Origin of the sequence: Streptomyces sp. NBC_00820 (genome assembly GCF_036347055.1) — a bacterium.
Lineage (GTDB): Bacteria > Actinomycetota > Actinomycetes > Streptomycetales > Streptomycetaceae > Streptomyces.
The window spans coordinates 7,318,813-7,376,483 of sequence record NZ_CP108882.1; the positions used below are offsets into that span (position 1 = coordinate 7,318,813).

Sequence of the window (57,671 nt, forward strand, 5' to 3'; positions counted from 1 at the left end):
GGCCGCGTGACTGGTCCGCCGAGGCGATCCCCGTGCGTGAGTCAGGGGCCGAGCGCACGGGGGACGATCAGCGGCCCGCGTCGAACGGAGTGCTCAGGAGGCCGGCCAGCAGCGCCTGCGTGGCGGGGCGGAGGAGACGTTCGCCGTCGGTGACGGATTCGAGACCGGTCACCAGGGCGAGGCAGATGTCCGCGGCCTCGGCGGGCTCCACACCGACGGTGGTACCCGCTTCCCGGAAGAGGCCGATGAGCAGCCGGCGCAGGTCGCCGGTGAAGGCGGTGCAGATCCCGCCGAACAACCGAGCCTTGTGGTCGATGAGTTCGGTGGTGTGCGGGGACGCGCCGTTCAGTTCGAGGACGAGTCCCAGCTTGGCGGCGAGGACGCCCTGGACGCGCTCGGCGTGGGGGAGTTCCTCGGCCGCCGCCCGCCGGGCCCGCTCCAGGGCCTGGTCGTGCAGGCGGGCGGCGAGCCGGCGGCAGGCGTCGTCCTTGCCGCGGACGTACTGGTAGACCGCGGACCGGGACACGCCCATGGTGGTGGCGATGTCGTCCATCGTGGTGCGCCGTACGCCGTACCGGGTGAGGCAGTCGTAGGTGGCGTCGAGGACCTCTTCGAGCCGGTCCGCACTCATGGTCAGGCCAGCTTCTTGAGGACCTCGGCCGCGAGCGGGGCGGAGGAGGCCGGGTTCTGGCCGGTGACGAGGTTGCGGTCGACGACCACGTTCGGGGCCCACGGCTCGCCCACCTGGACGTCGACGCCCGCCTCGACGAGCCGGTTCTCCAGCAGCCACTTGGCCTTGTCGGCGAAGCCGGCCTGGGTCTCCTCGGCGTTGGTGAAGGCGGCGACCTTGTAGCCGGCGAAGGCGTTCGAGCCGTCGGCGTGCGTGGCGGCGAGGAGCGCGGCCGGCGCGTGGCAGACGATCGCGAGCGGCTTGCCGGAGCCGAGGACGTCGACGAGGAGCTTGCCGGAGGTCTCGTTCACGGCGAGGTCCTCCATCGGGCCGTGGCCGCCGGGGTAGAAGACGGCGTCGTGGTCGGCCGGGTTCACGTCCTCCAGCCGGACCGGGTTCTCGAGCTCGGAGAAGGTGGCGAGAGCGGCGGCGATCCTGTCGGCGCCCTCCTGACCGCCGTTGACCTCGGGGGCCAGGCTGCCCTTGTCCACGGTGGGTACGACGCCGCCGGGGGTGGCGACGACGATCTCGTGGCCGGCGGCCTTGAACGCCTCGTAGGGCGCGACGGCCTCTTCGGCCCAGAAGCCGGTGGGGTGCTCGGTGCCGTCCGCGAGCGTCCAGTGGTCGGCGCCGGTCATCACGAAGAGGATCTTCGACATGGTCTCACTCCAAAGGGGCGGGCCTGCGGCCCGGGGATGGGGAACACGCACTCCGACGTTCTGCGAACGCTGACGCTTCGGATCCAGATCGTCAGTGCGGCGATGTCCTCGAACGTAGACCCGCCGCCGAGGCATGACCAATGGAGAAACCGATGCCCGGCATCGGCAATCCGATGGATCGGCGGGGAATAGTCACCGACCACCCGTTGACCGGGCCCGACCTGCGGTGATGCCCACTTCCCCGGGCGGGCGGCGCCGCGGAGGCGGGAGGTGTGCCGGCCGGGTCACACGACGCCGGTCACCGTGACGGTGACGTGTGCCGTCTCGGCGGCCTGGGCGTCGGCCAGGTACAGGGTGACGGCGGTCCGGTCGGTGATGTGTACGTCGACGCGCACGATCCTCGGTCCGAGGTTCCTGTCGGCCGTTCCTGAGCACCCGGCGTGCCCGAATCACCCCCGAGCAGGCCGCCCGCTGGACATCCGCGCGGACGCGGTCGGCCGGGGCGGGCAGGTCCGGTGTGGTGCCGGCGTTCGCGGGATTGCTTCGGCGGCTTCGGCGCCTTCGGGTCGTTCGTGCCCGTCCACGACCGCCCGCCGCCCGCCGCCCGCCGCCCGCCGCCCGTCACCGGCACGCGCGTCCGCCCACGCCGGTCACCGGCACGCGCGCCCGCCCACGCCGGTCACCGGCACGTGCGCCCGGCCCCGCGCGTGTGGTTGGCTCCGGACGTGCCCCCCGATGCTGTGACCGAATCCCTGAAGAACATCCTGACCGAAGCCGATCACCTGCTCGCCCCGTACGCTCTGGACGTCCGCGTCCGCTTCAGCAGCCGTCCCCACGGGATGTCGCGTGTCCGCTGACTCCCGCACGCCCGAGTGCGACAGCACCCGCCACGCCCTGACCGGCCCCGCACGTACCTGGTGGTCCGCCCTGCGCAGGACGCCCGTGACGATGTGGAACGATGACATCACCGACTACGCGGCCGCACTCACCTACTACGCCATCCTGACGGTCCTGCCGGCCCTGCTCGTCACCGTGCTCGCCTTCGGGCTGATCAGCCCGGGCACCGCCCAGGAGTTCGTCGCCCGCGTCACCCACTACGCCCCCGCCCAGTCCGGTCCCGAACTGCACGACGCGCTCGCCCGCATGGTCCCGCGACGCTCCACGGCCTGGACCCTGCTCACCGGCGGCTTCGCCAGCGCACTGTGGTCGGCGTGCAGTTACCTCGCCGTCTTCCGCCGCGCGCTGCACCACATGTACCGCATCCCCGACCGCCGCTCCCCGTGGCGCACGGCCCACCGCATCGTCGGAACAGCGCTCGTCCTGCTCGCGCTGCTGCTTGTCAGCGCCCTGGTGCTGATGCTGAGCGGACCCGTCGTCGAGGCGATCGGACGGCTGCTGCACGCGGACGGCAGCGTGCCGCTGGTCTGGGGCCTCATCCGCTGGCCGCTGCTGACATCGCTGGTGGCCGTACTCGTGGTCGTCGTCTTCCACACGGGTCCGCCACCGGCCCGCCGGCGCGGCCACAGCCTGCCCGGCGGCGCCCTGGCCGCCGCCCTGTGGCTGATCGTCTCCGCGGGCTTCGCCGTGTACGCGTCCCTGCTCGGCACCTACAGCCGCCTGTACGGCTCACTCGCCGGCGTCGTCGTCTTCCTCATCTGGCTCTGGCTGTCCAACCTCGCGCTGCTGGCCGGAGCGCAGTTCACCGCCGAGCTCCACAAGGCGGAAAGTTCACGGACATGAGCCGACCGGGACCAGACCACCCGCAGGTGGCGCGGTGTCACCACACGGCATGAATGGCACAGGGGCCCGGACCGGGAGGATTCAGGCGTCTGCGATGCATCCAAGGCTGCCGGCCAAGGGGAAGGCAAAGATGTATGACCTTGGACTCCGGTCAGCGGGACGGCCGGCGCGTGGACCGGCGGAGCCGGAGAAGGAGAAGGTGCTTGCCGTGAACGAGATCCACCTCTCCGTCCGAGAACGCCGCATACTCGCGGAGATGGAGGAGACGCTGGGCAGCGACGCGGCACTTGCCCGGCGAATTCGCGCCCAGCAGCTCATGTGGATCACCCCACCGATCGTCCGACGGGTACGACGACCCTCGCTCGTGTTCACGGTGATGGGACTCGCCGTGGTCACGTTCACTCTGATCGCCTGCGGCTTCGCCTTCGCGTGCCCGGCTCTGTTCTGGGGGTCCTCCGTCACGTGGGTCATCGCTCTCGCTGCTCTGGCCGTGCTGACTTTCCGCAGGATCCGACCCTGGACGGTCCCGCAGGGCGGCGCATGGGTCCGACTGTCGGACCGCGGTGCCGATTGATTCCATGTGAAGTTCGCGCGCGTGCCGCTGAGGAGCGCCTGGCAACTCCTCCCGCTGGAGCTGTGGTCACGACCGCCGCCGACGTCGACGACGCCACCCAGAGCCTCGATTCCGCCGACGCCACCCAGACCATCGACCCCGTCGACGGCATCCCGCCCGACATCGGCTCGGGGAAATGGTTTGAGCGAGGCGGCGCCCCGCTGCTACTTTCGCGGTGGACCGTGAAATCGTCGTATGGAGGTGAGCCCCGTGAACACAGTTACCCGTGGGTGCTCCCTCGATCCGTCACGGTCCGGCGGCTGACGTTCGGTGTCGCCAGGAGCGCCTGAGATCGAGGCACTCCGAAGGAGACTCCGATGAACACGAAGCCTTTCAGATCTGGCCTGAGCGAGAACGCGGTAGTGATCACGCGCGTCGCGGACAGGCAATGGCACGCACTGGATGACGACTTGGTGGTCGGCCGCGGGCATGCGGAGCACCGGCCCGACGGACGCCTGTTCGTCAGCATCGACGCCTGGCACGATGCCGCCTTCGACCGGCTCGCCGAGGCGATGCTGGCCGAGCTGCCGGCACCGCTGTACACGGTGGTCGACGAAGCCGACGCCGAGCTGACGGCCTGTTGGCAGCGGGCCGGGTTCACCGTCCGGCGCCGCGAGTGGGAGTACGTCGTACCGACCGATCCGCGGGTCACCGGGCTCGAAGCGGTGCAGCCGCCTTCCGGCGTGACGATCGTGCCGGCCGGTCAGGCGGACGAGAGTCTGCTGCGGGCGGTGGACCGCACGATCCGTGACGAGGTCGAGGCGACCGTCGGGTGGCAGTCGATGCCCGCGGAGGTGATTGCCCGCCCCGAAGGCGACACCATCGTCGACCCGTCGAAGTACGCGGTGGCCGCGGCGCCGGACCGCTACCTGGGGCTGATCCGGGTGGTGACGGTGAGGCGGCCGCGGATCGGGCTGGTCGCGGTCCGGGCCGACGAGCAGCGCCGCGGCATCGCGCGGGCGCTGCTGGCCCACGCGCTGGGGACGCTGCACCGCTCCGGGTTCGCCGTGGCCTCGGTCGAAGTCCACGAGTCCAACCAGGCGGCCTCGGCGCTGTTCGCGGGCATCGGCGCCCGGCCGATGAGCAGCAACCTGGAGCTGGTGCGATGACGAAGAACAAGAACGTCATCGAGGTCGAGGGCAAGGTCGTCGAGTGCCTGCGCAGCGCCATGTTCACCGTGGAGCTCGAGAACGGCCACCAGGTGCTCGCGCACATCAGCGGGAAGATCCGCAAGCACTACATCAAGATCATGCTGGAGGACCGGGTGCTGGTGGAGCTCCCGCCGTACGACCTGACGCGCGGCCGGATCGTGTTCCGGTACCGGAACTAGCGGCGGTCGGTGCCATCCGCGGCAGCTGATCCTGGGGCCCCGGTCACGGCGTTTTCGCGACCGGGGCTCTCGGGCACTGCCGGGACCGGATCGAACCGGTTGAGTACGACGACCCGCGCACGCCCGCACACGCCCGCGCATGCCCGCCCCGACTGCCCGGCCGCCCGACCCGCCCGACCCGCCCGACCCGCCCGATCCGACCCGCTCCGACCGCTCGGCGGCCGACGGTCGTGGCCGGGAAGGGCGGTGACCGCTGATGTCACCGAGGCCGAGCGCCACCGGCATCGGGCGGCTGTTCGCGACAAGGCCTGACGTCGATGGAGGCAGACGTCGATGGAGACAGGCGTCATGGAGGCAGACGTCATGGAGACGTCCCCGGGCCCGAGCGACGCCGCATCACCCCCGCGAGTGCGTCGACCGTACGTGGAAGAGGCGGGGCTGCACGTCCGTGGCGATCTTGGCTGCCTCGTCCATGTGGACACGGGCCTCGGGATTGAGGAGCATCGCCCGGTACTGCTCTTCGGTCTCCCACTGCGCGTAGTTGAGCACGCGTTCGCCGTCCAGGGAGGCGTGGAAGTTGGCGCAGACGAAGCCCGGCTGATGCTTCATCGTCTCCTCGGTGGCGCGGGTGAGGAGGTCGATGAGTTCCTCCTGGCGTTCCGGGGCGACGGTGAAGACGTTGATGAGCGTGGCCACCGGGCGCGTGCTGTCGATGTGTGCCGTAACAGTCATGGAGTCATGGCTCCCCTTACGGACTGAGCGCGTTGCCTGTGCCGGGCCGCATTCCCTCTATCGGATGCCCCAGCGCGCAGGGGGCCGTACATCCCCTGTCTCTGCGTCTTCATCGCGCGTGATTCGACGCAGCAGTCCGGGCGCCCGTACTGCTGTGCCGATCGCACCTCGCCGCCAACTTCATCTGGTCCGCGAGATGTTCCGAGACAAACGGCCTAGGTCGCGACCTACGTCTCCGGACCGTTACGCCGTCACGGCGCCCCGCCTAGTGTCCTCGCCATGGATACGACAGGGACTCTCGACGAAGCGCTCCAGCGACTGCATGCCTCGGGACCCGAACGGCTCGGGCGGCTCACCAACCACGCGCCGATGGCCGTCGAGGCCCTCGCCGTACACGGGCAGGCCCGCTCCGTGCACCGCTGGCTCGACCTGTACGCACGCAAGCTCGAGGAGTTCCCGCCCGGCGTCGAGCCGATCACCTCCGCCGACTGGCGCTCCGCGCTCGGGGACCCGCGCCGCGCCGCCGACTGGATCGGCTGGTTCGGGCGCGAGCTCGCCGAACGGCCCTGGCGCGAGGTGCTCGCCCTGTGGTGGCCCCGGCTCCTGCCCGGCCTCTACGGCGGCTCGACGCACCCCGTGATCCGGGTGGGCCACGCCGTGCGTACCCTGCTGGCCGGCGACAGCACCGAACCCCGGCTGGCCGAACTCGCCCACGGCCTCGGCTACTGGGCCGCCCGCCACCACCCCGTCGCCGGCCTCGCCGGACTGCCCGGCGCCGACAGTGCGGCCGCCGCCCTGGACGCGGTGACGCCCATCGCCGTACGGGACGGCGGGTTCCCCGACCGGCTCGGGCGTGTCACGGGCCTGCCCGTCTGGGCGGACACGGTCACGGACCCGGACGACGCGCACCGCCGCCTCTCCGAACTCGTGCGGGCGGCCACCCACCGGTACGCCACTCACGGCCACGGCGAGGAGACGATGCTGGTCCACGCGGCCACGGCCCCCAACGCCGTCCTGCGCACGCTGCCCGCGCTCCCGCGGAGCCTGTGGGTACCGAGCCTGAGGGCCGCCTGGACGGCCTCCGCCGCGGTGACCGCGATGTACGCACCCGACGCCCCGGTCGCGTACACCCCGTCGGGCACCTTCACCCCCGAAGAGGTCTTCGAAAGGGCCCTGGCGCACGGCGACGAACACGTCATCAAGCTGACCGACACGGCCCTCGACATCGGCGACGACGCGGCCCTGGCCGCGGCTCTGCGCTCCATCGAACTGAGCGAGCCGCTGAGGTAGCCGAGACGGGCGGGGCCGCCAGCAACTCCTGTTGGAAGCCCACACCCGCGTTCAACAACATGCTGAGGACCCGCCAGGCTGCGGCGTCTTGCCGCCGGGGCGCCGCGAACGCCGACCCCACGCGGCGTCGGCCAGACTCGAGCAGCACAGGACCAGCAGCAGCGCGCCCGCCACGAAGGGCGTGCTGCGGTGCGCGGGAGGTGGGGTCAGCAGGGCCCGTACCGGCTGGGAGACTGCCCCTCCTGTCACCGAGAGTGCTGCGAGGCGCGGCTTTCCGGCGGATGCCAGGGCTGCCCGCCGACCGCGCGAGCGGCGATCGTCCGGTCGCCGGCCTGTGATGGCGCCTCCTCGTCTGCCCAGCGCTCCAGGATGAAGCTGCTGAGCGACCACGGGTGGCGGGACGACATCTACGGGTCCCCCTTCGATCGGAACCGCATCTCGCCCGCCGATCGTCTACAGTGAAGTAGACGGTCTACTGTTCTGCAGTCGGATGATGCCGTCCACACACTGGCCTCCACACTCACTGACCTCCATTCACTGGCCTCCACGCACTGGCCTCCACGCACTGACCCAGCCCGACAGCATGGAAGGTTCCGCCCGACTGATGGAGTTGGTCCACCGGGTCCGGCCGCCGCAGGCGGACTGGGCGACGCACGCCTGCGGCTGGGCGTTCCCCTCGGGGCGCGGCGGTCACGGGTGTCCTCACCGTCGGACCGCTCGTTGTCGCGTTGTCCCTGTGGGCTCGGAGCGGTGCGACCCCGCTGGGGCCGGCAACCGGCTGTCGGGGTGTGCCGGTCGGGCTGGGCAGCTCCTGTCTCGGGGTGGACCGGATCACCGGTCGCGTCGCCAGTGGGTCGTCCGCCGCCGGGTGGCCGGAGTGTGTCCGCGGGTGGCGGCCCGGTGGCTGCCCAGTTCGTTCGTCGCGGGCACGGAACCCGGCCCGAGGACCGAGGGAGGACCGTGCGCCCCGAGATCCTGATCGTCGAGGACGACCACGCGCTGCGGGACGTGCTGCGTCGTGGTCTGTCCGACGAGGGCTTCGCCCCCGTTCCCGCCGTCGACGGGGCGACCGCCCTGCGGCTGGCCACCGCCGACATCGCGGCAGCCGTGCTGGACATCGGGCTGCCCGACGCCGACGGTCGCGACGTCTGCCAGGCCATGCGGGCGAACGGCTTCCGCGCCCCGGTCATCTTCCTCACCGCCCGGCATCAGCTCACCGACCGGCTGTCGGGGTTCTCCGCCGGAGGCGACGACTACCTCCCCAAGCCGTTCCACCTGGCCGAGCTCGTCGCCCGGCTACGGGCGGCACTCAAGCGAAGCCCCTCGCGATCCGCCCCCACCACCGGTGATCTGACCCTGGACGGCGTGGGTCACAGCGTGACCGTCCAGGGTGCTCCGGTCGCCCTGACCCCCACGGAATTCCGGCTGCTGGCCACACTCGTCGCCGCCGACCGCACCCTCGTGCCCCGCCGGGACCTGGTCCGTGCGGGGTGGCCCGAAGGTGCGCAGGTCAGTGACAACACCCTGGACCAGTACCTGAGCCGGCTGCGGCGCAAGCTGCGCGAGGCCGGCAGCGGCCTGGCCATCAGCACGGCGCGCGGCCTCGGACACCGCCTGTCATGAAGGCACTCCTGCATCGCGTCGCCCCGCGCACGCTGAGCGGACGGCTCTCCCTGGTGGCGCTCACCACGGCCGCGCTGCTGATGACGGTCCTGACCGTGGTGTTCAACGCCGTGATGAACCGGCACCTGCAGCACCAGGCGGACGACGAACTCCACAGCAGGGCGGCCGCCGTCGCCACGACCGTCGACACCAGCGGCCCCCGGGCGCACGTCCTGGAGACCGTCAACGACCGGCTCCTCGACACGAACGTGTGGATCTACGCGGGTGGCCGGCTCCTGGAGAGACCCCCGGCCGCCGCACCCGGCAGTCCGCCGGCCCGGGCCGCCGACCGGCTGGCCGCGCAGCGGAAGCCCGGCTGCGCGACCACGCGCGGTCAGCACGCCTTCCGGCTGTGCTCGCTGGCCGTGCCGGGTGCGCACGCCGCCACCGTCGTCACCGCCCTGGACCTCGGCCCGTACCGGAACACTGCCGACACCCTCCTGCTGGGGTCGCTGGTCCTGGACGGCGTGATGCTCGCGTGCACCTACGTCCTCACCCGGCTGTCCGTGGGCCGGGCGTTGCGCCCGGTGCGAAGCATGACCGACCAGGCCACTCAGCGAAGTGCCGTGGGCTCCGACGACCGTTTCGGCGCGGAGGACCATCCGGCCGAACTCGCCCGTCTGGGCAGCTCGCTGGACGCGCTCCTGGACCGCATACGCAGTGCCCTGCGGCACGAACAGCAGTTGACCGGGGAGCTGTCCCACGAACTGCGCACCCCGCTCACCCGGATCATCATCGAACTCGACTGGTGGCGGGCCCGCCCCCGCTCCGCCGAGGAGACGCGCGCCACTCACGAGGTGATCGCCGAGGCGGCCCGGTCCATGCGTACGATCTGCGACACCCTCCTCGACGACGCCCGCGACAACGCGCTCAACCCGGCGACCGTCCCGGGAACGACCGACGTACCACCCGCCCTGGACCGCATCGCCCAGAGCCTCGACGGGCAGTCCCCGGTCAGGACCACGGTGGAGTGCGGAGCCCCGGAGCTGGAGGCGGGAGTCGCCCCCGCTCTCTTCGAACGCATCGTCAGCCCTCTGCTCACCAACGCCGTCCGCCACGCCCGGTCCACCGTGACGCTGTCCGCACGCCGTGCGCCCGGTGCCGTGCTGATCGACATCGTCGACGACGGCTCCGGCGTACCGCGGGCGTTCATCGGCGAACTGTTCCAGCCCGGCCGGCGCGCCGAGCCGGATGACGGACACGACGGCGCGGGCCTGGGCCTGCCGCTCGCACGGCGGCTGGCCCGCGCCGTCGGCGGCGAGGTGTCCTACGACGCCGGACACACGCCCGGTGCCAGATTCACGATCAGTCTGCCCACCGGCTGAGCTGTTCCCGCTCCGCCCGGACGGTCGCGCCGCGGTGTTCCCGTACCTGGGCGCAGGCCATCAGGACGAACAGGATGACGAGGAGGACCGCGGAGGAACCCATGGTGCCCAGGTCGAGTCCACCCTTGGCGACGGGCTTGGTGAGGAAGTCGCCGGCGGTCGCGCCGAGCGGACGGGTGAGCACGAACGCGATCCAGAACAGCAGCACGTTCGGCACCGCGGGAACCCTCATCAGCGCGGCGAGCACGGCGAGAACCCCGGTCACCAGCAGTGCGCCCCCCGCGTAGCCGAGACCGGAGCTGTCGGACAGGAAGTCTCCCATCGACGTTCCGAGGGTGTTGGACACCAGGATCGCGGCCCAGAACAGGGCCTCGCCGCGGAAGCTGACGATGTCACGGATCTGGAACGTCATCCCGCTCAGCTTCCAGACCGCGAAGATCGCCAGCAGGAACGAGACCAGGATCGCGGCTCCGACGGGGTAGCCCAGGCCGAGGCCCTGCGGACCCCAGCCGAGGGACGTGGCGCCGCCCGAGAGGTACTTGGCGCCGGCGTCGCGGTTCATGAAGTCGGACATCGTGGTGCCGGCCATGCTGGTCGACAGAATCACCGTCCAGTAGATGAACGGGTTGTAGCGGCCGGAGCGAAGCTGGACCACCAAGGTCACCACGAAGACCGCGAACAGAACGATCGTGGTGAGGAAGTAGCCGAGCTTCAGGGTCTGTGCGAACAGGTCGCCCGCCGTCTCGCCCAGAGTCGTCGCGGCGATCTTCATGATCCAGAAGATCAGGGTGACTTCGGGCAGCTTCTTCATCACCGACCTGGTCGTCTTCGACGTGCTCGCCACGTCGAGGTCGGTGAGAACCTCGGGTTTGTCCATCGTGACCGCTCCTGTGTGGTGGAACGACAAAGCGCCCGCCCCGAAACACGGACGAGCGCCTTGTCCAGGTGCGCCGGCCGCCGACAGCGGACTGGATCATCGACGATGTCACGACGGACCTGAACGCGTCCTGAACGCCTGCCGGACGCCGGATCAGGCCGCCTGTGGGGCATCCGCCTTCCGCTCGGTGACGTCCTTGCGGGTCACCACCAGGTACACCACCAGGCCGAGGATCACCGCGAGGAACAGCACACTGGTCACGACGGTGCCCAGGCCGAGGCCGCCGTCCCCGGTCGGCTGGGAGAGGTAGTCGCCGATCGACGCACCGAGCGGGCGGGTCAGGATGTAGGCGATCCAGAAACTCCACACCGCGTTCAGGCCCAGCCGGAAGTGGGCGACCGCGACCGCCCCGATAGCCAGGGCGAACAGGACCGCGGACAGCCAGTAGCCCAGAGCCATGCGCTCCGACACCAGATCGCCGGCCGCGGTGCCCAGAGCGAAGGTGGACAGGACGGCGAGCCAGTAGAAGGACTCGCGCCCGGTGGTGTCGATGTGGTGGATGGACAGAGTGCGCTCGCGCCGGTACCAGACCGCGAACACGATCGTGAGCAGCACGGCGAACACCGCGGTGCTCGTCTCCAGCGGAACGCCCAGGTTGTCGGTGAGGTTGTCGCTGATCAGCGTGCCCACCACGCTGATCAGCGCCACCGCGAGCCAGTAGACGCCCGCGCGGTAGGAACGCGTGCGGAACTGTGCCACCAGCACGACGGCCAGGAGGGCGCTCATGAGCACCGACACGCCGGTCAGGCCCAGGCCGGCCTTCTCGTTCAGCAGGTCGGCGGCGGTCTCCCCGACGGTCGTGCACAGCACCTTGATGACCCAGAAGTAGACGGTGACCTCGGGCACCTTGTTCCAGCGGGAGCGCCGACCGGAGGACGGCACCGTGGGTCCTTCCGCGGGCACGGCTGAGATATCGGATCGCTCATATGTCATGAGACCCAACGGTGCCCTCGCACACCTGAACGTATCCTGACCGCCTTGGGGAACCGCGATCCCGGCCCGTCCGCCCTCGTCGGCAGGCAACAGAAGAACGATCTCCTGTGTCAGTCGGTGCTCAGGGCCGTCTCGGTGTCGCGGCGCGACACCGCCAGGTAGCCCACGAATCCGAGGATCGCCACCGTCCAGGCCAGGGTGACCGGGCCGAGGCCCCAACCGAGGCCGCCGCGCTGCTGTGCCACGGCCATCCAGTCGGCGGTGGAGGCGCCGAGGGGGCGGGTGATGACGTACGCCGTCCAGAAGCCGGTCACCGGGCCGAGCACGCCCGCGCGGTGGGCGAGGGCCGGGACGCAGATCGCGACGGCGAACAGGACGACCGAGCCGAGGTAGCCCAGGCCGACGGTGGCGGTGAGGTCGCCGGCGGCGGTGCCGAGGGCGAAGGTGGCGAGGACGGCCGCCCAGTAGAAACACTCACGGCGCCGGGTGCGGATGCTGTGCATCGACAGGGTCCGCTCGCTCATGTACCAGAGCGCGAAGACGGCGGCCAGGGCGATCAGGAACAGCGGGGTCGACACGGCGTAGGGGACACCGAGGCCCACGTGAAGGATGTCCGCGGCCATCGTGCCGAACACGCTGACCATCACGATCGCCGTCCAGTAGATCCAGGCCACGTACCGGCGTACGGCGAACTGCAGGACCAGGGAGGCCGCGAAGGCGACGGCGCCCACGGCGACCGCCGGGATCGGGCCCAGCAGGTGGGCCAGGAAGTCGGACGCGGTCTCGCCCATCCCGGTGGTCAGGACCTTGACGATCCAGAAGTAGACGGTGACCTCGGGCACCTTGTTCGCGCTCCCGCGTATCCGCGCGGGGACCTGACGCAGGGGCCGGTGGCCGAGAACGTGCTCTGTGCTCATGATCCGCACTCTCGCACGCCTGAACAGGCCTCCCCCCGCTTCTTTTGCCGTTGCTTTTGAGGCTTCTGGCGCAGATGTTGCCATGGACTCCGCGAACCTGAACGCGACCTGAAAGCCATGAGGAAAGTCCTGGTCAGCGACGGGGAATGGCTGGTACGAACACCTTTTTGACGCAGGACGCAGGACGCAGGAACGCGTCCATGGGCGTACCGCCTGGTGCGGCTCCGAACGCGTCGGCGACCGCCGCATGGCTTCTCACCTACGCCCTGCGCCTCGAAGCCGTGGGCATCTGGCTCGGCCTCCTGACCGGCGTGGCCACGACCGCCGTCCTGCTGCTGCGACGCCACGCCGTCTCCCTCGACGCGCGAGCCGAAGGCCGTACAGCGGTGGCCGCGGCCTGAACAGGCTGAAGGGTTTCCGCGTCGCGATGAACGGCCTGAACGGCCTGAACGGTGGCACGGCGCCCCCTGGCATCGCCGCCCGCCCCTCGCATGATCGACTACGGCATTGAGAAGATCGTCCGTGACTGCGTGTCCACCAACTGCTGGAAGGAACCGACGAGATCATGCGTGTCATCGTGGCCCGTGGCCTGACAGAGGCGTTCGGATGACCGGCAGCGAGGCACCCGTCCTGCTGCGCATCGACGGACGGGCCGCCCACATCGTCCTCAACCGCCCCAAGGCCCTGAACGCGCTGAACCACGCGATGGTGCTGCGTATCGACGAGGCCCTCACCGCGTGGGAGCACGACCCGGCCGTGGAGACCGTCGTCCTCACCGGCGCGGGGGAGAGGGGCCTGTGTGCCGGCGGCGACATCCGTGCCGTCCACGACGACGCCCGCGACGGCGACGGCACCGCCTCGGCCGCGTTCTGGCGCGACGAGTACCGGCTCAACGCCCGTATCGCCCGCTACCCCAAGCCGTACGTCGCCGTCATGGACGGCATCGTCATGGGCGGCGGCGTCGGTGTCTCGGCGCACGGCAGTGTCCGGATCGTCACCGAACGGTCCAGGGTCGCCATGCCCGAGACCGGCATCGGCTTCGTCCCCGACGTCGGCGGCACCTACCTGCTCGCCCTCGCCCCCGGTGAGCTGGGCACCCATCTCGCCCTGACGGGCGGGCAGATCGGTGCCGCCGACGCGCTGCTGTGCGGGCTGGCCGATCACTCCATGCCGTCCGCAGGGCTCCCGGCCTTCCTGGACGACCTCGCCCGGATGCCCGCGAGGGAGGCCGTGGCCTGTCATGTGCAGGCGCCGCCGGAGGGGGAGTTGGCGGGGCATCGGGCCTGGATCGACACCTGCTACGACGCCGACACGGTCGAGGAGATCCTGCGACGGCTCCTCGCGCACGGCGACGCGGCGGCGAAGGAGGCGGCGCAGACCCTGCTCACCAAGTCACCGACCGCCCTGAAGGTCACCCTGGCGTCCCTGCGCCGCGCCCGGCGGCTCGGCTCGCTGGAGCCGGTCCTCGACCAGGAGTACCGCGTCTCCTGCGCGGCCCTGAGTACCCCCGACCTGGTGGAGGGCGTACGAGCCCAGATCATCGACAAGGACCGCACCCCGCGCTGGTCACCCGGCACCCTCGCCGAGGTGACCGACGCCGACGTCGAACGCTTCTTCTCCCCGCTCGGCGAGAACGAGCTAGGTGTTCTGTCCACGGAGGTTGGGTGCGGTGACAGTGGTCACCGTCTGGGGATCTTGAACGAGTGAGGGCCTTCCGGGTTCGGTGTGGATTGCGACGTCTACACCAGCCCGAAAGGCCCTCATGCCCCACCGTAATGCACCTCTGACCGAGACCGGACGTCTGCGGCTGGCCCGCTGCGTGGTTGATGACGGATGGCCTCTGCGCCGGGCGGCGGAGCGGTTCCAGGTCTCGCCGACCACAGCCCAGCGGTGGGCCGGGCGATACCGCCAACTCGGCGAGGCGGGGATGAGCGACCGTTCCAGCCGCCCCCACCACAGCCCTCGACGCACGCCGACGCGGGCCGAACGCCGGATCATCAAGGTCCGCCTCACACGGCGGTGGGGACCTGCCCGCATCGCGCACCTGCTGGGCCTGGTGCCCTCCACCGTGCACCGCATCCTGGTCCGCTTCGGCCTGGCCCGGCTCAGCCACCTCGACCGAGCCACCGGCCGGGTCATACGCCGCTACGAACGCGACCGGCCCGGCGAACTCGTGCACGTGGACATCAAGAAGCTCGGCAACATCCCCGACGGCGGCGGCCACAAGGCCCTGGGCCGCCAGGCAGGCCGCAAAACCCGCTCCGGAGCCGGCTACAGCTACATCCACACCGCCGTCGACGACCACTCCCGCCTCGCCTACAGCGAGATCCACACGGACGAGAAGAAAGAGACCGCCACCGCCTTCTGGACACGCGCACACGCCTACTTCACCGGCGTCGGGATCACCGTCGAACGGGTCCTGACCGACAACGGAGCCTGCTACAAGTCCTACCTCTGGCGCGAAACCCTGACGGCGGCCGGGATCACCCACAAGCGAACCCGGCCCTACCGGCCACAGACCAACGGCAAGGTCGAACGACTCAACCGCACCCTGCTCGACGAATGGGCCTACGCAAAGCCCTACCACTCAGAACAGGAACGACGCGACGCGTTCCCCCGCTGGCTGCACTCCTACAATCACCACCGCGGACACACCGCGCTCGCAGGCAAACCACCCGCCAGCCGCGTCCCCAACCTCACAGGGCAATACAGCTAGGGCTAGGACTAGGGCTAGGTCCAGGGTCAGGGCTCGCCGGATACGACACCACCATGGCGGCGGTCAGGTGAGACGGACTGCCGCGTTCACCTGACGCGGACACATGGGCACACGCCGCCGGCCGGTCGCGATGCCGAGCCGGGCCGGCGTCGGACGATCATCGGCGTGCGGGGATTGCGGCCGGTGGCGGCGGTGCAGGTGTCCCCGTTCTTCCGCGATGACCGTGACGGCGTGTCGGATGGCGGCGGGCCGGTCGGCGGCGCGAGGGTGACGGACGGACCTCACGAGAGAGAAGCGAGAGATGCCCGAAGTCACCACCCCGTACGCGACCGGCACCCCGTGCTGGGTCGATCTGATGGCGAAGGACCAGCAGGCGGCGCTGGACTTCTACCGTGACCTGCTCGGCTGGCAGGGTCAGCCCGGCCCGGCCGAGTTCGGCGGGTACGCGGTCTGCGAGCTGCGCGGCAAGGCCGTGGCCGGTATCGGCCCGGCGATGGCTCCCGAGGGGATGCCGGAACCTCCGGCCGTCTGGACCAGCTACCTGGCCAGCACCGACGCCCAGGCCACCCAGGACGCGATCGTCGCCGCGGGTGGCACCCTGCTCGCGCCGGTGATGGACGTCGGCAACCTCGGCCGGATGCTGATCGCCGCCGACCCGCAGGGCGCCGTGTTCGGCGTCTGGCAGCCCGGCGAGTTCTTCGGCGCACAGCGGGTCAACGAGGCCGGCGCACTGACCTGGAACGAACTGCACACCAGCGACGTACTTGCCGCCACCGCCTTCTACGGCGAGGCGTTCGGGATCGAGATCGAGCCGCTGGAGGGCGCGGACGCGTACTGGGAGATGCGGGTCGGCGACCGGGCGGTCGGCGGCGTCACCCTGCTCGCGAACGACCCCCCGGGCACCCCGCCGCACTGGCTGACCTACTTCGCGGTCGACGACGTGGACTCCACCGTGGACGCCCTGGTCAGGAGCGGCGGCACTGTCCTCGCCCCGCCGTTCGACATGATGGCCGGCCGCATGACGGTGGTCGCCGATCCGCAGGGCGCTCCCTTCGCGATGATCAAGCCGACCCCGCTGTAGACCGCATCCGCATCCGCATCTGCATCCGCATCCGCGTCCCGCCCGCCTGGGAGCTACCGGGCGGGCGGCCTCGCTGGAGCCAGGGGCAGCGGCGCCACCGGTACGGTCGTGCGTGAGGACCGGGGCCCCTCGGCACATGGTCGCGTGCGCGGTGACGACAGCTCCCAGCGTGTACGGCCACGCCGCCGAGAGCCCGGACGCTTGAGCCGTGACCGGCCGACCCGGGTGCCTGCGACACCGCGGCGTCTTGGCCGTCCCGCCTCGCTGTCCGCCGTGCCGCGCGCCGAATCCCGCGTACGGCACGGCGGGTGAGTGGTCGTGCGATTCTCCTCGCCCGCCTGCCCGCGCTCCATCCTGGAAGTTCCAGCTCAGCGCACTCCACCCCGTGGTTTCAGCGGCACGAGCGGAAGTCCGGGTGCGGGAAGCGGGTCCGCCTCGTACCCCTTCACCTCGCCGCAGACTCCTGTCGGATCCCCGCCCCATGCCCACAGCAACGACTCGCGAAGGGACTGGTCACACGAGCGGTCGGGCAACGCCTGGCAGTCCCCGGCATCAACGAAGCGACGGCGACCAGCGGCTGGGGCTTCAGTAGGACCGGTAAGGCTCGTGCGGGCTTCCGTACTCCGCGGTCAACCCGAACTGGTTTCGCTCGCCGGGTGCGGACTGGGCGTCCAGTACGACGGACACCGTGCCGATGACCTGCTCCTGCTGCTCCTGGGGCGTGGACTCGAGGCGCTCGAGGTCGGCGGCCGACACCAGGGCGACGAGCGGCTTGCCGTGGCGGGTCAGGACGACGTGCTCTCCGCCGTAGACCACACGGTTGATCAGCTCCGCGAGCTCGGACCGGGCTTGCGTTACGGGAATCTCATGGGCCATGATCAGCATCATACGCTCTGTACATCCTGTACGTTTGCGCGGAGTGCTCCCGTCTTGGGTGACCATGTGTCACCCGCCAGGCGGAAGTGCGCTCCACCGACCGAGAGGAAGTTGTCTGAGGTGCGGGGGAACCTGGTCCGTCTTAGGGAGTCCAGCGGGCCGAGTGCGCTGGTCTTCATTCATCCTGCGAGCGGATCGGCTGCGGCGTTCCGCGCCCTCCAGCCCCACCTCGGCTCGGACTGCTCCATCTACGCGTTCCAGGCGTCCGGCATCGACCCCGATCGCCCCCGCTCCATCGAGGGGATCGCGAAGTCCTACCTCGCGGAGTTCCTGAGCGCGGATCCGGACTCGACGCCGGTCTTCGTCGGGTGGTCCTTCAGCGGACCGGTCGCCGTGGAGATGGCGCGCCTCGCCGAGGAACAGGGCCGAGGCGCCGCCGGTGTGATCCTCCTGGACAGCGCGACCCACGAGGTTCTGGCCGGCCGGACGACCGACCGCGCCACGGAGGTCGGCGGGCTGTTCGGGATCGACCTGTCCAGGGCCGGCACCGATTCGACCGATGAACTGCTCGATCACGCCGCCGAGTTGATCGCCGTGGCAAGTGACGCGCCCGGTCTGACGGGCGCGGACCTGCGCCCCTTCTGGGATGTCTACACCTGGCACCAGGGCATCTTCGACGACGGCTGGCAGGCCCGTCCGTGTGCTGCGCCCCTGCTGATGGTCCGAGCGCGGGACGAGACCGGATGGAACGCGGCGCCCGAATGCCTGGGCTGGTCCGCGGTCCTCGACCGTTCCGTTCCCGTCGTGTGGACCTCGGGCACGCACTACTCGCTCATGGACAGCGGCCGACTCGCCGAGGTCGCCCGCATCCTCGACCGCGCGGTCGAGGAGTGGCGGACACCGACGCCGTTCGACGCGGCTTCCGCCTCCGGGAGATCCCCGGTCGCGCCCCTCTCTTCATGACACCGCCCGTCACCGACAGGCTTTTCGCTCCATCCATCACCAGGTTTGTCGTGCGCCCCCTCTGGAGGAATACGTGAATTCTCACCCCGGCATCAACTCTGTCGCCCGGCTTCCCCACGCCGAGGGACGTTACGTCATTCCGCGCTTTGTGGAGCGCACCTCGCAGGGAGTGCGCGAATACGACCCCTACGCCAAGCTGTTCGAAGAGCGCATCATTTTTCTGGGTGTGCAGCTCGACGACGCCTCGGCCAATGACATCATGGCCCAGTTGGTGTGTCTCGAGTCGATGGACCCGGACCGTGACATCTCCATCTACATCAACAGCCCGGGCGGTTCCTTCACCGCACTGACGGCCATTTACGACACCATGCAGTACGTGAAGCCCGACATTCAGACGGTGTGCCTGGGACAGGCCGCCTCCGGTGCGGCCGTACTGCTGGCGGCCGGCACTCCCGGAAAGCGCATGGCTCTTCCCAGTGCGCGGGTCCTGATTCACCAGCCGTACACCGAAACGGGGCGCGCGCAGATCTCCGACCTGGAGATCCAGGCGAACGAGTTTCTTCGCATCCGCGAGCAGATGGAGGAGATGCTCGCCAAGCATTCGTCCACGCCGCTGGAGACGATCCGTGAGGACATCGAGCGCGACAAGATCCTCACGGCCGACCAGGCCCTCGCCTATGGCCTTGTGGACCAGGTCATCACGCCCCGCACCACTCATCTGCGCACCGACAACTGACGGGCGCGACGTAGGAGGTCAGTCCGTGATGTTCCCAGAAGGCCCACGCGTGCCGGCCCTCACCGACGCGGAGAGCCGGGTGATGGACGCCTATGTGGCCGTACTCAAACGTCTGAGCAGCGTCAACCCCGCCCAGACGACGGGCACCTACACGGCGCTCAGGGCGGCTCAGGCGCTGGTCTCCGAGGCGCGGGCGCTGCGTGACGCCCTCTCCCTCATGTTCGAGCGCCATGAGAAAGAGATACATGTGCGCACCATGGCCAAAGCCCTGGAGACCCTTGAGGGCGACCGCCTCCTGCACCGGCTCAGCCCGCCCCAGGACGGCACCGAGCCGCCCGACGCCGGCCTCTGATCCGGTTTTCTGAAAATTTCTTCCGCGCGAAGGCGCCGATGGCCGTCCCGGCATCGGCGCCCTTGTGCTGCCCGAAAACCGGTCATGTCCCAGAAATTCCGCACCTCCATGTCAATAAATAGTGGACATTTAGATGCTTGCTCTGTGAAATTTTGAGAGGGGTTGACTGCGACGCCTCCCTTGGACTAGAAACTAAATGATCTTTGCTACTGGGAAATTTCAGTCGCGCATCTCCGGCATTTTCCATTCACTTACTCGCATCTAGGGGGAAGTCGAAGTGCACGCTGTGGGCGAAATAGCCGACTGGTTGCAGCGAGAAATCGGGGAAGAGCTCGGGAGGGAGATCCGCGATGTCGATCTGGACATCAGGTTCCGGGACCTCGGCCTCGACTCCGCCCGGCTGACGGCCCTCACCGTGCGGCTGGCCGCGCACTTCGACACCTCGCTCAGCCCCACGGTGGCTTGGCACTTCCCCACCATCGCCGCCCTCGCCGGCGCCCTGGGTGAGGGCGGCGCCGCCTCGCAGCGGCCCACCGCGCCCGCCGAACCGGATGCGGCTCCGTCGGACGAGCCCATCGCGGTCGTGGGACTGGCCTGCCGATTTCCTGGTGCGCCGAACACCGAGGCCTACTGGGACCTGCTGTGGTCCGGCACCGATGCCGTCACGGACGTGCCCGCCGACCGCTGGGACTCCGCGGCCCTCTACGACCCGGACCCGGCCGCACCCGGCCGGCTCAGCACCCGCCGCGGCGGCTTCCTCACCGACGTGGACAAGTTCGACCCGGGGTTCTTCGGCATCTCCCCGCGCGAGGCCGCCCAGATGGACCCTCAGCAGCGCCTGAGCCTCGAACTCGCCTGGAGTTCGCTCGAGGACGCCGGGATCCCGCCCTCCTCCCTGCGGGACAGCGCCACGGGCGTCTTCCTCGGCACCCTGTGGAGCGACTACGCCCGCCTCGCCGGGCGGGGCCTCGACGCGGTCCACCAGCACACCGCCACCGGCCAGGAGCCCAGCATCGTGCCGGCGCGGATCTCGTACACCCTCGGCCTTCAGGGGCCCAGCATCGGTGTCAACACGGCCTGTTCATCGTCGTTGGTCGCCCTGCACCTCGCGTGCCAGAGCCTGCGCTCCGGCGAGAGCACACTGGCCCTGGCCGGCGGCATCAACCTCGTGCTGGCCCCCGAGAGCAGCGCCGCCATGTCGAAGTTCGGCGCCATGAGTCCGCACGGGCGCTCCGCGGCCTTCGCCGCCGCCGCCGACGGCTACGTCCGCGGTGAGGGGGGCGGCATCGTCGTACTGAAGCGGCTGTCGGCCGCGCTCGCCGACGGTGACCGCGTCCACTGCCTGATCCGGGGCAGCGCGGTCAACAACGACGGCCCCAGCAACGGCCTCACCGCCCCCAACCCCGCCGCGCAGCAGGCCATGCTCCGCGCGGCCTACAGCCGGTCCGGGGTCGGGGTGAACGACGTGCAGTACGTGGAGGCGCACGGCACCGGAACCCCGCTCGGCGACCCGATCGAGGCACATGCCCTGGGTGCGGTACTCGGCGCCGGCCGCGCCGCGGACGCACCCCTGCTGATCGGGTCCGCCAAGACCAACATCGGCCACCTGGAGGCGGCGGCCGGCATCGCCGGACTCATCAAGGTGGCACTGGCCATGCGCCACCGCGTCCTGCCCGCCACCCTGCACCATGACGCGCCGAACCCCGACATCGCCTTCGACGAGCTGCGCCTCGCGGTGCCGACCGAGCCCACCCCGTGGCCGGGCGACGGTGGCCGACTCCTCGCCGGCGTCAGTTCCTTCGGCTTCGGCGGCACCAACTGTCACGTCGTCGTGGAGGGACCGCCCACCACCTGCGCGTACCCGCTCCCGCTGTCCGCAGACACGCCGAACGGGCTGCGGGAGACCGCCGAGGCGCTACTGGCCGCGGTCGAGGACGCGCCCGCGCGTTCCACCGCGGACTGGTGCGCCACCGCCGCGCTGCGCCTGAGCGCCCACCCCTACCGGGTGGCGGCGACCGTACGGGACGAGACGGAGCTGCGCGCCGCACTGCGCGACATCTCCACCGGCACCGCGCCCGCCGCAGCCGCAGCCGCAGCCGCAGCCGCAGCCGCAGCCGCGGCCCCGTCCCGGCTCGCCTTCGTCTACTCCGGGCAGGGCTCGCAGTGGTGTGGCATGGGGCTCGATCTGCTGCACACCGAACCCGTCTTCCGCCAGGCGTTGCTGGAGTGCGACAAGCTGATCCACGCGCAGGCGGGAATCTCGGTCGTCGAGGAACTGCGTCGCCCCGACCGGGACTCCCGGCTGGACGAGACGACCGTGCTGCAGCCCGCCGTCTTCGCCATCCAGGTCGCCCTCACCGCCCTGTGGCGTTCTTGGGGAGTGCGGCCGGACGCGGTCGTGGGTCACAGCCTCGGCGAAGTGGCGGCGGCCCATGCGGCGGGCGCGCTCGACCTCGCGGACGCGGTACGGGTCGTCTGCGAACGCAGCCGCCTGATGAGCCGGATCGACGGCGCGGGCTCGGTGGCCGTGGTGGACGTGCCGTTCGCCGAGGTGCCGGAGCTGATCGCGAAGTATCCCGGGGTCTGTGCCGCGGGTGCCAACTCCACGACCACTTCAGTGCTTTCCGGGGACACCGCGGCACTCGACGCGTGCCTGACGGATCTCGACGGGCGCGGCATCCGCTGCCGGCGCGTGAACATGGGCGTCGCCTCCCACAGCAGCCAGTGCGACCCGCTCCTGCCCGAACTCCGGTCCGGGCTGGACGGGATACAGGCGCTGTCGAGCACTGTGCCGATGGTCTCCACCGTGACCGCGGACTTCGTGGACGGCCGTGCGCTCGGCGCCGACTACTGGGCGGACAACCTGCGCCGCCCCGTGCTGTTCGCGCCGGTCGTCGAAACGCTGCTGGAGCAGGGTTACGAGCACTTCGTCGAGGTCGGCCCGCATGCCGTACTCACAGGACCGGTGGCGGAGATCGCCGGGAGCCGGGGTGCGACGGTCAGGGTGCTGGCCTCCCAGCAGCGCGGCGGGGACGCCCGCGAGTTCATGCTGAACACCCTCGGTGAACTGCACCGCGCCGGACGCGACATCGCCTGGCGCAAGGTCTTCCCCGCGGACCTGCGTCCGGTGGAACTCCCGGCGAGCCTGGCCGGTTCCGGCTCCCCGGTGCCGGAGGTGCGGCAGGTGCGCATGCTTCCGCTGAGCGCGCACTCGGCTCCGGCGCTGCGTCAACAGGCGCGCGGGCTGCGGGCGTCGCTCGACGGGACGGGGCGTATCGACCTCGACGACCTCTGCCACACCGCGACATTCGGCCGCGACCGTCACGAACACCGCGCGCTCGCCGTGTTCGAGTCGGCCACCGAACTCGGTGAGCTGCTGGACATCTGCGCGGACGGACGGTCGGCCGAGCAGCCGGCGATCGGCAGAGCTCGGCGCGCGGCGGGTGGTCCCGTGTTCCTCTTCTCGGGACAGGGCACCCAGAGCGCGAGGATGGGCTGCGAACTCTTCGCCCGCGAACCCGCCTTCCGGGCGGTCATCGAGCGGTGCGACGCGTGGCTGGCCGAGCAGGCGGGCTGGTCGCTGATCGCGGAACTGCACGCGCCCGGGGAAGCGTCGCGGATCGACGAGACGGAGATCACCCAGCCCGCCCTGTTCGCCGTCCAGGCAGGCCTGGACGCGACACTGAGGTCCTGGGGCATCCGGCCCGCCGCGGTGGCAGGACACAGCGCGGGCGAGATCGCGGCGGCTCACAGCGCCGGCGCCCTCACCCTGAAGGACGCCCTCCTGGTCGCCCTGCACCGGGGCCGCACCCTCCAGAAGGCCACCGGCACCGGCCACATGGCCGCGGTGGGCCTGCCCGCGCACGAGGCGGCGGCCCTCCTGCGGGACGGAAGCGATGCCGTCTCGGTCGCGGCCGTCAACGGCCCGCGCATGACCCTGCTCAGCGGCGAGAGCCGAGCCCTGGAGGAGCTGCTCGACGGCCTCGACCCCGCCGTCTTCCGACGGAAGCTGCGCGTCGGCTACCCCTCGCACAGCGCGCAGATGCGGGAGTACGGGCCGGAACTGTCCCGGCTGCTCGCGGACATCAGGCCGCGCACGGGTGACATCCCGGTGTACTCCACCATCGACGGCGGGTTCCGCGGTGGAGAGCACTTCGACGCGGCGTACTGGGTCCGCACCATGAGCGAGCCCGTGCGGTTCGCTCCGGCCGTCGAGGCGCTCGCCGCCGCCGGACACCGCTCGTTCGTCGAACTCGGCCCGCACCCCGTGCTCGCGGCCCCCACCGCGCAGATCCTGGAGGAGGCCGGACACGAGGGCATCGTCGTGCCGGCCATGCGCGCGCGGGCTGGTGAGCGGCGCACCCTCCGGGAGGCGGCCGGTGCCCTGTGGACTCGCGGCCACGAGGTCGACTGGGCGGCCATGGGCACGCGCCCCGCGCGGCTGGTGTCCACCCCGGACTACCCGTGGCAGCGGGAACGGCACTGGCTCGACCCCGCCCCGCTGCCCGCGTCCGGGACCGCTGAAGAATCGCTTGTGGACCTGCTGGCACACGGCGAGGTCGCCCGCGTGATCGAGCAGTTGACCCGCACGGGCCGGCTGTCGGACGCCGAACGGGGAGCACTTCCGTCGATCCTGAGCCACCTCGTGGCCTCGGCGCCCTCGGGCGCGCCGGAATGGCTGCACCAGGTCGTGTGGCAGGAGAAACCGCTCACGGACGCGACGGGGACGGCCGGTCCCGGCACCTGGATCGTCGTGACCGACGCCCCGGAGGGACCGTGGGCGGGCGCGGTGGCGCGGGCCCTGCGCGCGGCCGGACAGAACTGCGTCCTCGTACCGGTACCCGACGAGCCCGAGTCGGAGCTCGCGGGCGCGCTGCGGGACGCCGTCGGCGCGGCCGGCACCACCTGCCGCGGGGTGCTGCACCTCGCCGCTGACGTGCCGGACGCCGGCCCCGAGGCGAGTGTCGAGCGGTGCCTGCGCCCGGCCCTGGCGACCGTGCGGGCCCTGGCGTCCTGGGAGAACGGGGCGGCGCCCCGCCTGTGGCTCGTCACCTCGGGCGCGCAGCCCGCGGGCGAGGGGCCCGTGACCGGGTCCGCGGGCCAGGGCGCGCTGTGGGGATTCGGGCGCGTCGTCGCACTCGAACACCCCGAAGTGTGGGGCGCGCTCGTAGACCTCGAGGAGGCCGACCGGGACGGGAACGCCGAAGCGCTGGTTCGCGAACTTCTGAGCCGGGGCAGCGACGCCCAGCTGGCCTTCCGTTCGGGCAGGCGTTACGTGGCACGCGTCGCCACCGCACCGGAGCGGTCCGGGGCGGCCGAGCCGGTCGCCGTGCGCGCGGACGGCGGCTATCTGGTCACCGGCGGGCTCGGCGGCATCGGCCTGGTCGTCGCCCGCCGGCTGGTCGAGGCCGGTGCCCGGCACCTGGTGCTCGTGGGCCGCAGCGCACCCGACGGCCAGGCACGCGGCGTCCTGGCGGAGCTGACCGCGGCGGGCGCCCGGGTGGACGTGGTGACGGCCGACATCCGGCGCGCCGACGAGGTTCGCGATGTCGTGGCGGCCTTCGGTCGTGAACGGCCGCCGCTGCGGGGCGTGTTCCACGCCGCCGGAGTCCTCGAGGACGGCGCACTGCTCCAGCAGGACTGGGACCGCTACCGGACCGTCCTCGCACCCAAGGTGGTCGGCGGACACCACCTGGACATGTGTACCCGCGACCTGCCTCTCGACTTCTTCGTGCTCTTCTCGTCATTCGTCGCCGTGCTCGGTTCCCCCGGACAGGGCAACTACGCGGCCGCCAACGCGGCCCTGGACCACCTGGCCCACCGCCGCAGGGCTCTGGGGCTGCCGGCGACCAGCGTCAACTGGGGCCCCTGGGAGAGCGTCGGCATGACGGACTCCACCGCCGCGGCCCGCTACCACTGGAGCGCGCGTGGCGCCCGCACGATCGACCGCGACCAAGGCGCCCGCCTGTTCGACCGGATCCTGGGCCACGACGCACCCCAGCTGGGCGTGTACAGCGTGGACTGGGCGAGGTATCACGAATGGCTGCCCGCCGGCGCGGACCGAGGCCTGCTGGCCCTGGTGCACGCCCCGGCAGGCGAGGACGCCGTGGCCGTGCGGCCGGCGACCGGCACGGCCGCCGGACCCGGCAGTGACGATGCGCCGTCCCTGCCCGACCGACTGGCCGTCCTCGAACCGGGTGACCGCGCGGCCCACCTGATCTCGTGGCTGTCCGGGCTGGTCGCCGGTATAGCGGGCTTCCCGCCGGACCACGAGATCGACGCCGACTCCGGCTTCTTCCAGCTCGGACTGGACTCACTGATGACCCTGAAACTGGTGACGCGGCTACGCGCGGAGCTGGGCGACCGGATGACCGTCCCCGGCACTCTGCCCTTCGACCACCCCACCTGCGCCGCCCTCGCGGTCCACCTCCTCGGCGAGCTGGCACTCGCCCCCGCCGCCGAGTCGGCGGACGCGGACCCAGGAGAGCCGCAATTCGCGGAAGGGGAATCCGACTTGGCGGATGTGGCGGCGCTGCTGGCGGAGGTGGACGGCCTCTCGGCCGATGAGGCGGCCCGGTATCTGGACCAGCTCACGCTGGGTGACGAGTTCGCAGGAGACCAGACGCATGACTAGCATCACCGACCGCATCGCGGCCCTCCCCGAAGCCCAGCGGGCTCTGGTCGAGGAGCGCCTGCGCCGTCAGAAGTCGCCCGCTCCCGCCCTCGAACCGATCGCCGTGGTGGGCATGGGCTGCCGCTTCCCCGGCGGTGTCGACGGCCCCGAGGCGTTCTGGGACCTGCTGAAGTCGCGGACGGACGCCACCTCAGTCGTGCCCGCCGACCGCTGGGACGCCGAGCGGCCGCACGGTTCCGAGTCGGCGCAGCCGGATTCCGTGCGATCGACGCGGGGCGGCTTCCTCGACTCCGTGGACGCCTTCGACGCCGAGTTCTTCGGCATACCCCCGCGCGAGGCCGAGACCCTGGACCCGCAGCACCGGTTGCTCCTGGAGGTCGCCTGGGAGGCTCTCGAACACATGGGGCAGGCCCCCACGAGCCTGCGTGGGACACGCACCGGCGTCTTCGTGGGCATCGGCGTCGACGACTACAAGCTGCTGCAGACCGGCGACCCGGCCCGGCTGGACGGCCACATGGCCACCGGCAACCTGTTCTGCACGGCACCCGGTCGCATCTCCTACCTGCTGGGCCTGCACGGCCCTTCCCTGGCCGTGGACACGGGATGCTCCTCCTCCCTGGTCACCGTGCACCTGGCGATGCAGAGCCTGCGCTCGGGTGAGTGCGACCTCGCGCTCGCCGGCGGCGTCAGCCTGATGATCGCCCCGGAGATGACCGCCGACCTCTCCCAGGCAGGGGTGCTCTCCCCGCAGGGCCGAAGTCGCGCCTTCGACGCCGCCGCTGACGGGTACGCCCGCGGTGAGGGCGCCGGGATCGTCGTACTGAAGCGGCTGTCCGACGCCCAAGCCGCCGGGGACACCGTCCTCGCCGTGATCAGGGGCTCCGCGGTGAACCACGGCGGTCGCGGCAGCGGCCTCACCGTCCCCAACGGCAGCGCACAGAAGGATCTGATCACCGCCGCCCTCAAGGCGGCCGGGGTGGCACCCGCGGAAGTGGACTACGTCGAGGCCCACGGCACCGGGACCCCGATCGGTGACCCCATCGAGGCGAACGCGCTCGGCGCCGCCTACAGGCCCGGCCGGGAGCCCGGACGTCCGCTCCTGACCGGCACGGTGAAGACGAATGTCGGCCACCTGGAGGCGGCGGCCGGCGTCGCGGGACTGATGAAGGTGGTGCTCTCCCTCGGGCACCAGGAGATACCGGCCCATCTGCACCTGAACGACCGCACCACACACGTCTCCTGGGACGAGCTGCTGCTCGACGTGCCCGCCCGGCCCGTGCCCTGGCCGCGAGGCACACGGCCGCGCCTGGCCGGGGTCAGCTCCTTCGGTATCGGCGGCACCAACGCCCACCTGATCGTGGCGGAGGCCCCCGCCGCGGCCCCCGCCCCGGACCGGGCCGGCCACGGCCATCACCCGGTCGCGCTGTCCGGCCCGGACGAGCCCGCGCTGCGTCGCGTCGTCGAACGCTACCGGCACCACCTCGCGGCGCATCCGGACCTCCACACCGCGGACCTCGCGTACTCCGTGAACACGGGGCGGGCGCACTTCGCCCACCGTGCCCTCTTCGTCGCCTCGGACACCGAGGACCTCGCGGCCTCGCTCGCGGCCTGGCAGCCGAGATCCAGGCCGGCCGTGCGCCGTGGCAGCGGCCGGGAGCTGCGCGTCGCGTTCCTCTTCACCGGGCAGGCCTCGCAGTACCTCGGTATGGGCGCGGGGCTGTACACCGGTCAGCCGGTGTTCCGCAGGGCCCTGGACACCTGCGCCGAGCTGTTGCGCGAGCGCTACGGCTGGTCCCTGACCGACCTGCTCTACGGGCCGGAAGCCGACCCCCTCCTGATCGACCGGACCGAGTACGCCCAGCCCGCCCTGTTCTCGATGGCCTACGCGCTGGTGTCCATGTGGCAGGCGTGGGGGGTACGCCCCTCCGTGGTCCTCGGACACAGCATCGGCGAGTACGCCGCGGCCTGTGCCGCGGGTGTGCTGCGGCTGGAGGACGCCCTCACGCTGGTCGCCGAACGCGGGCGCCTGATGGGCGGCCTGCCCGAGGACGGTGGCATGGCCGTCCTCCTCGCGGACGAGGCGACCGTCTCCCGCCTCCTCGCCCCCTTCGCGGACCGCCTGAGCGTCGCCGCCGTCAACGGCCCGCTCCAGACGGCCGTCTCCGGCCCGGCCGATGCCCTGGACGAGCTGCTGGCCAGGGCCCTCGACAGCGGTGTCGGTTCCCGCCGCCTGACGACCTCACACGCCTTCCACTCCGCTCTCATGGACCCCGTGCTGGAGCCGCTCGGCTCGCTGGCCGCCGGTGTCACCCACCGCCCGGGCACCGTGCCTGTCATCTCCACGGTGACAGGCATGCCGGTCCACGGCGAGGACATGGCCGGAGCCGACTACTGGCAGCGCAACGCCAGGCAACCGGTGCGGTTCCTGCCGGCCGTGCGCGCTCTTGTGGAGCGCCGCTTCGACATCGCCCTGGAGATCGGCCCGGACGCCGTCCTGTCCCGTCTGGTCACCAAGCAGGGCCTGGACCCGCGCGAGGACCGGCTCTGGCTGCCGTCCCTGACCCGTCACACGGACGACCGGCAGCAGGTGCTGCGAACCCTGGGGAGCCTGTACGAGGCCGGGGCCGACATCGACTGGCAGGCCGTGCACGCGGGGGCGCCGGGCCGCAAGGTGCCGCTGCCCACGTACCCCTTCGGACGCAAGCGCTACTGGCGGGACACCCGGACCGGGCGCGGCACCCGGCACACCGGCACCGCGGCCTTCCCGGGAACCCCCCTGCGGTCGCCCGCGCTGGCCGGGACCGTGTACCGGAGCCGGTTCACAGCCGACTCTCCCGCCTTCCTCGCCGACCACGTCCTCTTCGACGAGGTGGTCGTCCCGGCCGCGTCCCACCTCGCCATGACCCTGGCTGCCGCCGTCCAGCAGCTCGCCGCGACGGGCGGCGGCGCCGTACTGGAGAGCGTCTCCTTCCCGCAGGCGCTGGCACCGGCCGACGGCGCGCGCGAGGTCCAGCTGATCATCGAGGAGCCGGGAGGCCTGGGGGCCGCCCCGGCCGGCCACGGCACGCCGCCGAGGAACTTCCGCGTGGTCAGCGGGCCCGCGGACGGGGCGCACTCCCACGAGTGGACCAGCCACGCGTCGGGCACGCTGCGCACGACTCCGCCCCCGGCGGCCCCGTCGCGAACGCAGCCGCCTGGCGACCTGCTCGACGGCCCCGGCGAGCGCCTCGACGGCACGGCCTTCTACGCGGCGATGCACGCCTCGGGCGCCGACCTCGGACCGAGCTTCCGGCGCATAGGCCGGCTGAGGCGTCATCAGGACGAGCTCGTGATCCGCATGGACTCGCCCGAGTACGACGGCGCGGACGGCCCCTTCCCTCTGCACCCCGGACTCGTCGACGCCTGCGTCCAGGCCGTGGTGGCCCTGGCCTGGTCGGCGCGGCCCGACGCGGAACTGGGGGTGCGGGTCCCCATCCGGCTCGACGCCCTGCGGTTCCACAAGGCACAGCCGTCCGGGCACCTGTGGTGCCGGGTCCAGGAACGGTCCGAACTGAGCCCTGACGGCGACACGGTCGTAGCCGATCTGACCCTGACCGACCAGGACGGCGAAGTCGTCCTGGAGCTGGACGGCCTGTGGGTGCGCCGCGTGTCGGCGTCCACGCTGCTGCGCCGGGACACCGTCGTGGTGCGGCGCCCGGCGTGGCAGACCTCGGCCGTCCCTCCCTCGTCCGCGGCCACGACGGCCTGGCTGGTCCTCACCGACCGCCGGGGAGTGGGCTCCGCGCTGGCCGCACGACTGCGCGAGGCCGGGCACCAGGTCACCGTCGCCGAAGCCGGGGACGGAGCCCACGGCGAGGACACCCTCAAGGCTCTGGTCCGGGAGTGCGCCGCCGCCGCGGCGGCCGGCGAGCCGCGAGGTTCCGCCGCACCGGGCCGCCCCCTGAACGTGGCGTTCCTGCGGGGCCTGGACGACCCCGAGGGCCCCCTCACCGGGGAATCGCTCGACGGGGCGCAGCAGCACGGCACCGCCGCCCTGCTCACCGTCCTGCAGACGCTGGCCACCACCGCGGAGGCGGCCCGGGTTCTGGTCGCGACGCGCGGAACCTGGTCACCGGCCAACCCGCACAGCGCGTCACCCGCACCGGGGGCCGGGGTCGCCCACGCGACGCTGTGGGGCCTCGCCGCCATCGCGAACGCCGAGAACCCGGACGTACGGTGCGTGCTGGTCGATCTCGATCCGGAGATCCGGTCGCTCGAAAGCGAAGCCGCGGCCCTGTTCGCGGAGGCGCTCGCGACCGGCGAGGACACACAGGTCGCCGTCCACGCCGGCGGCCGCCGCGTCGCCGGGACCACGGCGGTGGTCGCGTCGAGCGCCACGGGCGGGAATCCGGTACGACCCGACGGCACCTATCTGGTGACCGGTGGCCTCGGGGCACTGGGCCTGCACACGGCCAACTGGCTGGTCAGCCGCGGGGCCCGGCACCTCGTCCTGTGCGGCCGCACGGCTCCGTCGGCCGCCGCCGAGCACCGTATCGGCGCATGGCGGCAGGAGGGAGTCCGTGTCCAGGTCCACCAGGCGGATGTCGCCGACCCACGCGACGTGGCACGAGTCCTGGCCGAGGTGTCCGGTTCCCTGCCGCCGCTGCGCGGGGTCGTGCACGGAGCCGGCGTACTGGACGACGGCGGCCTCCAGGCACAGACCGCCGACCGGCTGCGCACGGTCCTGGCCCCCAAGATGCACGGCGCCTGGAACCTGCACGAGCTGACGCGGGACGCCGAGTTGGACTTCTTCGTCCTGTACTCGTCCGTCGCGGCCCTCATGGGCTCGCGCGGACAGAGCGGTTACGCCGCCGCCAACTCCTTCCTGGACGCCCTCGCCCACCACCGGCAGGCCCTCGGACTGCCAGGCACGAGTGTGGCGTGGGGACCGTGGAGCGGCGCCGGCATGGTCGCCACCCTCGACGAGCACGCCGGACGCCGGGTCCAGGACAGCGGCTTCGGCATGCTGGAGCCCGGACCCGCCTTCCAGGCCCTGGAAGAGGTCCTGCGGGCGGGTGTCCCCCACGCCTACGTCCACGCAGGGGAGGGCGCCGAGGTCCGTTCGGCCGCACCCCGGACGGTCCCGCGGGGGCCGTCCGCAGCGGGGCAGGCCGTGTACGACCGCCCCGAAGGCCTCGGTCCCGCCGTCGCCGCCCGCAATGACACCGAGGCGGCCTTCGTCTCGATCTGGGAGTCGCTGCTCGGCATCCACCCCATCGGAATCGAGGACGACTACTTCCAGCTGGGCGGCGACTCCATCACCAGCCTTCGGATCATCAGCCGGGCCAAGCAGGCCGGCATCCGGCTCACCGAGGCCGACTTCTTCAGCCGCCCGACCATCGCGCAGCTCGCGGCCGCCGCCGAGACCGACGCCGCTCCCACGCCTCGCAGGGCCGCGACAGGTCCCGCCCCGCAGTCGGGAGCCGGCCGGCCCGCGCGTGCGGACGCACCCGCCACCCACCTCGGCGAGGGCGACCTGCGACGGCTGATGTCCCGCATCGGCGGCGTCATGGTCGCCCCGGACGACGACGCCGAACACTCAGGCGCGGCCGTCGACGCCCATGACACGCACGCACGCACAGAAAGGCAGAACGGATGACCACGAGCGTCGAAGGGGTCCACCCCCTCTCCCCGCTCCAACAGGGCCTGCTCTACCACTCCATCGTCGACCCCGACACGTCCTTCTACGTCGACCAGATCGTCCAGCGCCTCGACGGACACCTCGACGCGGACGTGCTGGAGCAGGCATGGCAGCAGGTCGTGGACCGGCACACCATTCTGCGGACCTCCTTCCACTGGGAGGAGATCGACGAGCCCGCACAGGTCGTCCACGCCCAGGGCGTCGCGAAGATCGAGCGGCACGACTGGCGCGACACCGGCGCCGCCGACGCCGGGGCGGGTGCGGTCGACGAGCGGCTGGAGAGTTTCCTGCGCGACGACCGGGGCCGGGGCTTCCGCCTCGACCGCCTGCCGCTGCTGCGGCTGCACCTCGTCCGCGTGGCCGAGAGCCGGCACGTCTTCGTCCTGCGCTACCACCACATCCTGCTCGACGCCTGGTCGGCCCTGATGCTGCTGGAGGAGGCGTTCGCCGCTTACGACCGCCTGGTGCGCGGGGAGCGGCAGCCCCTGCCGAAGGTGCGGCCGTACCACGACTACGTCACCTGGCTGCGCCGCCAGGACCTGAGCCGGGCCGAGGGGTTCTGGCGCACGGAACTCGCCGGCTTTCGGCCGGCACCGCTCGCCCTGGCCATCCCGGAGGAGTGCCGGGAGCCCGGGAGCCAGGACCGGGAGAACCCGGAGGTGTCGCGTGTGCTGCCGCGCGCCACCGCGGACGCCCTGCGGCGGCTGGCACGCGACCACCGGCTCACGCTCAGCACCGTGTTGCAGACCGCCTGGGGCCTGGTCCTGAGCCGGTACACGGGCCGGCGGGACGTCGTGTTCGGGATGACGATGACGCACCGCCCGGCCGACCTCGACGGGATCGAGGACACCCTCGGGCTGTTCATCAACACGCTTCCGCTGCGGGTCCGCGTCGATCCCGACCGCCCGTTCTCCGAAGCGTGCGCCGATACGCGGGCCGCGCAGACACGCGTACGGGGCCACCTGGAGAGCGCCCTGGCCGAAGTCCAGCGGTGGAGCGACGCGGAACCGGACGAGCCTCTCTTCGAGAGCATCATGACGATCCTCAACGTGCCGAGGATCGACACCCTGGGCAACCGCTCCGGGGAACTCGCCGTCCAGCGCGGGGAGTACCGGTACCACACCAACTATCCGCTGGCCGTCCTCGTCGTCCCGGACGAGGAGATCACGCTGCGCATCGGCTACGACCGGGCCCGCTTCGGCGCGGCCGAGATCGACCGCATGCTCGGCCATCTCGCCACCGTCCTGGAGAGCGTCGCCGCCGACTTCGTCCGTCCGCCGAGCGGTATCTCCCTGCTGACCGGCGAGGAGCGTCAGGCGATCGAGACATGGGGGCGCGGGCCCTTTGCGCCGCTTCCGGAGATCTGCCTCCACCAGCTGTTCGAGGAGCAGGTGCGACGGACACCGGACGCCCCGGCCCTCGCCCACGGCCCCGAGACCCTGACCTACCGGCAACTCGACGGACGCGCCAATCAGCTGGCCCGCTTCCTGCGGGAGCGCGGCGTCGGGGTGGAGTCGCGCGTCGGACTCTGCCTGGACCGGTCCGTGGACCTGGTCGTCGCGATCCTCGCCGTGCTGAAGGCGGGCGCCGCGTTCGTACCCCTGGACCCCGCCTATCCGCTGGACCGGCTGGACTTCATGAGCCGGGACGCAGGACTCTCCCTGCTCCTCACGGATGCCAGGACCCAGCAGCATCTCTCGGCCCTGGACGTACCCTGCCTCCAGCCGGCGGACGAGCGCGAGAAGATCGATGCCCACGACACGGCCCCCGTCACCGGCGACGTCCGGCCCGGCAACCTCGCGTACGTCATCTACACGTCGGGTTCGACCGGGCAGCCCAAAGGTGCCCTCGTCACCCACGACGGGGTGGTGAACAGCTGCCTCGCCCAGCGGGACGTGTTCGGCGTCGGACCGCACGACCGGGTACTGCAATGGGCGTCTCCGAGCTTCGACGCCTCCGTGTTCGAGGTCTTCCTCGCCCTGGGCGCGGGCGCGGTCCTGTGCCTCGCCGCGCAGGAGGACCTCATGCCCGGCCCGGCGCTGGTCGAGCTGCTGACGCGCGAGCGCGTCACCTGGCTGGTCATGGCCCCCTCCGCGCTGGCGGCGTTGCCGGCAGGGGCGGCCGGCCAACTGCCCGCGCTGCGCGGCATCGTCCTCGGCGGCGAGTCGGTGTCCGCGGAGCTGATGGCACGCTGGGTACCCGGACGCCGCGTCTTCAACGTCTACGGCCACACGGAGACCAGCATCTGGGCCACGGTGCAGGAGTGCGCCGCGGACGGACGCCGCCCCTCCGTCGGCCGGCCCGTGCGCGGCGTGCGACTCCACCTGCTCGACAGCGGCGGACAGCCCGTCCCGGTCGGTCTTCCCGGTGAGCTGTGCCTCGGCGGCGTCGCCGTCGGCCGCGGTTATCTCGACCGGCCCGGTCTGACCGCTGAACGCTTCCCGGCCGACCCCTTCTCCTCACGCGCCGGCTCCCGCCTCTACCGCAGCGGCGACCTGCTGCGCTGGCGCCCCGACGGCCGCCTGGACTTCGTCGGCCGGGCCGACGGACAGACCAAGCTGCGGGGCCTGCGCATCGAGACGGGCGAGGTGGAAAGCGCGCTACGGGAACACCCCACGGTCAAGGACGCGGCGGTGCAGGTCCGGACAGGCGCGGCGGACGGCGATCAGCTACTGGTGGCCTACCTCGTACTGGCACCCGGGGACGCGCACGAGCCGGCGGACTGGCGAGGCTTCCTCGGGGGCAAGCTGCCGGACTACATGGTGCCCAACGCCTTCGTCACGCTGCCCCACCTGCCCCTGACCGCCAACGGGAAGCTGGACCACGCCGCCCTGCCGGCGCCCGAGCGCACGGTCCCCGCCGAGGCGAGGACCGAACCCGCCACCCCACTGGAGGGGCGGCTCGCCGACCTGTGGGCACGGGCACTGGGCCTGGAGAGCGTCGCCACACACGAGGACTTCTTCTTCCTCGGCGGCAACTCCATCAAGGCCACCCTCCTCGCGTCGCGGATCCGCCAGGAGTGGCAGGTCGACTTCTCCGTCCGCGCGGTGATGGAGAACCCGACGGTCGCCGGTTGCGCGGCCGCCCTCGACGAGATCCTGCGGGAGGAAACCCGATGAGCACACCGGCCGACGCCAGCGCACTGTTCCCCTTCGGTCTCCCGGACCCCGACGCTTCCGTGCGGGTCTTCTGCCTGCCGTACGCGGGCGGCGGCGCCGGCCTCTACCGGCCCTGGGTGGCGCACGCCGCCACGGCCGCGCGGTTCGTGCCCGTGCAGCTGCCCGGCCGGGAGAACAGGATGGCGGAGGAACCCGAGAAGGACTTCGACGCCCTCGCCGAGCGCCTGGCCCGCGGGATCGCTCCTTGGACGGGCGAACGGTACGCCCTCTTCGGGCACAGCATGGGCGGCCTGCTCGCCCACGAAGTCACCCACCGGCTGCTCGAGTCGACCGGCCGGCCGGCCGAACTGCTCGTCGTCTCGGCGTGTGCCGCGCCCGATGTGGAGCGGCCCGACTGGAGCATCCACGACCTGCCCCGCGACGAGTTCGTCGACCGGCTGCGCAAGCTCGACGGCACCCCGCGCGAGGTGTTCGAGGACGAGGACCTCATCGAGCTGTGCCTGCCGCGCATACGGGCCGACTTCTCCGTCCTGGCGAGCTACCAGTACCGTCCCCGCGCACCGCTGCCCGTGCCGGTGACGGCCCTCGCAGGGACCCGCGACCCCCAGGTCCCCACCTGGGCAGTGGCCGAGTGGAAGCGGCACACCAGCGGCGCCTTCGACCTCCACTCGCTGGATGACGACCACTTCTTCCTGAACCGGCACCAGCGGACCATCGCCGATCACATCACCAACGCCCTGCGTCCGACGTCCTTCTGAGACTCACCCCTCCCCATTCGACCCGCCGGCCCGTATGCGACATGAGCCCTGACTGACAGAGAACGGAACCTGCTGATGACCCGACCGTGGGGCGAGCCCGACGGCTCGTACATGGTGCTGGCCAACGACGAGGCGCAGTACTCGTTGTGGCCCGCGAACGCGGCGATACCCGAAGGGTGGAAGGCCGCGCATCCCCCGAGCGACCGGCAGACCTGCCTGACCCATGTGGAAGAGCAGTGGACCGACCTGCGTCCCAAGAGCCTGACGAACACGATGAAGAGGAGTACGGCGTGAACAAGAGCGGCGCGACGATGGCCGAGGTGTACAACCACGCACTCGCGGCATGGTCGATCAGTGCGGCGTGGGAGGTCGGCTTCTTCGACGCGATACGTGAACACGGCAGCCTGGACGCCGTGGCCTTCTCCGCCGACCGGGGACTCGACGCGGGGTCGGTCCGCGAACTGGTGCGGGCGCTGTCCTCCGCGGACATCGTCAGCCGGGACGGTGACACCGTCCGGCCGGGCCCGAACTTCGCCGAGGCGGACCGCTCCAAGTCACTGTTCCACTGGATGACCCGAGGCTGCGGCGAGCTGTTCGACACCCTCCCGGACCTGATGCGCAAGGACAACCGCAGCGGCTCCTTCTACCGGCGTGACGCCGCGGCGATCAGCGTCGCCTGCCGCGAGATCAATGCCGAGTGGTGGGACCCGGTCTTCCTGCCGGTCGTCGAGACGCTGGACTTCCAGCACGTCGCCGACCTGGGTTGCGGAAGCGGTGAGCGGCTCATACGCCTCACCGGGGCCCGGCCGGGCGTACGGGGTCTGGGCATCGACCTCGCCGACGGGGCGATCGAGGTCTCCACCAAGGCGGTGGCCGAGGCCGGCCTGTCGGACCGCATCAGCATCGTCCAGGGCGACGCCACGGCACTCGAACCGCGGCCCGAGTACGCGGGGGTGGACCTGCTCACGTCGTTCATGATGGGCCACGACTTCTGGCCCCGTGCCGAGGCGGTCGCGTCGCTGCGCCGCATCCGGGAGGTGTTCCCCGACCTGAAGCACTTCCTGCTCGCGGACGCCACACGTACCACCGCTTACCCGGATTCGGAGATGCCCATCTTCAGCATGGCCTTCGAGTTCGCCCACGCCGTGATGGGTGACTACCTGCCCACGCTGGACGAGTGGGGCCCGGTCTTCGAGGAGGCCGGCTGGCGCCTCGTGGAGCAGTACCCGATCAGCGTTCCGGCGGAGAGCGTGATGTTCCACCTCACCCCCGCGTGACCCGCGGCGCCCCGGTGCTCTCCCGAGCGCACCGGGGCGCACCGGTCTCCGGGGGCCGCGGAACCGGTGGAGTCGGACGATCCGTTCGATCGAACGGCGCGGCACCGGCGCAGGCTCCAAGCCCGGCGCGTGCATGTCGGCAGGAACCTGCCCGGTCAGCAGGCGCGGCCCGCTGAGACCAGGCCCGCACATCGGCGATCTCGAGCTGCTCGGTGCTACGTCGCGGTGGGCTGCTGTGGGGAGCGGAGCACGAGCAGGGTGATCTCGCTGGGGGCGAAGACGCGGAACGGCGGGCCCCAGAAGCCGGTGCCGCGGCTGGTGTAGAGGAGGGTACGGGTGCCGTGGCGGCTGAGGCCGGCGACGGCGGGCTGGTCGATGCGGACCAGGTGGTGGAAGGGCCAGATCTGGCCGCCGTGGGTGTGGCCGGAGAGTTGGAGGTCGATGCCGGCGGCTGCCGCGCGGTCGACGAACTTGGGCTGGTGTGCCAGGAGCAGGACGGGCAGGTCGGGGTCGGCTCCGTCCAGGGCTCCGGCAAGGTGGGCGCGGTGGCCGGCCAGGCCGGAGGACTCGGCGGTGACGTCGTCCACGCCGGCGACCACGAGGGTGTCGCCTCCGCGTTCGAGGAGCAGATGGCGGTTGCGCAGCGGCTCCCAGCCCAGCTCGTCCATCAGGTCGACCCAGCCCTGGGCCTCGCTGTAATACTCGTGGTTGCCGGTGACGTAGACACGGGCCCGGGTGGCCCGCACGGTGCCGAGTGGGGCGGCCTGGGCGCGGCGGCGTTCGGCCGTGCCGTCGGCGATGTCGCCGGTGTGGCAGACCAGGTCGGCCTCCAGGGTGTTCACCGTCTCGCAGACCCGTTCCGACCAGCGGGCGCGGTCGAGGGGGCCGTAGTGGGTGTCGGTGATGAGGGCCACGCGGGTGCCGTCCAACCCGGCACCCAGTCGCGGGAGTTCCACGTCGAGTAGGCGCACGCGTGGCACGCGACGAGCCTCGGCGTACCCCCAGGCCAGCAGTGCGGCGGCCACGCCGAGGACGGCCCAAGTGACGATGCGGGCCCGGCCCTGACCGTCACCGACGCCGGCCACGGTCAGGGCGAGCCGCAGCAGCACTCCGAGCAGGACGGACCAGGTGAACAGGACCCAGCCGGCGCCCAGCAGGGTGTCACCGACGATCGCCGCCCGGTCCTGCTGACGCCGGCCGTGGCCGCGCATCATCGCGAGCGGCATACCGATCAGGCCGAGGACGAACAGGGCGGTGCCGGCGAGCGTGACGGGCAGCGGCCAGTGCTGGCCGGTGTACAGCAGCACCCAGCAGGGCACCGCCCACAGCAGGACGGGGGCGATCAGGGGGATGTAGCGCATCAGGCGGTGCAGGCGGCTCTGCCGCGGTGCTTCCGCCTCCCTGTCCGCGGGTCGGGTGTTGCTGGTGTCGGTCACGCTTCCCCTCCTTGACCAGGCTGCCGTCGCGCGCACTGTATCCGGTCGCCCTGGGACCGGCCGACCACGGGCGGACGGACGTGCGTGCCTTGCCGTCCTGACGCCGGGCGACGATCCTGGGCCGGTGCCAGGACAGAGGAAACGAAAGCGGCGGCAAGAGGTCGAGAGGCAGCGATTTACCGCTCGCACTTCGCCGGACGCGGGGCGGTGGGAAGTGATCTTCGAGACTCGGGACGAATCGGAGTTGCGGGCGCGGCTGTGGCGTCTTCGGGAGGCGCGAGTCGACCGGTCGATGATCCGGATCGACACGCTGTGCGGCCGCCTGGCGCTGCCGACCACCTACCGGCTGAGCCGGTTCGTGACGGACCCCGTGTGCGAGTCCGATCACGAGTGCTCTGATCATTGATCTTGTGGTGGGTCGAGGTGAGTTGACGGACGCGGCGTGGGAGCGGACAGAGCCGCTGCTCGCCCAGCAGGGCATGAACACCAGCAAGGTCGTCCTCGCGCCGATGACGCGTCTGTTCCGGGTGGCGAGAGGGCGACACATCGAGATCACCGCGTCCGTAGGAGCGCGTGCCCTGGGACAGGGGCGCGACCGCGCGGACGTCCGCTCCGGTGCCGAGCATGGAGGAAGCCTTCGCCTTTACCGCCGCCGCCGGTGACGCCGCGCCCCACGTTGGATCGGCGCTCCGGTTTCCGGTCGCCGATACCGTCCCGGTAGACCAGGGGTAGAGGTGAAGGTGAAGGGTGAGAATCTTTTGGCTTCTGATTCGGCTCGGATGCGTCGTCGTGTCGGCGGTCGCGCCATTGGCGGTTTTCCCTTACCTCCTTTTCAGCGCGCTCGAGGGGCAGTCCGGAGTGAGCACGCCGAGCGGGGACCGGTGGGCGGACGCACTCCAGGTCGCCGCTCCAGCAGCGGCCGTCGAGTTGGGGATCATCGTGGTCGTGCTGCTCTGGGGCAACGCGGTGAGCAGCAATCCGGCCTCACCATCCGCTCGCGCCGTCGCGGTCGCAACGGCGGCAGTGTGCGCCGGTCTTCCCACCACGTTCTTCGTGGGTTTGCCGGTGTGGCCCTTGGTCCTGTTGAGCTGCGTCGTACCTGCGGCTCTGATCGCCCCTGCCCTCATGCGGTCCGCAGCCGCGATCACACCGTCCGCCTGAGCCCGGTTCGACGGGCTTGGCCTCGCTTCTTCCGAGTACTGATGGTGTCGTCGTGAGCGGCCGGATGTCTGATATGTCCCGTACCGTGTCGAGGCCAAGTCGAGGACATTTCCCTCGTGACGGAGCGCGCGTCGCGCTCTAAGTCAGTCCTGGAGATCGCCGAGCCAGCGCAGGGCGCTCAAGCCCGGCAGGAAGCAGTACTCGCCGCCGCGGGTGACGACGAACCGCGGCAGCGGGGTAAGGCGCCGTCGCACCGGCCGCCGGGGAACGGTGAAGCCGGTGACGCCGTTGTGGGATCCGGTGACGGGGTCTTTGGCGTTGCCTGCGCCGAAGAAGACGCCGTCGTTCATCCATTCCGACTGGACGAACTCGAACTGTCGCCCGAGGTGGGCTCCGATGAACGCGAACATCAGGCCGCGGTCGGCCCCGTCGTCCTCCAGGACTTCCTCGGGCAGCGGCGGACCGTAGACGGCGCCTCGCCTGATCATGCGGTGCAGTCGCACCTCTCCCGCCACCGAGGCGTCGCGGGGGTTGGCCCGGCGGATGTGGCAGCCGCCGGGCGTGATGAATCCCGCGGGGTCGTCTCGCTCGTACAGGAAGGTGTTGCGGCGGTGCGGGTCCGCACCGAGAGCGGGGTCGTCGTGCTGCGGACTGAGCGCCAGGGGAGCACCGCTGCGCCAGCGTCCCATGATCTTGGCAGCGAGCAGTTCCTCGTCCTCGCAACCAGTGGAGTTGTCCCGCAGATAGCGGCGGAACGCGGCGACATCCTGGTGGAGCTTACGGAAGACCGCATAGCTGCCGTTGCGTCCCAGCACCTCTGGCTGCGGGGTCTGGACACCGCCGATCTCGTCCCGGTAGCCGAGCACGAACTCCCCGGCCTTCAACGGCACCTCAAGCTGGTTCGACCCGGCGATGCCGCTTCCTTCGACGGCCGGATGGCTGACGCCGTCGCGATATCCGAAATGCTCGGTCTCGGTGGGCAGCGCGTGGCAGTCCTGCCGCCAGATCGCGGTCACACCGCGAAGGCGGTCGTACGCGGCCCGGTCGAGGACCGCCTCCAACCGCGGGGCGTCGGGCGCGACCGCCGCGACCACCACGTGGACATCCGGCGTGCCCAGTGGGGCTTCCCAGTTCTCAGGGCTGCTCTCGCCGACATCGCTCAGCGCTTTGGCCCGGGCGGCCATCCCCTGCCTGAACTCCCAGGCGAACGTGTCCAGTGATGCGCGCGGCACACCCAGCGCCTCCAGGCCGTGGCAGGTGACCGCGACACTGACCCAGGTATCCCCCAGGGGGCTGACCGAGTCGGCGGCAGAGGTCACCACCGAACTCGCGCGCCGCATCAACTCCCGCCCGCCCTCTCGGTCATCGACGCGGAACACAAGGTACGTCGCCGCGTAAGGGGTCGGCCGGGGGCTGAGAACCCCGCGCTGAATATCTTCGAGTTCCAACGCGACTTGCCTAGGTCCGCTCACAGTCCGCCTCCCTGCGGGACTACTTCGAGACGAGGTTCCGCCAGAAATTCCGCAGGCTCTCGTCGCCGCCGAACAAGGAGCTGAAGATCGTGGAGTCCGCCAGCAGCACATCGCCGGCCCGCTCACCGCTCGGAGGCATCCACAGGAACATGTTGAACTCGGTGTTGCCGGCTTCGGTGAACGGATGTGGCCTGGAGGTGTCGATCGGCTGCCTGGCCAGCACGTGGATGGCATCCGGGTCGTCGGTCGTCACGGCGTAATGCGGCAGGTGCATATGGAAGTTGAAGTTCGTCACTCCTTCCAGCCACCCTTTGGCATCCAGGTCACCGACTGTGGACAGCGGGGCGATCCCTTTCTTCTCCCCCGCCGCGGGGCGCAGTCCGTAGCGGTTCTCGACCGGCACCCCGAGGCCCTGCATCAAGTCCCGCACGTACGTGGCGAATCGCTGCTGGCGGGGTACCAGGGGATCGCCGTGATGGCGGTACTCCACGTCCCGCACGGCCAGATCGTCCGACGCCCCGACGTCATGGTGGGGCCCCAGGACCAGACAGGCGTCCTCTCGGCCGAGGAAAGCCCGCAGTGCCTCGACCTCCTCGGGCTGGGCCGCCTGCCCGGTGACCATGTGGTCCAGCCCGAACACGAACAGGGTGTCGGTGTCGGCCAGCACGCGTTCGTCGAGCGGGGTCCGGAAACCGGCGTGGTCGATGCGCTGATACACCGGGACGGGGTGCCCGGTGACCTCCTCGACGAACTGCTGGAACGGCACCCAGGCCCAGAAGAACAACTCCAGTGATCCAGCGATGCCTTGCTGGAACTGAAACGGGTCCGACCACTTCGGGTCCTCGTAGGCGGGCCACGCCACCCGCCTGACCTCCGTCATGGTGGAGAACCGGTTGTCCAGCCCGGCCGGATTTCTGCCCGCCTCGGCCGGATAGCTCCACGAGACGTAGATGCTCACACGTCGCCGACCAGGGGTGTACTCGCGCGGTACGTGGTTCTGGTTGTAGGTGCGCGCGGTACTGGCCTCGCTCATCTCGTCTCCGATCCGCAGTGGGACAAGTGCGCGACAGCCCGCTCTCACTGCAGCTGGTCGAGCATCTCTGACAGAGCACCCTTGATCCGCAGAGCCTTCTTGATCTCATCAGCGGTCACATACGGGTACTCCCCGTACTCGATGAAGCTCGGACAGTGGTGTTCACGCACAAACCTGACGAACGCCTCAGGGTTGGTCCGCCAGTCCTCGGGGAACCCTTCGAGGTTCTCGAAGGCCGTGCTCACCCCCGCCTTGCTGAAAAGCGCGACGGCGTCCTCCGTGTACTTGTCGAAGTCGGTATCGAAGATCCCCTGATACATGAAGCGCGTGTCGTCGTCGAAGAGCACCCAGCGCAGGTAGTGCAACTTCAGCGGCGCGAGAAGATATGGATCTTCCTCCAAGGCCTTGGCCAAGGTGTAGCCGTGCTCACGTATCGCGTCGGCCCGGCCGGGCTTGACCTTCGCGACGATGGTGAACCCATAACACGCCGGTGTCCTCGGATAAACGGGGCCGTACTTCCCCTGCTCGAGTTGGTCGGTGTCCTTGGGGATGACGGCCGCCTGCGGCTTGATCTCCATGTCCGCTCCTCCCACCGCCCACCGCCCACCGGCCGGGGACAATTCCCCCCATTGTCCCACGCGTCAGGTCCACCCGCCTTGTCGGCAGCGAGGAGCTGAAACGCCTTGACCGCCCAGCGCGGGCGGCAGGTTCGTGGTTGGGCCGGAGTTCAGAGTCGAACGTCTTTCCGCCCGCCTCGGTGTCCGCCGTCCCCGCGCCCGGACGCGGACACGGCGCGGATGCACTGTCGGCACCGTGCGAGCTCCACGGAGTGGTCGATGAGCCGGTCGTCGACAGGGCGGTCGGTGGTGAGGAGCCGGAGGTACGTGAGGGTGGTGAGATCCTCGATCAGCTCGTACGGGTCGGTGTCCGAGGGGAGTTCACCCTGCCCGACGGCCCGGCTCACGATCGCGGCGGCGCCGGTGAACCGAAGCACCCAGAACTCCTCGTTGGCTCGCACCACTTCGTCGTCGTTCGCCGCGCGAGACACCCCGGTGCGGGTGACCCGCCCGACCTCGGCCCGTTCGATAAGCCCGACGGCCTGGGTGAGGAGTGCGCGCAGGTCCCCCCCCAGCGTGCCCGTGTCAGGTACCGGGTTCTCTCTCCCCCCGTCGAGGGAGCCGCACGTCGTCACCCCATGGCGGAGCCGATCGCCGCCGACATCCCGGGCCGGACCAGGCCGCTGCGCGGCTGTCGGTGAGGCGAACCGGCCTCGACCACATGGTGCGGAGCGTTGAAGCTTTGACGTGGTGACGCCGGGGGCCGGCCCGTGCGGCTGCCGGGCCTGCGGCCCACACTGGGAGAGGAGCCGCCGACAGGACGGGGCGAGCGATGCGCGCATGGGTGGTGACCCGGCCGGGGCCGGTCGAGGAAGGTCCGCTGCGGCTCGTGGAGCGGCCCGCCCCGGTGCCGGGGGAGGGGGAGCTGCTGGTGCGTGTGCGGGCGTGCGGGGTGTGCCGCACGGATCTGCACGTCACCGAGGGCGACCTGCCCGAGCATCGGCCGGAGGTGACGCCCGGCCACGAAGTCGTCGGCGAGGTCACCGGCACGGGACCCGGTGTGGAGGGATGGGCGCCAGGCGACCGCGTGGGAGTGGCGTGGCTGCGAAGCACCGACGGCACCTGCCGCTTCTGCCTGCGCGGCGACGAGAACCTCTGTCCCGGCTCCCGGTACACCGGCTGGGACGCCGACGGCGGCTACGCCGAGTACACGACCGTTCCCGCGCCCTTCGCCTACCGCCTGCCGCCGGACGTCGACGAGGTCGCCCTCGCGCCGTTGCTGTGCGCGGGCATCATCGGCTACCGGGCCCTGCTGCGGACCTCACTCCCGCCCGGCGGCCGCCTCGGGCTGTACGGGTTCGGGGGCAGCGCCCACCTGTGTGCGCAGGTCGCCCTGGCGCAGGGGGCGACCGTGCACGTCCTGACCCGGGGCGACGCCGCCAGGCGACTGGCGCTCGGCCTCGGCTGCGCCTCGGCCGTCGGCATCCACGACAGACCACCTGAGCCGCTGGACGCGGCGATCCTGTTCGCACCGGCGGGCGATCTCGTGCCGGTAGCACTGCGGGGCCTCGATCGCGGCGGGGTGCTCGCCATCGCGGGCATCCATCTCAGCGACATCCCCGTCCTGCGCTACGAGGAGGAGCTGTTCTACGAGAAGGAGCTGCGCAGCGTCACCTCCAACACCCGCCGCGACGGATGCGACTTCCTCGACATCGCCGCCCGTCACGGGATTCGGGCCACCACGCACCCCTACCCGCTCTCCGAAGCGTTGCGGGCGCTCCAGGACCTGAAGGCCGGCCGCTTCGACGGCGCGGCGGTCCTGGTCGACGACCTCTGAACGACGGTGCCGCGCGGTCGTGTTCCCCGAGGCCGCCGGCCTCACCGATGAGGACGACATCCTGGACGAGCCGTTTCCGCTGTCCCTACCGCTTCGACATCTTCCGCGACGACCTCAACGCCTCGATCGCCTTCTCCGCCGCTGCCGACCACCTCGCGTCCGGGCCCGGCCGGCACTTCTGTTCGGCACGCTCCTGGCCAAGTCCGACGTCGAGACGGCCGTCAACCAACTCCTGGACGCGGGCCACGATCCGTGCGGTGAGGTTCACCCCTGTGGCTCGATGAGGTCCTGAACGCGTGCTCCGGGGGAGCGCCGGCGTCCTGCTCCGTGCCGCCGGCCGGCATCCGGCTCCCGCTCCCCGCTGGTGAGACCGGTCGTGCCTGCATAGCGTGATCACATGACCACAGAAACAGCCCGTCCCGCTCTCGACGACCGGCGGTGGAAAGCGCTCGGGGTCTGTCTGACCGCGGGCTTCATCTCGCTGCTCGACGTCTCGATCGTGAACGTGGCCCTCCCTTCCATGGAGCGCGGGCTCGGTGCCTCCGAAGCCACTCAGTCCTGGGTGGTGTCCGGGTACGCCCTCGCCTTCGGGCTCGCGCTGGCGCCGGCGGGGCGACTGGGTGACCTGCGGGGGCGCCGCCAGGCGCTGTTGTTCGGCCTCGGCGTGTTCACGGCCGCGTCGGTGGCGTGCGGTCTCGCCCCCGGCCCCACCTGGCTGGTGGTGTTCCGGCTGATCCAGGGGGCGGCCGCCGGTGTGGTCGCACCACAGACCTCGGGGCTGATCCAGCAGATGTTCCAGGGCGCCGAACGGGCCCGGGCCTTCGGTTTCCACGGCAGCGTCGTCGCGGTGTCCACCGCGGTGGGCCCGCTCGTGGGCGGACTGCTGATCCAGGCGTTCGGCACGGGCGACGGCTGGCGCTGGGTGTTCTTCGTCAACGCGCCCATCGGGGTGGCCGCCCTCGTCGCGGGCCACCGGCTGCTGCCCCGCCTCCCGGTGCCGGGCGACAGACAGGAGAAGTTCGATCCGTTCGGCGTACTGCTGCTCGGCACGGGCGTGCTCGCGCTGCTGCTCCCCCTGGTCCAGGAACAGCAGTGGCAGGGGCGGGCGAAGTGGGCGCTGCTCCCGGTGGGCGCACTGCTGCTGGGAGCCTTCTGGATGTGGGAGAGGATCCAGGGCAGCCGGGGCAAGGCGCCGCTGGTAGACCTCGGTCTCTTCTCCCTGCGCTCCTTCACGCTCGGCACCCTGATCAGCCTCACGTTCTTCGCGGGGCTCACCACCATCTTCTTCGTCCTGTCGCTGTTCCTGCAGAACTCCCTGGGATACAGCGCCCTCGCCGCCGGCATGACCATCCTGCCGTTCGCGGCGGCCTCGGCGGTCGGCGCGGCCCTCGGGGGACGGATGGTGACGCGTTACGGCCGCAGCCTGGTCGTCATCGGCCTGAGCGGGGTGGTCCTCGGGCTGCTCGGCGTCGTGCTGGCCGTGCGGCTGGTGCCCGGCGAGGGCGTGGGCTGGGCCATGGCGGTGCCGCTGGTCATCGGCGGGCTCGGGTCCGGACTCACGGTCTCGCCCAACACGACCCTCACCCTCACGCTCGTGCCGGTACGACGGGCCGGTGCGGCCGGCGGGGTGATGCAGACCGGCCAGCGCATCGGCTCGGCCGTGGGCATCGCCGTGGTCGGCTCCGTGTATTTCGCGCACCTCTCCAACCACGGCCGTGCCACGACGGCCCTTCAGCTCGGGCTCCTCACCGCCACGGCCATCATCCTCGTCGCCCTCGTCCTGGCCGTGGCCGATCTGCGGGAGCGCCGGGCGCATGTGGGCCACGACGACCTGACGGCGACGCCGTGGCAGGGCGTGGGGGAGAGCGGGGCCGGCGAGAAGGCGGCCCGCGGGGTCTGAGGCCGGGCTCGGCCCGAGGTCGTACGGGGGTCTGAGGCCATGCTCGGCCCCGAGGCCGTACGGGGCGCTTGAGACCCGGCCCGCCCCGAGGCCGTACGGTGCCTGACACCGAGCCCGGCCCGAGGCCCTACGGGGACTCGGGCCGGGCTCGGTGTCAGCCGCGAGAACAGAGACGACCGCCGTGCGTCAGCCCTTCGAGACGCGCGGCAGCCGGCGCGCCGTGAAAAGAACCATCGAGATCTTCAGCGCGGTCGAAATGGTCAGGGCCTGGAGGAAGGGCATTCCCATGAACCACAGCGCCATCATCATGGCCGTGAGGACCAGGAAAACCGGGAGCAGGTTGGTGTGCCCGGCCGCGGAACGCAGAACACCTTTGAGTGTTCGGGGCCGAGTCACTGTGTCGATCGCGCCGACATGGATTTCCTCTTCATCGACTTGCGGCATTCTCTTTACCTCCCGCTGGCTCGTTTCCGCTAGCGAGCCTATGGAGGACCCGATCGGGCTGCCACCGCTGCTACTCCGACGTCGTCGGTACGCGGCCGGTCATGTGAACCCTTACGGCCGTTGGGAGGCATGCGGGCGAGTGTCGCGCGGGCATCGGCCGATTCGGACCTAGGTTCCGGACATGAAACGCAACCACGTTCGGTACGCCGCGTTCGTCGCCGTACTTCTCGGTGCGGGCTCCGGCGCCTTCCCGGCCTCGGCGGCCTCACGGACCCTGACGGTGCACCCGGGTGAGTCGATCCAGAAGGCGGTGGACGCCGCCCGCTCCGGTGACACGGTCCTGGTGCAGGCCGGCACCTACCACGAGAGCGTCACGGTCAAGACCTCCGGACTCACCCTCCGCGGCGTCGGTCCGCGCACGGTGATCGTGCCTCCCGAGAAGAAGGCCGCGCCGGGCTCCAGGGCAGCGGTCGGCTGCGTGGAGGGCGGCAAGGGCATCTGTGTGGTCGGGCTCAGGGACAAGCCCGTCGAGGACGTGACCGTCTCCGACCTCAAGCTGACGGGCTTCTCCGGCGTCGGTCTGTGGTCCCTGGCCACCGACCGCCTGACCGTGCAGCGGGTGAGCGCCGAGAAGAACGGCAAGTGGGGCATCTCGCAGGAGCACTCCACGCGCGGTGTGTTCAGGAACAACGTCGCCCGCGACAACGGTGACGCCGGCCTGTACCTCGCCAACACGACCATGTCGGAGACGGGGGCCACGGACAGCCGGGGCCTGGTCGTCGAGGGGAACGACCTGGAGGGCAACCGGAACGGCCTCACGGTCCTGCGCCTGCGCAACCTCACCGTCCAGCGCAACCACCTGGTCGGGAACTGCACCGGCATGATCGTGATCGGGGACGAGAACAAGCCCCGGGCCGGCGCGCTCACCGTCCGCGAGAACCATGTGCTGCGCAACAACAAGTACTGCGCCAAGACGGCCCGGCTGCCGTTCGTGCAGGGCGCCGGGATCGTACTGTCCGGCGCGGAGAGCGTATCGCTGACGCACAACGTGATCGCGGGCAACAGCGGCGCGTCGACGTTCTCGGGCGGGGTCGTGCTGTTCAAGAGCATGGTCGGCGCGGGCAACGAGAAGAACCGCGTCGACGCGAACTGGTTCGCCGGCAACGCCCCGGCCGACCTGGTCAACCAGAACGCCTCGAAGGACGGCAACCTCTTCCGCGGCAACTTCTGCCAGGTCTCGATCCCCGCCGGACTGTGCTGAGCTGAGCCGGCCCGTCATACGGCTCCGTGAGCCGGACAGTGTCCCTTCGCACCGTTCCCCCGAGAGCGGTACGAAGGGACACCGCCGTTCCACGCCGTTCCACCGGTCGGTGGGGCAGGCCCGTGTCACGGCCCCGGCGGACTCAGACGGGAGCGAGGGCGGGCAGCAGACGCAGGGCGTTCTCGCGGTTGATGCGGCCGCGTTCCCGCTCGCCGAGGGCGGGATCCCCGTCCAGGGCGGGAGCGGTCACCTCGGAGACCACGCGTGCGGGGGTGGGCGGCCAGTCGCTTCCGTAGAGGATCCGGGAGGAACCCGCGGCGGCCAGCAGAGTGGGGGTCGCCGACGGGGACATGGGCGCGGCCGTGTCGTAGTAGAAGCGGTGCAGGTAGTCGCTGACCCGGCCGGGGTCGACGGCGGGGACGAGCTGGCGGCCGAAGACCTCGACCCGGCTCGCGATGTAGGGGAGGTACCCGCCGCCGTGCGGGAGGATGAAGCTGAGCCGCGGGAAGCGGTCCAGCGTGCCGTTCATGATCAGGCTCAGGGCGGCGCGGGTGGTGTCCATCAGGAAGTCGCACACGAACGGCGGTACGCCCTCAGGAGCGCCGGAGGTGTTCACCTGCATGGGATGCGTGCTGATCACGGCGGCGCGTTCGTCCAGTTCCGCCATGATCGGGTCGAGTGCGGGGTCGCCCAGGTAGGTGTTGCCCGTGCTGGTGCGCGCGCTGACGCCCACGGCCCCGAGCTGGTCCATTCCGTGGGAGACGGACCAGCGGGAGAGTTCGGCGTCGTCGAGGAAGACGGGCGTGAAGAAGGCGAAGCGGCCGGAGTGCCTGGCGGCCAGGTCACCGGCGGCGTCGAGGGCGACCCGCGTGCTCTCCTTGCGTGCCGCCGCCTCCGTGAAGCGTCCCAGCATGGCGACGGTGAGGACGCTGGTGCGCGTGCCGGTCCGGTCCATCAGGTCCAGGGCGTCGTTCTCGTCCCAACGGGTCCATGGCGGCAGGCTGTCCCGGTCCGCGATCCCCTTCTGCTCGGCCCACCGCACCCATTCGGGGGCGGTGTAGTGGTGGTGGACGTCTATTCGTTCGCGCCGGGCGTCGTCGCCGCTCTGTGCGGCGCGCCGGCCTATGTCACCCGGAGACTGCAGATCGGTCGTCATGGGATGGGCTCCGTACGGTGGAAGGGTCCGGGGGCGTTGGAGGGCGGATCAGCGGCCGAGGAGGCCTTCGAGGACGCGCGTCAGCTCGGGCGCGGGATTCGCGGGAAGGTCCGCGGAGCGCCAGGCGACGATTCCGTCGGGGCGGACGAGCACCGCGCCCCGAGGAGTGACGCCGTGGACGTCGGCCCAGTCCGCACCGCCGCCGTCGGTGCCCCGGGCGGCCGTGGTGTCGAGGTCGAAGTCCGGGCCGGCGCCGACGCGGTAGGACACCAGGGGGACGCCGAGCTCGGCCGCCGCGGCCTGGGCGGCCGACGGCCACGGCCCGTCCGCGAGACCGGAGAGCAGGACGAAGCTCCGCTCGTACAGATCGACGGTCGACTTGGTGTCCCCGTCGTGCACGACGGTCATGTGCGGGGCCCGGGTACCGGGGTCCGCCTGCAGGAGGAGTGTCTCCGGGATGGTCGGCTTTCCGGTGTCCCCGCCGGACACGGCCGTGGAGAGGTAGCGGTAGCCGAGGGACACGGTCATCAGGTCCGTGCTCTGGCCCGGGCCCTGCGCGGCGGCGTAGCCGGGGTGCTCCTCGCGGGCCGCCTGCTCGATGGCCCGGGCGATCGTGGCGAGGGCGACCGGGCGCCGTTCGTTCTCGTAGGTGTCCAGCAGGCTTTCACCCGCCCAGCCGCGCAGTACAGCGGTGATCTTCCAGGCCAGGTTGTGAGCGTCCTGGATGCCGGTGTTGGATCCGAACGCGCCGGTGGGGGGCATCTCGTGGGCCGAGTCACCGATGAGGAAGACGCGTCCCTGCCGGTAGTGGTCGGCGACCCGGTCCGCCGCGTGCCACGGGGCACGCCCGGTGACCTCGACGTCCACGTCCCGTACGCCGGCGGCGGCCCTGATGTGGTCCGCGATCCGCGCGTCGGTGAAGTGCTCCAGCGTCTGGCCGCGCTCGGGGAACCACGGGATGTGGAAGACCCACTTCTCCTCGTTGTCGACGGGCAGCAGAACCCCGTCGCCCTCGGTCCCGTTCAGGTAGCAGACGAGGAAGCGCTGGTCGCCCACCACCTCGCGCAGGAGCTTGCTGCGGAAGGTGACGCTGACGTTGTGGAACAGGTCGCCCCCTCCGCTCTGCCCGATGCCCAGACGCTCGCGCACGGGGCTGCGCGGCCCGTCGGCCGCCAGGAGGTAGGCCGTGCGCTTCGTGTACGTGCGGCCGCTCTCCCGCTCGCGCAGTTCGCACGTCACGCCGTCCCGGTCCTCGGTGAAGGAGACCAGCTCCGTACCGAAGCGCACGTCCCCGCCCATCTCACGGGCATGGGCCAGCAGGACCGGCTCCAGGTCGTTCTGGCTGCACGCGCACCGCAGGGTGGAGCACACGTCCTTCTCGGGGGGCTTCCCGCCGGTGAGCCGGGCCGAGAGCCATCTGCTCTGACCGCCCGACAGTTTGTCCGTCTGCATGATGCCGTGATTGCCGGACAGATTGGCCGCGGCCTTTCTGATGTCCGGTTCCAGGCCGGCGGTGCGGAACAACTCCATCGTCCGCATGTTGTTCCCCCGCCCCCGGGGGTGTTCGGAAGTGGCGGCCCGTCGTTCGGCGACCATATGGCTGACGCCCAGTCGTCCGAGAAACACCGACGCGGACAGTCCGACAAGCGAACCGCCCACGATCAGTACCGGCACCATTTCTTCGTCGCGCCTGTCCAAGGCCCGTCCTCCTCCAGTGACCCAGCGGTGGTTCGGGCAGCAATTCGAATTCAGCGCGGCCCTGGGATCGAACTTGGCACAGGGTCCCTGGGGCGGCAATCGAGCCTGACCCGGACGGCTCACTCGTCCTTCGCGTGTGCGGGCCGCCGCGAAAAGGTCGGTCGGCGTCAGGGTGAATCACGTTTTCCCGTCACGAGTGGCGTCAATGCATTCCTGCGTTCCAGCGCTCAGCCGTCTCGTGCCACTGCGGGAAGAGAAGAAGGGCCGTCGATGACTCAGATGCAAGAGCAGGAGACCGCGGACGAGACAGCCCAGGCGGTGGACGCGGCATCCCGCGGCTGCCCCGTGTACCGCTCCAACCCGCACCCCCTCTACGAGCATCTGCGTGAGAACGCGCCCGTGAGCCGTCTCACCCCGCCGCACGGTGTGGCCTCGTACCTCATCACGCGGTTCGAGGACGCGAAGGCGGCCCTGGCCGACCCGCGGATCAGCAAGGACATGTACGCGGCCATCGACGCGTACCGGTCCATCTTCGGCGACTCCTCCATCGCCCTGGACGACAACATGCTGTTCGCCGACCCGCCCAAGCACACGCGGCTGCGCCGGATCGTCAGCAAGGCCTTCGTCCCCCGCCGCATCGAGGCACTGCGCCCGCGGGTCCAGGAGATCACCGACACGCTGCTCGACAGGTGCTCCACCCTGGAGCCCGTCGACCTCCTGTCGGCCTTCGCCTTCCCGCTGCCCCTCCAGGTGATCTGCGAGCTGATCGGCGTCCCCGAGGAGGAGCGCCAGGAGGTCCAGCAGTGGTGCAGCGTCGTCGCGCGGACCGGGTTCAGCAAGAAGGACAAGGACCGGCTGGCCGAGGCGGAGACCACGCTCCGGGAGTACTTCGAGATCCTGATCGCCCGTAAGCGCAAGGCCCCCGAGGACGACCTGCTGAGCCTCCTCATCCAGACGCGGGACGAGCAGGATTCGCTGACGGACGGCGAGTTGCTGTCCACGCTGTGGGTGCTGCTGTTCGCCGGCCACAAGACGACCGCCTACCTCATCGGCAACGCCGTCTACACCCTGCTCACGCATCCCGAGCAGCTCAAGCAGGTGATCGACTCGCCCGATCTCCTTCCGAACGCCGTCGAGGAGATCATCCGCTTCGAGGGCTCGGTCGAGAACGCGACCTTCCGTCACGCGCTCGAGGACGTCACCATCGCGGGAACGCTCATCCCCAAGGGCTCGCTGGTGCAGATCGCGGTCACCTCGGCCAACCGGGACGCCGACGCGTTCGAGAACCCCGACGTCTTCGACATCACCCGGCAGGGCGTGCAGAGCAACCATCTGGGATTCGGCACGGGCCCGCACTACTGCCTCGGCGCACCGCTGGCGAGGATGGAGATGCAGATCGCCCTGGCCTCGCTCTTCCGTCGCTTCCCGAACCTCTCCCTGGCCATGCCCCCCAACGAGGCCAAGTGGCTGACGGTGCCCTTCCCCGCGTTCCGCGGCCTGACCGAGCTGCCCGTCGCGCTGGACCCCTCCAGGGTCCTGGACGACTGGGCCTCCGGGATGTCCGGCACCGAGTGAGATCAAGGGCGTAGGCCACGCCGTACCGCCGGCCGGCCCCTTCACGCGGCAGCCCCGGACAGGCGATCCTGTCCGGGGCTGTTCCACGTTCCGGCGTCGTCCCACCCGGACGGCTCACGCCGGGGGACGGTGGTGGCGCGGAGGGCGACCTGGCCGGCCCTCCACCCGGTCGCTGCGCGCGGCCCGCATCGCACCGCTGGACGCGCTGCGGCAGTGAGCGGCTCGCGTCAGCGCGCGGTGTTGTCCGCGGGCGCGTCCCGGCCGGCCAGTACGTCCTTGGCGCGTGCCACCGACCTCGCCGTCTCGGCCCGGGCCTTGGCGAGGTCGGAGCGATGAGCGCCGATGGCGGCGTTCTGCAGAGCGGCCTCGGCAGCGGTCCATTTCTGGACCAGACGCGTGCTTTCCTTGCACTGGATATCGGTGACGGCCACGGCTCGTTCTCCGTCCGTCACCCGGGGTCCCAGGACGCCGTGGTCGGTGCGGTGATCAAATCCGGTCGCGTGCAATGGGGGGCCGGCGCACGCAACAGCCTTGGTGCTGCCATTGCCTTGATGTGCACCGATTCTCGGAGTGCGAGGTCGTGGTGATCGCGTGGCGGCAGGTGTGCGTGGGAGTTCGTGGACCGGGCGGGGTGACAGGTGGGGCGGGATGAGGCTTGTTCCTGTCTCGACACGATCTCGTACGTGGACCGCACCGGGGTCGGCGTCACCGACTTCCTCACCACCCGGTACCTGGATGCCCCGGTGGACGGGTTCGCGGCGGCTTCCGATGGCCCGTCGGCCCGCGCCTGTTCGCGCCGGGCCGAGGCGAACGGACCGCGCCTGCGGGCTGCTACGCCCACCGGCATGAGGCGAAGGGTGTTACTTCTCGGTCGCGCGGGGTTCCCCGCTGATGGATTCCTGGTAGACGTCCGCGTAGGTGGGGGAGTCCTTGACCAGGTCGTCGCAGAACGCGGCGACGTCGTTGCCGATGAGTTCCAGGACCCCCTTGCCCGCGACGACAACCTCCTCGAAGAAGTCGACGATCCCGGGGAGCAGGGGCCCGTCGGGCAGGTCGACCGGTCCGACCTTGAACAGGTACTTCTGCATCTCCCTGTAGACGATCTGATAGTCCGGCGGGAGCGCCTTGACCCGAGCCATGTGCGCCCGCCACTGCTTCTTGCCCTCGACGATGTCCTGGATGCCCACGTCAGCCTCCCAGCCGGCTCAATTTCCTTGCGACGTTCCTGTTCAACTGCTCGCGCCACCGGTCGCGATAGGTCCGAGCCCCTTCTCCACCGGCCAGCGCCGTGCAAAAGCCCCGGATGTCGTCGCCGAGGACCTCGTGGACGCTCTGCCCATCCGCCGCTGTCTCTTCGAGCAGCCCCAGGGCGGCGTCGAGGATCGGCATCAGGTTGCGGCCGGTGAAGTCCCCATGGGGCAGGAGGTGGCCCTTGATCTGTTCCCACGCCGCCCGGTAGTCGTCCGGCAGGGCCTCGGCCCGGGCTTCGAACGCCTTCCAGTCCCTGGTGAGATCGCTGCCTGTGATGGTCTCCCAGAAGTTCATCTCGCGCCCTCCTTGAGCCTGTCGATGCGTGATGAGACGTACTGCCATTTCGCCCAGAACTTCGCGAGTTCCTCGCGTCCGGCGTCGTTGAGCGCGTAGAACTTGCGCGGCGGACCGACCCCGGATGGTCGCTTCGTCACCTGGACGAGTTTGTTCCTCTCCAGTCGCAGCAGGATGGTGTACACCGTCCCCTCGACGACGTCGGCGAAGCCGAGCTCGTTCAGCTGACGGGTGATGGCGTAGCCGTAGGTCTCCTCGCTGCCGATGATTTCGAGCACGCACCCTTCGAGCGTGCCCTTCAGCATCTCCGTCAGGTCGTCCATCGGAGTCCTCCTCGGCCCCACCGGTACTGCGTAGTACCGAGTACCACTATACGGTATCACCGAGTAGTGGAGGATGTCAGTGCCGCAGTCTTGCCTTCCGCAGGCTTGGGGCTTCCCTGCCGCCGAAACCGGGCACGGCGGATTCCTTTACGCGATCTTGAAGCCGGACCGGCTGCCCGGTGGAACCGGTGCCGCCCCTCCCGCCGTTCCTTCTCGGTGTGACGTCAACTCTCGACCCGCGACATGAACTTGGCCGGCGCTCTCAGCACATGGTGATATGCGGTGACGACGGACTCGCGCACCGGCTCGCGCTCGAACTGAACGCGGTGTGCAGCGAGGCCGTCACCGTGGTGGTGCCGTCCCGGGACGACGAGTACGGCGCCGGGATCGCCGCGCTGCACGAGGACCCGCGCTCGCCGGTCGAGTTGCTCGTCTCCGCGCGCCCGGACGAGCGGACCCTGCGGACCGCCGGTGTCGAGCGGGCCGCCGCGCTCGCCCTCACCTACCGCGACGACCAGGCCAACATGACCGCCGCCCTGCTGGCCCGCACCCTCAACCCGTCCGTGCGGCTGGTCGTGCGGATGTTCCACCGCGAGCGCGGCCGCCACCTGGAGCGGCTGCTGGACCGCGCGGCAGGGCTGTCCGGGAACCCGGCGCAGGACACCTCCACCACGGTGCTGTCGGGCGCCGACACCGCCGTACCGGAACTCGTGGCGGCTGCCACCGTCGGCCACGGCCATACCCTCCAGATCGAGGACAGGGTCTTCCGCGGTGTCGTCCGCCCGGCCGGGACGCCCCCGCAGACCACCGACCTGGCCACCCTCGCCGTCCTCTCCGGCGCGCACCAGGACGACCCGGCGAGCCAGGACAGCCCGGAGACGCCGGGCGAGGACGGCACCCAGTTGCTGCCGGACACCCGGACCGCGTACCACCGCCGGTTCACGCACGGCCGGCTGATGCTGGAGGAGGTCACCCACCACCACGCGCCCCGGCCGGCCCGCAGCGGCCGACGCGGTCGTACCGGAGCGTGGCTGCGGGCGCGGCCGGCGAACCTGCCGTGGAAGGTGTTCCTCTCCCATGAGGTCACCGCCGTCTTCGGCGCGCTCGGTGCCATGGTGCTGGCCCTGGCCGCCGCCACGGTGCTGTTCGCGGACGAACATCCGTGGTGGAAGAACCTGTACCTGCCGATGCTGGACATCTTCACGATGGGTGACCCGGCCACGAACGAGTCGGTCGCCCGCCGCATCCTCCAGCTCGTCGCCGGTTTCGTGGGCGTGGCCGTACTGCCGCTCGTCGTGGCCGCCACGCTGAACGCCACCGAAGCCTTCCGCGCCGGCTCCGCGACCCATCCGCCCGACGAGGACACGAGCGGCCACATCGTGCTCGTCGGCCTCGGGAAGATCGGTACGCGGATGCTGGCCCGGCTGCACACCATGCACCACCAGGTCGTGGTGATCGAACGCGACCCGAAGGCCCGCGGTGTCGCGCTCGCCCGCGAACTCGGCGTGCCGCTGATCCTGCAGGACGCCACAGCCCCCGGCGTGCTGGACCTGGCCCGGGTCGGCTCCAGCCGCTCGCTGCTCGTCCTCACCCGAGAGGACGGCCAGAACCTCGACATCGTCATGGCCGCCAGGGAGAGCAACCCCGCGGTGCGCGTGGTCATGCGGCTCTACGACGACAACCTGGCGGCGACCGTCCAGCGCGCCCTGCGCGCCTCGTACCCGGACGCGCTCACCCGCAGCCGAAGCGTCTCGGCGCTGGCAGCGCCGTCCTTCGCCGCCGCGATGATGGGCCGTCACGTGCTGGGTGTGATGTCGGTGGAGCGGGGCTCGCTGCTGTTCACCTGCGTGGACGTGGCCGGACACCCGGAACTTGAGGGGCGCTCGGTACACGAGGCGTTCCGGGAGAACGAGTGGCGGGTGCTCGCCGTCGGGACCGTGGGTCCCGCGGCGGAGGTGTCCTCCACGGACACCCTCACCAGCCTGCGTGTGGGCGGCTTCGGCTTCGACTGGTGTCCCCCGCAGGGCCGGGTGCTGCGAGCCGGTGACCGGGTGGTCCTGGCGACCACCCGGCGCGGGCTGGACATCCTCATGACGGGCGTACAGCGGCATCCGGTGAACAGGAGGGACTGAGTCGTTCCAGTCCGGTCCGGACGCCTTGAACACAGCCGGCAGACGGAACCCACGGCCGCGGGTTGCGTACCAGGACCTCGTCGGGGTCGATCTCGACGCGGCCACCCGGGGCGTCCCGCGGCAGGAGACGCGACTCGGCCGGCCCCCCGGTCGACCAGACACAGGAGCGAGAGCAGCACGCCGGCGCAGCGGGCGGCGCTCCACAACTCCCGCGTCCCTCCAGCTCGTTCGTCGCCTCACCTGATGCGTCAGGGCGTCCCGTGGCGCAGACGGTAGTGACCTGGGGAAGAGGATCCGGCGGACCTTGACGCGGCTCTGACGGCGATACCCGTCAAGGTCCCGTCAAGGTCCGCCGCTTGGGCGCGAAGATGCCGAAAGGAGCAGTGGGATGTGGCGGGAAACGGTCAGAACCTGAGTGCACCCGCGCGCTTCGACCTTCGTGCGCGGCTCAGGGAAGAAGGGGCACGCACCCATGTCCGTCCTGACCACCGAGCAGCCGGATGCCGCCCCCACGGGCGAGGAACCGCCGGACACCGGTGAACGGCACCGGCTGACCGCCGTCACCGGCCTGGCCGCGCTGTCGCTGGACGCCATGACGTCGGTGGCGTGCGGCCCGGAGGTGCCGCGCTCGGCCACAACTGCGCCTTCTACGTCATCCAGTTCGCGACGATGATCCTGCTGGCGCTGTCCGCGAACACCTCCTTCGGCGGCCTGCCCGTCCTGCGGAAGCTCCTCGCCCGCGACAACTGTCCACCGCACGTGTTCGCGTTGAAGGCCGACCGCTCGGGCCGCCGTGCGGAGCGGGCGTGAGGGCGTTCGTTCCACCCTTCCTTCGACCTCGGACGGAGTGGAACGACCGGCTATGCGTGTGGCGACCGATGGCCGGGAGCCGGGAGCCGGGGCACCTTGCGGGCGGATTGCCCGGCGAGCCCCACCTGTCGGCGACTGGCAACGATGTTTCCGTCCCGCGATGTTCCCGTCCTGCGGGCTCCTCAGGGCGTGCTGTCGTCGACCGCTGAAGGATTCAGTGACGCCAGCAGCTTCAGCAACAGTGAGTGTGCCTGCTCCTGCTCCGTCGGTGTCAGTACTCGCAGGGCTTCGGCGTGGGTGGCGTCCACCGCCTTCCCGGCCTCCGTCGCGA

Annotated in this window: 50 protein-coding genes and 2 pseudogenes (1 of these 52 running past the window's edge); 32 read left to right on the forward strand and 20 right to left on the reverse strand. The window is 70.9% G+C overall.

The features are described 5' to 3' along the window. Positions 1-67: 67 nt before the first annotated feature. Entirely contained in the window at positions 68-631 is a 564-nt protein-coding gene (locus tag OIB37_RS32640) for a TetR/AcrR family transcriptional regulator (protein ID WP_330461202.1), read from the reverse strand. A gap of 2 nt (positions 632-633) precedes the next feature. Beyond that, on the reverse strand, positions 634-1,329 hold the full coding sequence (locus tag OIB37_RS32645) for a type 1 glutamine amidotransferase domain-containing protein (protein WP_330461203.1): 696 nt from the start codon (positions 1,327-1,329) through the stop codon (positions 634-636). Between the two features lie 725 nt (positions 1,330-2,054). Between OIB37_RS32645 and OIB37_RS32650 the strand changes: the two genes are divergently transcribed. From OIB37_RS32650 to infA, 6 genes are all read left to right on the forward strand, one after another. Then, the gene (locus tag OIB37_RS32650) at positions 2,055-2,186 is read left to right on the forward strand and encodes a hypothetical protein (protein ID WP_330461204.1); all 132 of its coding nucleotides are present in this window, start codon (positions 2,055-2,057) and stop codon (positions 2,184-2,186) included. Continuing rightward, positions 2,176-3,069: a YihY/virulence factor BrkB family protein gene (locus OIB37_RS32655; RefSeq protein WP_443058233.1), complete on the forward strand. Its 894-nt coding sequence runs from the start codon at positions 2,176-2,178 to the stop codon at positions 3,067-3,069. Before OIB37_RS32650 ends, OIB37_RS32655 begins: the two co-directional genes overlap by 11 nt. Positions 3,070-3,277: 208 nt before the next feature. Then, positions 3,278-3,643 (forward strand): DUF3040 domain-containing protein, encoded by a 366-nt coding sequence (locus tag OIB37_RS32660; protein WP_330461205.1) that lies wholly within the window; start codon positions 3,278-3,280, stop codon positions 3,641-3,643. Between the two features lie 62 nt (positions 3,644-3,705). After that, a complete protein-coding gene (locus OIB37_RS32665; protein ID WP_330461206.1) occupies positions 3,706-3,972 on the forward strand; it encodes a hypothetical protein in 267 nt (88 codons plus the stop codon). A 27-nt stretch (positions 3,973-3,999) separates the two neighbouring features. Then, positions 4,000-4,791: a GNAT family N-acetyltransferase gene (locus OIB37_RS32670; RefSeq protein WP_330461207.1), complete on the forward strand. Its 792-nt coding sequence runs from the start codon at positions 4,000-4,002 to the stop codon at positions 4,789-4,791. Then, positions 4,788-5,012: a translation initiation factor IF-1 gene (gene infA / locus OIB37_RS32675; RefSeq protein ID WP_004936508.1), complete on the forward strand. Its 225-nt coding sequence runs from the start codon at positions 4,788-4,790 to the stop codon at positions 5,010-5,012. The genes OIB37_RS32670 and infA overlap by 4 nt, the downstream gene beginning before the upstream one ends. Before the next feature lie 396 nt (positions 5,013-5,408). On the opposite strand, the gene OIB37_RS32680 is transcribed toward infA, so the two are convergent. Continuing rightward, complete coding sequence (locus OIB37_RS32680; protein ID WP_330461208.1) at positions 5,409-5,744, reverse strand: antibiotic biosynthesis monooxygenase family protein; 336 nt, start codon at positions 5,742-5,744, stop codon at positions 5,409-5,411. A gap of 279 nt (positions 5,745-6,023) precedes the next feature. Between OIB37_RS32680 and OIB37_RS32685 the strand changes: the two genes are divergently transcribed. The 3 genes from OIB37_RS32685 to OIB37_RS32695 all read left to right on the forward strand — a co-directional run bounded on the left by OIB37_RS32685 (position 6,024) and on the right by OIB37_RS32695 (position 10,021). Then, positions 6,024-7,034, forward strand: a complete 1,011-nt coding sequence (locus tag OIB37_RS32685; RefSeq protein WP_330461209.1) for a questin oxidase family protein — start codon at positions 6,024-6,026, stop codon at positions 7,032-7,034. A gap of 960 nt (positions 7,035-7,994) precedes the next feature. Beyond that, complete coding sequence (locus tag OIB37_RS32690) at positions 7,995-8,657, forward strand: response regulator transcription factor (RefSeq protein WP_330461210.1); 663 nt, start codon at positions 7,995-7,997, stop codon at positions 8,655-8,657. Then, positions 8,654-10,021, forward strand: coding sequence for a sensor histidine kinase (locus OIB37_RS32695; protein ID WP_330461211.1), 1,368 nt, complete (start codon positions 8,654-8,656; stop codon positions 10,019-10,021). The genes OIB37_RS32690 and OIB37_RS32695 overlap by 4 nt, the downstream gene beginning before the upstream one ends. Here the strand turns inward: OIB37_RS32695 and OIB37_RS32700 are convergent. The 3 genes from OIB37_RS32700 to OIB37_RS32710 all read right to left on the reverse strand — a co-directional run bounded on the left by OIB37_RS32700 (position 10,002) and on the right by OIB37_RS32710 (position 12,808). Continuing rightward, a complete protein-coding gene (locus OIB37_RS32700) occupies positions 10,002-10,898 on the reverse strand; it encodes a COG4705 family protein (RefSeq protein ID WP_330461212.1) in 897 nt (298 codons plus the stop codon). The two genes, OIB37_RS32695 and OIB37_RS32700, sit on opposite strands and share 20 nt — an antisense overlap. Before the next feature lie 153 nt (positions 10,899-11,051). Then, positions 11,052-11,891 (reverse strand): COG4705 family protein, encoded by an 840-nt coding sequence (locus OIB37_RS32705; RefSeq protein ID WP_330461213.1) that lies wholly within the window; start codon positions 11,889-11,891, stop codon positions 11,052-11,054. Between the two features lie 110 nt (positions 11,892-12,001). Further along, complete coding sequence (locus OIB37_RS32710; RefSeq protein WP_330461214.1) at positions 12,002-12,808, reverse strand: COG4705 family protein; 807 nt, start codon at positions 12,806-12,808, stop codon at positions 12,002-12,004. 200 nt (positions 12,809-13,008) lie between these two features. On the opposite strand from OIB37_RS32710, the gene OIB37_RS32715 reads away from it, so the two are divergent. The 5 genes and pseudogenes from OIB37_RS32715 (at position 13,009) to OIB37_RS32735 (ending at position 16,605) form a co-directional block, all read left to right on the forward strand. Continuing rightward, positions 13,009-13,209 carry a hypothetical protein gene (locus OIB37_RS32715; protein ID WP_330461215.1) on the forward strand — a complete coding sequence of 67 codons (201 nt, stop codon included), beginning with the start codon at positions 13,009-13,011 and terminating at the stop codon, positions 13,207-13,209. Positions 13,210-13,305: 96 nt separating this feature from the next. Next, positions 13,306-13,418: pseudogene (locus OIB37_RS32720) on the forward strand (acyl-CoA dehydrogenase family protein); the annotation flags it as partial. Continuing rightward, positions 13,415-14,515: an enoyl-CoA hydratase/isomerase family protein gene (locus tag OIB37_RS32725; protein WP_330461216.1), complete on the forward strand. Its 1,101-nt coding sequence runs from the start codon at positions 13,415-13,417 to the stop codon at positions 14,513-14,515. The pseudogene OIB37_RS32720 and the gene OIB37_RS32725, both read left to right, overlap by 4 nt. A 55-nt stretch (positions 14,516-14,570) precedes the next feature. Further along, positions 14,571-15,524: an IS481 family transposase gene (locus tag OIB37_RS32730; RefSeq protein WP_330457540.1), complete on the forward strand. Its 954-nt coding sequence runs from the start codon at positions 14,571-14,573 to the stop codon at positions 15,522-15,524. Positions 15,525-15,825: 301 nt separating this feature from the next. Beyond that, entirely contained in the window at positions 15,826-16,605 is a 780-nt protein-coding gene (locus OIB37_RS32735; protein ID WP_330461217.1) for a VOC family protein, read from the forward strand. A 585-nt stretch (positions 16,606-17,190) separates the two neighbouring features. Here OIB37_RS32735 and OIB37_RS32740 read toward each other — a convergent pair. Further along, a complete protein-coding gene (locus OIB37_RS32740) occupies positions 17,191-17,481 on the reverse strand; it encodes a type II toxin-antitoxin system Phd/YefM family antitoxin (protein WP_330461218.1) in 291 nt (96 codons plus the stop codon). Between the two features lie 120 nt (positions 17,482-17,601). Here OIB37_RS32740 and OIB37_RS32745 point away from each other — a divergent pair, with 120 nt between their 5' ends. The 9 genes from OIB37_RS32745 (at position 17,602) to OIB37_RS32785 (ending at position 37,000) form a co-directional block, all read left to right on the forward strand. After that, entirely contained in the window at positions 17,602-18,444 is an 843-nt protein-coding gene (locus tag OIB37_RS32745; RefSeq protein ID WP_330461219.1) for a thioesterase domain-containing protein, read from the forward strand. 73 nt (positions 18,445-18,517) lie between these two features. Further along, positions 18,518-19,180, forward strand: coding sequence for an ATP-dependent Clp protease proteolytic subunit (locus OIB37_RS32750; protein WP_330461220.1), 663 nt, complete (start codon positions 18,518-18,520; stop codon positions 19,178-19,180). 49 nt (positions 19,181-19,229) lie between these two features. After that, positions 19,230-19,532, forward strand: coding sequence for a hypothetical protein (locus tag OIB37_RS32755; RefSeq protein ID WP_330461221.1), 303 nt, complete (start codon positions 19,230-19,232; stop codon positions 19,530-19,532). Positions 19,533-19,809: 277 nt separating this feature from the next. Further along, entirely contained in the window at positions 19,810-26,166 is a 6,357-nt protein-coding gene (locus OIB37_RS32760; RefSeq protein WP_330461222.1) for a type I polyketide synthase, read from the forward strand. Continuing rightward, positions 26,159-31,804: a type I polyketide synthase gene (locus tag OIB37_RS32765; protein ID WP_330461223.1), complete on the forward strand. Its 5,646-nt coding sequence runs from the start codon at positions 26,159-26,161 to the stop codon at positions 31,802-31,804. Before OIB37_RS32760 ends, OIB37_RS32765 begins: the two co-directional genes overlap by 8 nt. Then, positions 31,801-34,965 (forward strand): non-ribosomal peptide synthetase, encoded by a 3,165-nt coding sequence (locus tag OIB37_RS32770; RefSeq protein ID WP_330461224.1) that lies wholly within the window; start codon positions 31,801-31,803, stop codon positions 34,963-34,965. The genes OIB37_RS32765 and OIB37_RS32770 overlap by 4 nt, the downstream gene beginning before the upstream one ends. After that, complete coding sequence (locus OIB37_RS32775) at positions 34,962-35,723, forward strand: thioesterase II family protein (RefSeq protein WP_330461225.1); 762 nt, start codon at positions 34,962-34,964, stop codon at positions 35,721-35,723. Before OIB37_RS32770 ends, OIB37_RS32775 begins: the two co-directional genes overlap by 4 nt. A gap of 75 nt (positions 35,724-35,798) precedes the next feature. After that, on the forward strand, positions 35,799-36,017 hold the full coding sequence (locus tag OIB37_RS32780; RefSeq protein ID WP_330461226.1) for an MbtH family protein: 219 nt from the start codon (positions 35,799-35,801) through the stop codon (positions 36,015-36,017). After that, positions 36,014-37,000 carry an SAM-dependent methyltransferase gene (locus OIB37_RS32785; RefSeq protein WP_330461227.1) on the forward strand — a complete coding sequence of 329 codons (987 nt, stop codon included), beginning with the start codon at positions 36,014-36,016 and terminating at the stop codon, positions 36,998-37,000. Before OIB37_RS32780 ends, OIB37_RS32785 begins: the two co-directional genes overlap by 4 nt. Positions 37,001-37,215: 215 nt before the next feature. Here the strand turns inward: OIB37_RS32785 and OIB37_RS32790 are convergent, their stop codons facing one another. Continuing rightward, positions 37,216-38,436 (reverse strand): metallophosphoesterase, encoded by a 1,221-nt coding sequence (locus tag OIB37_RS32790; protein WP_330461228.1) that lies wholly within the window; start codon positions 38,434-38,436, stop codon positions 37,216-37,218. A 214-nt stretch (positions 38,437-38,650) separates the two neighbouring features. On the opposite strand from OIB37_RS32790, the gene OIB37_RS32795 reads away from it, so the two are divergent. Together OIB37_RS32795 and OIB37_RS32800 are read left to right on the forward strand one after the other, a co-directional pair. Further along, on the forward strand, positions 38,651-38,842 hold the full coding sequence (locus OIB37_RS32795) for a hypothetical protein (RefSeq protein ID WP_330461229.1): 192 nt from the start codon (positions 38,651-38,653) through the stop codon (positions 38,840-38,842). A gap of 4 nt (positions 38,843-38,846) precedes the next feature. Next, a complete protein-coding gene (locus OIB37_RS32800; protein WP_330461230.1) occupies positions 38,847-39,098 on the forward strand; it encodes a hypothetical protein in 252 nt (83 codons plus the stop codon). Between the two features lie 642 nt (positions 39,099-39,740). Here the strand turns inward: OIB37_RS32800 and OIB37_RS32805 are convergent. From OIB37_RS32805 to OIB37_RS32820, 4 genes are all read right to left on the reverse strand, one after another. Then, positions 39,741-41,069: a Dyp-type peroxidase gene (locus tag OIB37_RS32805; protein ID WP_330461231.1), complete on the reverse strand. Its 1,329-nt coding sequence runs from the start codon at positions 41,067-41,069 to the stop codon at positions 39,741-39,743. Between the two features lie 19 nt (positions 41,070-41,088). Next, positions 41,089-42,102 (reverse strand): hypothetical protein, encoded by a 1,014-nt coding sequence (locus tag OIB37_RS32810; RefSeq protein ID WP_330461232.1) that lies wholly within the window; start codon positions 42,100-42,102, stop codon positions 41,089-41,091. Between the two features lie 44 nt (positions 42,103-42,146). Continuing rightward, positions 42,147-42,680, reverse strand: coding sequence for a hypothetical protein (locus OIB37_RS32815; RefSeq protein ID WP_330461233.1), 534 nt, complete (start codon positions 42,678-42,680; stop codon positions 42,147-42,149). 149 nt (positions 42,681-42,829) lie between these two features. Next, entirely contained in the window at positions 42,830-43,501 is a 672-nt protein-coding gene (locus OIB37_RS32820; RefSeq protein ID WP_330461234.1) for a TetR-like C-terminal domain-containing protein, read from the reverse strand. Here OIB37_RS32820 and OIB37_RS32825 point away from each other — a divergent pair. The 3 genes and pseudogenes from OIB37_RS32825 to OIB37_RS32835 all read left to right on the forward strand — a co-directional run bounded on the left by OIB37_RS32825 (position 43,492) and on the right by OIB37_RS32835 (position 46,396). After that, positions 43,492-44,496, forward strand: coding sequence for a zinc-binding alcohol dehydrogenase family protein (locus tag OIB37_RS32825; RefSeq protein WP_330461235.1), 1,005 nt, complete (start codon positions 43,492-43,494; stop codon positions 44,494-44,496). The genes OIB37_RS32820 and OIB37_RS32825 overlap by 10 nt on opposite strands. Before the next feature lie 68 nt (positions 44,497-44,564). Next, positions 44,565-44,746, forward strand: a pseudogene (locus OIB37_RS32830) (cytochrome P450); the annotation flags it as partial. Positions 44,747-44,893: 147 nt separating this feature from the next. Beyond that, positions 44,894-46,396, forward strand: a complete 1,503-nt coding sequence (locus OIB37_RS32835; RefSeq protein WP_330461236.1) for an MFS transporter — start codon at positions 44,894-44,896, stop codon at positions 46,394-46,396. 186 nt (positions 46,397-46,582) lie between these two features. On the opposite strand, the gene OIB37_RS32840 is transcribed toward OIB37_RS32835, so the two are convergent. Next, a complete protein-coding gene (locus OIB37_RS32840; protein WP_330461237.1) occupies positions 46,583-46,840 on the reverse strand; it encodes a hypothetical protein in 258 nt (85 codons plus the stop codon). Positions 46,841-47,021: 181 nt separating this feature from the next. On the opposite strand from OIB37_RS32840, the gene OIB37_RS32845 reads away from it, so the two are divergent. Further along, entirely contained in the window at positions 47,022-48,101 is a 1,080-nt protein-coding gene (locus OIB37_RS32845; protein WP_330461238.1) for a right-handed parallel beta-helix repeat-containing protein, read from the forward strand. Positions 48,102-48,243: 142 nt separating this feature from the next. Here the strand turns inward: OIB37_RS32845 and OIB37_RS32850 are convergent, their stop codons facing one another. Then, a complete protein-coding gene (locus OIB37_RS32850; protein WP_330461239.1) occupies positions 48,244-49,257 on the reverse strand; it encodes an amidohydrolase family protein in 1,014 nt (337 codons plus the stop codon). Between the two features lie 48 nt (positions 49,258-49,305). Further along, entirely contained in the window at positions 49,306-50,934 is a 1,629-nt protein-coding gene (locus OIB37_RS32855; protein ID WP_330462058.1) for an FAD-dependent oxidoreductase, read from the reverse strand. A 291-nt stretch (positions 50,935-51,225) separates the two neighbouring features. Here OIB37_RS32855 and OIB37_RS32860 point away from each other — a divergent pair, with 291 nt between their 5' ends. Then, complete coding sequence (locus OIB37_RS32860) at positions 51,226-52,530, forward strand: cytochrome P450 family protein (protein WP_330461240.1); 1,305 nt, start codon at positions 51,226-51,228, stop codon at positions 52,528-52,530. A 227-nt stretch (positions 52,531-52,757) separates the two neighbouring features. Here OIB37_RS32860 and OIB37_RS32865 read toward each other — a convergent pair whose 3' ends face one another. The 4 genes from OIB37_RS32865 to OIB37_RS32880 form a co-directional block, all read right to left on the reverse strand. After that, positions 52,758-52,961, reverse strand: coding sequence for a hypothetical protein (locus OIB37_RS32865; RefSeq protein WP_330461241.1), 204 nt, complete (start codon positions 52,959-52,961; stop codon positions 52,758-52,760). A gap of 429 nt (positions 52,962-53,390) precedes the next feature. Continuing rightward, the gene (locus OIB37_RS32870; protein WP_330461242.1) at positions 53,391-53,717 is read right to left on the reverse strand and encodes a DUF1048 domain-containing protein; all 327 of its coding nucleotides are present in this window, start codon (positions 53,715-53,717) and stop codon (positions 53,391-53,393) included. 1 nt (position 53,718) lies between these two features. Then, positions 53,719-54,075 carry a DUF1048 domain-containing protein gene (locus tag OIB37_RS32875; RefSeq protein WP_330461243.1) on the reverse strand — a complete coding sequence of 119 codons (357 nt, stop codon included), beginning with the start codon at positions 54,073-54,075 and terminating at the stop codon, positions 53,719-53,721. Beyond that, positions 54,072-54,398, reverse strand: a complete 327-nt coding sequence (locus OIB37_RS32880) for a PadR family transcriptional regulator (RefSeq protein ID WP_330461244.1) — start codon at positions 54,396-54,398, stop codon at positions 54,072-54,074. Before OIB37_RS32880 ends, OIB37_RS32875 begins: the two co-directional genes overlap by 4 nt. Before the next feature lie 269 nt (positions 54,399-54,667). On the opposite strand from OIB37_RS32880, the gene OIB37_RS32885 reads away from it, so the two are divergent. Continuing rightward, positions 54,668-56,530, forward strand: a complete 1,863-nt coding sequence (locus OIB37_RS32885; protein ID WP_330461245.1) for an NAD-binding protein — start codon at positions 54,668-54,670, stop codon at positions 56,528-56,530. A 606-nt stretch (positions 56,531-57,136) separates the two neighbouring features. After that, positions 57,137-57,340: a hypothetical protein gene (locus tag OIB37_RS32890; RefSeq protein ID WP_330462104.1), complete on the forward strand. Its 204-nt coding sequence runs from the start codon at positions 57,137-57,139 to the stop codon at positions 57,338-57,340. Between the two features lie 182 nt (positions 57,341-57,522). On the opposite strand, the gene OIB37_RS32895 is transcribed toward OIB37_RS32890, so the two are convergent. Next, positions 57,523-57,671, reverse strand: partial view of a MarR family winged helix-turn-helix transcriptional regulator gene (locus tag OIB37_RS32895; RefSeq protein WP_330461246.1) — the end only. 301 nt of this gene lie beyond the right edge of the window; only the last 149 of its 450 coding nucleotides appear in the window; the start codon falls outside the window, past its right edge — the gene reads right to left on this strand; its stop codon occupies positions 57,523-57,525.

Coding starts and splice junctions, on each gene's coding strand:
- OIB37_RS32640 (WP_330461202.1), bottom strand. CDS start 631: ATGAGTGCGGACCGGCTCGAAGAGGTCCTCGACGCCACCTACGACTGC.
- OIB37_RS32645 (WP_330461203.1), bottom strand. CDS start 1,329: ATGTCGAAGATCCTCTTCGTGATGACCGGCGCCGACCACTGGACGCTC.
- OIB37_RS32670 (WP_330461207.1), top strand. CDS start 4,000: ATGAACACGAAGCCTTTCAGATCTGGCCTGAGCGAGAACGCGGTAGTG.
- infA (WP_004936508.1), top strand. CDS start 4,788: ATGACGAAGAACAAGAACGTCATCGAGGTCGAGGGCAAGGTCGTCGAG.
- OIB37_RS32680 (WP_330461208.1), bottom strand. CDS start 5,744: ATGACTGTTACGGCACACATCGACAGCACGCGCCCGGTGGCCACGCTC.
- OIB37_RS32685 (WP_330461209.1), top strand. CDS start 6,024: ATGGATACGACAGGGACTCTCGACGAAGCGCTCCAGCGACTGCATGCC.
- OIB37_RS32695 (WP_330461211.1), top strand. CDS start 8,654: ATGAAGGCACTCCTGCATCGCGTCGCCCCGCGCACGCTGAGCGGACGG.
- OIB37_RS32700 (WP_330461212.1), bottom strand. CDS start 10,898: ATGGACAAACCCGAGGTTCTCACCGACCTCGACGTGGCGAGCACGTCG.
- OIB37_RS32705 (WP_330461213.1), bottom strand. CDS start 11,891: ATGACATATGAGCGATCCGATATCTCAGCCGTGCCCGCGGAAGGACCC.
- OIB37_RS32710 (WP_330461214.1), bottom strand. CDS start 12,808: ATGAGCACAGAGCACGTTCTCGGCCACCGGCCCCTGCGTCAGGTCCCC.
- OIB37_RS32715 (WP_330461215.1), top strand. CDS start 13,009: ATGGGCGTACCGCCTGGTGCGGCTCCGAACGCGTCGGCGACCGCCGCA.
- OIB37_RS32725 (WP_330461216.1), top strand. CDS start 13,415: ATGACCGGCAGCGAGGCACCCGTCCTGCTGCGCATCGACGGACGGGCC.
- OIB37_RS32730 (WP_330457540.1), top strand. CDS start 14,571: ATGCCCCACCGTAATGCACCTCTGACCGAGACCGGACGTCTGCGGCTG.
- OIB37_RS32735 (WP_330461217.1), top strand. CDS start 15,826: ATGCCCGAAGTCACCACCCCGTACGCGACCGGCACCCCGTGCTGGGTC.
- OIB37_RS32740 (WP_330461218.1), bottom strand. CDS start 17,481: ATGGCCCATGAGATTCCCGTAACGCAAGCCCGGTCCGAGCTCGCGGAG.
- OIB37_RS32765 (WP_330461223.1), top strand. CDS start 26,159: ATGACTAGCATCACCGACCGCATCGCGGCCCTCCCCGAAGCCCAGCGG.
- OIB37_RS32770 (WP_330461224.1), top strand. CDS start 31,801: ATGACCACGAGCGTCGAAGGGGTCCACCCCCTCTCCCCGCTCCAACAG.
- OIB37_RS32775 (WP_330461225.1), top strand. CDS start 34,962: ATGAGCACACCGGCCGACGCCAGCGCACTGTTCCCCTTCGGTCTCCCG.
- OIB37_RS32780 (WP_330461226.1), top strand. CDS start 35,799: ATGACCCGACCGTGGGGCGAGCCCGACGGCTCGTACATGGTGCTGGCC.
- OIB37_RS32810 (WP_330461232.1), bottom strand. CDS start 42,102: ATGAGCGAGGCCAGTACCGCGCGCACCTACAACCAGAACCACGTACCG.
- OIB37_RS32815 (WP_330461233.1), bottom strand. CDS start 42,680: ATGGAGATCAAGCCGCAGGCGGCCGTCATCCCCAAGGACACCGACCAA.
- OIB37_RS32825 (WP_330461235.1), top strand. CDS start 43,492: ATGCGCGCATGGGTGGTGACCCGGCCGGGGCCGGTCGAGGAAGGTCCG.
- OIB37_RS32820 (WP_330461234.1), bottom strand. CDS start 43,501: ATGCGCGCATCGCTCGCCCCGTCCTGTCGGCGGCTCCTCTCCCAGTGT.
- OIB37_RS32835 (WP_330461236.1), top strand. CDS start 44,894: ATGACCACAGAAACAGCCCGTCCCGCTCTCGACGACCGGCGGTGGAAA.
- OIB37_RS32840 (WP_330461237.1), bottom strand. CDS start 46,840: ATGCCGCAAGTCGATGAAGAGGAAATCCATGTCGGCGCGATCGACACA.
- OIB37_RS32845 (WP_330461238.1), top strand. CDS start 47,022: ATGAAACGCAACCACGTTCGGTACGCCGCGTTCGTCGCCGTACTTCTC.
- OIB37_RS32850 (WP_330461239.1), bottom strand. CDS start 49,257: ATGACGACCGATCTGCAGTCTCCGGGTGACATAGGCCGGCGCGCCGCA.
- OIB37_RS32855 (WP_330462058.1), bottom strand. CDS start 50,934: ATGGTGCCGGTACTGATCGTGGGCGGTTCGCTTGTCGGACTGTCCGCG.
- OIB37_RS32860 (WP_330461240.1), top strand. CDS start 51,226: ATGACTCAGATGCAAGAGCAGGAGACCGCGGACGAGACAGCCCAGGCG.
- OIB37_RS32875 (WP_330461243.1), bottom strand. CDS start 54,075: ATGAACTTCTGGGAGACCATCACAGGCAGCGATCTCACCAGGGACTGG.
- OIB37_RS32880 (WP_330461244.1), bottom strand. CDS start 54,398: ATGGACGACCTGACGGAGATGCTGAAGGGCACGCTCGAAGGGTGCGTG.
- OIB37_RS32885 (WP_330461245.1), top strand. CDS start 54,668: ATGGTGATATGCGGTGACGACGGACTCGCGCACCGGCTCGCGCTCGAA.